At 67.0% G+C, this 44,749-nt stretch carries 33 protein-coding genes and 10 pseudogenes; 33 read left to right on the top strand and 10 right to left on the bottom strand.

The window, feature by feature from the left end; translation table 11 throughout:
• The coding region (locus tag G205_RS24070) for an HNH endonuclease signature motif containing protein (RefSeq protein WP_009358456.1) at positions 1-737 on the top strand (737 nt) is incomplete at its 5' end.
• A 273-nt stretch (positions 738-1,010) separates the two neighbouring features.
• Here G205_RS24070 and G205_RS13460 read toward each other — a convergent pair.
• The 6 genes from G205_RS13460 to G205_RS13435 form a co-directional block, all read right to left on the bottom strand.
• Positions 1,011-1,838 carry an MBL fold metallo-hydrolase gene (locus G205_RS13460; RefSeq protein ID WP_009358455.1) on the bottom strand — a complete coding sequence of 276 codons (828 nt, stop codon included), beginning with the start codon at positions 1,836-1,838 and terminating at the stop codon, positions 1,011-1,013.
• A gap of 164 nt (positions 1,839-2,002) precedes the next feature.
• Positions 2,003-2,422, bottom strand: coding sequence for a hypothetical protein (locus G205_RS13455; protein WP_200859163.1), 420 nt, complete (start codon positions 2,420-2,422; stop codon positions 2,003-2,005).
• 144 nt (positions 2,423-2,566) lie between these two features.
• Positions 2,567-3,457, bottom strand: a complete 891-nt coding sequence (locus G205_RS13450) for a Rieske (2Fe-2S) protein (RefSeq protein WP_009358453.1) — start codon at positions 3,455-3,457, stop codon at positions 2,567-2,569.
• Positions 3,458-3,610: 153 nt separating this feature from the next.
• Positions 3,611-3,910, bottom strand: a complete 300-nt coding sequence (locus tag G205_RS13445; RefSeq protein ID WP_009358452.1) for a putative quinol monooxygenase — start codon at positions 3,908-3,910, stop codon at positions 3,611-3,613.
• Between the two features lie 41 nt (positions 3,911-3,951).
• A complete protein-coding gene (locus tag G205_RS13440; protein ID WP_009358451.1) occupies positions 3,952-5,328 on the bottom strand; it encodes a C4-dicarboxylate transporter DctA in 1,377 nt (458 codons plus the stop codon).
• Positions 5,329-5,588: 260 nt separating this feature from the next.
• Positions 5,589-6,620: an Lrp/AsnC family transcriptional regulator gene (locus tag G205_RS13435; RefSeq protein ID WP_009358450.1), complete on the bottom strand. Its 1,032-nt coding sequence runs from the start codon at positions 6,618-6,620 to the stop codon at positions 5,589-5,591.
• A 131-nt stretch (positions 6,621-6,751) separates the two neighbouring features.
• On the opposite strand from G205_RS13435, the pseudogene G205_RS24065 reads away from it, so the two are divergent.
• Both G205_RS24065 and G205_RS13425 read left to right on the top strand, forming a co-directional pair.
• Positions 6,752-8,037: pseudogene (locus G205_RS24065) on the top strand (M20 metallopeptidase family protein).
• A 76-nt stretch (positions 8,038-8,113) separates the two neighbouring features.
• Positions 8,114-9,402 (top strand): annotated as a pseudogene (locus tag G205_RS13425) (MFS transporter).
• A gap of 122 nt (positions 9,403-9,524) precedes the next feature.
• On the opposite strand, the gene G205_RS13420 reads toward G205_RS13425, so the two are convergent.
• Positions 9,525-11,075 carry a glycoside hydrolase family 32 protein gene (locus G205_RS13420; protein ID WP_009358449.1) on the bottom strand — a complete coding sequence of 517 codons (1,551 nt, stop codon included), beginning with the start codon at positions 11,073-11,075 and terminating at the stop codon, positions 9,525-9,527.
• A 398-nt stretch (positions 11,076-11,473) separates the two neighbouring features.
• Here G205_RS13420 and G205_RS13415 point away from each other — a divergent pair.
• The 22 genes and pseudogenes from G205_RS13415 to G205_RS13320 all read left to right on the top strand — a co-directional run bounded on the left by G205_RS13415 (position 11,474) and on the right by G205_RS13320 (position 32,922).
• Positions 11,474-12,908: pseudogene (locus G205_RS13415) on the top strand (glycoside hydrolase).
• Between the two features lie 43 nt (positions 12,909-12,951).
• Positions 12,952-14,286 carry an ABC transporter substrate-binding protein gene (locus G205_RS13410; RefSeq protein WP_035753051.1) on the top strand — a complete coding sequence of 445 codons (1,335 nt, stop codon included), beginning with the start codon at positions 12,952-12,954 and terminating at the stop codon, positions 14,284-14,286.
• An 83-nt stretch (positions 14,287-14,369) separates the two neighbouring features.
• A pseudogene (locus G205_RS13405) lies at positions 14,370-15,250 on the top strand (carbohydrate ABC transporter permease).
• Positions 15,247-16,146 (top strand): carbohydrate ABC transporter permease, encoded by a 900-nt coding sequence (locus tag G205_RS13400; protein WP_009358448.1) that lies wholly within the window; start codon positions 15,247-15,249, stop codon positions 16,144-16,146. Before G205_RS13405 ends, G205_RS13400 begins: the two are co-directional and overlap by 4 nt.
• 38 nt (positions 16,147-16,184) lie before the next feature.
• A pseudogene (locus G205_RS13395) lies at positions 16,185-17,269 on the top strand (LacI family DNA-binding transcriptional regulator).
• Between the two features lie 102 nt (positions 17,270-17,371).
• Positions 17,372-19,663: pseudogene (gene katG, locus G205_RS13390) on the top strand (catalase/peroxidase HPI).
• 184 nt (positions 19,664-19,847) lie between these two features.
• A pseudogene (locus G205_RS13385) lies at positions 19,848-20,647 on the top strand (hydroxypyruvate isomerase family protein).
• 47 nt (positions 20,648-20,694) lie between these two features.
• Positions 20,695-21,606 (top strand): annotated as a pseudogene (locus tag G205_RS13380) (2-hydroxy-3-oxopropionate reductase); the annotation flags it as partial.
• Between the two features lie 154 nt (positions 21,607-21,760).
• A pseudogene (gcl, locus tag G205_RS13375) lies at positions 21,761-23,550 on the top strand (glyoxylate carboligase).
• A 3-nt stretch (positions 23,551-23,553) separates the two neighbouring features.
• The gene (locus G205_RS13370; RefSeq protein ID WP_009358444.1) at positions 23,554-24,750 is read left to right on the top strand and encodes a glycerate kinase; all 1,197 of its coding nucleotides are present in this window, start codon (positions 23,554-23,556) and stop codon (positions 24,748-24,750) included.
• Positions 24,743-26,086, top strand: a complete 1,344-nt coding sequence (gene allB, locus G205_RS13365; RefSeq protein WP_009358443.1) for an allantoinase AllB — start codon at positions 24,743-24,745, stop codon at positions 26,084-26,086. Before G205_RS13370 ends, allB begins: the two co-directional genes overlap by 8 nt.
• Before the next feature lie 9 nt (positions 26,087-26,095).
• Positions 26,096-26,731, top strand: a complete 636-nt coding sequence (locus G205_RS13360) for a winged helix-turn-helix domain-containing protein (RefSeq protein WP_009358442.1) — start codon at positions 26,096-26,098, stop codon at positions 26,729-26,731.
• An 80-nt stretch (positions 26,732-26,811) separates the two neighbouring features.
• Positions 26,812-27,291 (top strand): thioredoxin-dependent thiol peroxidase, encoded by a 480-nt coding sequence (gene bcp / locus G205_RS13355; RefSeq protein WP_009358441.1) that lies wholly within the window; start codon positions 26,812-26,814, stop codon positions 27,289-27,291.
• 159 nt (positions 27,292-27,450) lie between these two features.
• Entirely contained in the window at positions 27,451-28,029 is a 579-nt protein-coding gene (locus tag G205_RS13350; RefSeq protein WP_009358440.1) for a GNAT family N-acetyltransferase, read from the top strand.
• Between the two features lie 149 nt (positions 28,030-28,178).
• Positions 28,179-28,463, top strand: a complete 285-nt coding sequence (locus G205_RS22935) for a hypothetical protein (protein ID WP_235046916.1) — start codon at positions 28,179-28,181, stop codon at positions 28,461-28,463.
• Positions 28,385-29,083 carry a PhnD/SsuA/transferrin family substrate-binding protein gene (locus tag G205_RS13345; RefSeq protein ID WP_009358438.1) on the top strand — a complete coding sequence of 233 codons (699 nt, stop codon included), beginning with the start codon at positions 28,385-28,387 and terminating at the stop codon, positions 29,081-29,083. Before G205_RS22935 ends, G205_RS13345 begins: the two co-directional genes overlap by 79 nt.
• Positions 29,083-29,274 carry an ABC-type phosphate/phosphonate transport system, ATPase component gene (locus G205_RS22930; protein WP_009358437.1) on the top strand — a complete coding sequence of 64 codons (192 nt, stop codon included), beginning with the start codon at positions 29,083-29,085 and terminating at the stop codon, positions 29,272-29,274. Before G205_RS13345 ends, G205_RS22930 begins: the two co-directional genes overlap by 1 nt.
• On the top strand, positions 29,274-29,897 hold the full coding sequence (locus tag G205_RS13340) for a phosphonate ABC transporter ATP-binding protein (RefSeq protein WP_009358436.1): 624 nt from the start codon (positions 29,274-29,276) through the stop codon (positions 29,895-29,897). The genes G205_RS22930 and G205_RS13340 overlap by 1 nt, the downstream gene beginning before the upstream one ends.
• A complete protein-coding gene (phnE, locus tag G205_RS13335) occupies positions 29,884-30,747 on the top strand; it encodes a phosphonate ABC transporter, permease protein PhnE (RefSeq protein WP_009358435.1) in 864 nt (287 codons plus the stop codon). Before G205_RS13340 ends, phnE begins: the two co-directional genes overlap by 14 nt.
• Positions 30,744-31,505, top strand: a complete 762-nt coding sequence (locus G205_RS13330; RefSeq protein ID WP_009358434.1) for a tyrosine-protein phosphatase — start codon at positions 30,744-30,746, stop codon at positions 31,503-31,505. The genes phnE and G205_RS13330 overlap by 4 nt, the downstream gene beginning before the upstream one ends.
• Positions 31,502-32,137 (top strand): TetR/AcrR family transcriptional regulator, encoded by a 636-nt coding sequence (locus G205_RS13325; RefSeq protein ID WP_009358433.1) that lies wholly within the window; start codon positions 31,502-31,504, stop codon positions 32,135-32,137. The genes G205_RS13330 and G205_RS13325 overlap by 4 nt, the downstream gene beginning before the upstream one ends.
• 74 nt (positions 32,138-32,211) lie before the next feature.
• Complete coding sequence (locus G205_RS13320; protein WP_009358432.1) at positions 32,212-32,922, top strand: zinc metalloprotease; 711 nt, start codon at positions 32,212-32,214, stop codon at positions 32,920-32,922.
• Positions 32,923-33,121: 199 nt separating this feature from the next.
• On the opposite strand, the gene G205_RS13315 is transcribed toward G205_RS13320, so the two are convergent.
• A complete protein-coding gene (locus G205_RS13315; RefSeq protein WP_235046915.1) occupies positions 33,122-33,496 on the bottom strand; it encodes a hypothetical protein in 375 nt (124 codons plus the stop codon).
• Between the two features lie 268 nt (positions 33,497-33,764).
• Between G205_RS13315 and G205_RS13310 the strand changes: the two genes are divergently transcribed.
• From G205_RS13310 to G205_RS13295, 4 genes are read left to right on the top strand one after another with little or no spacing between them, the layout of a single operon-like run.
• Positions 33,765-34,877 carry a PP2C family protein-serine/threonine phosphatase gene (locus tag G205_RS13310; RefSeq protein WP_009358429.1) on the top strand — a complete coding sequence of 371 codons (1,113 nt, stop codon included), beginning with the start codon at positions 33,765-33,767 and terminating at the stop codon, positions 34,875-34,877.
• Positions 34,874-36,835: a glycosyltransferase family 2 protein gene (locus tag G205_RS13305; RefSeq protein WP_009358428.1), complete on the top strand. Its 1,962-nt coding sequence runs from the start codon at positions 34,874-34,876 to the stop codon at positions 36,833-36,835. Before G205_RS13310 ends, G205_RS13305 begins: the two co-directional genes overlap by 4 nt.
• Positions 36,835-37,167 carry an STAS domain-containing protein gene (locus tag G205_RS13300; RefSeq protein ID WP_009358427.1) on the top strand — a complete coding sequence of 111 codons (333 nt, stop codon included), beginning with the start codon at positions 36,835-36,837 and terminating at the stop codon, positions 37,165-37,167. The genes G205_RS13305 and G205_RS13300 overlap by 1 nt, the downstream gene beginning before the upstream one ends.
• The gene (locus G205_RS13295) at positions 37,160-37,585 is read left to right on the top strand and encodes an ATP-binding protein (protein WP_009358426.1); all 426 of its coding nucleotides are present in this window, start codon (positions 37,160-37,162) and stop codon (positions 37,583-37,585) included. Before G205_RS13300 ends, G205_RS13295 begins: the two co-directional genes overlap by 8 nt.
• A 62-nt stretch (positions 37,586-37,647) precedes the next feature.
• Here the strand turns inward: G205_RS13295 and G205_RS13290 are convergent, their stop codons facing one another.
• Complete coding sequence (locus G205_RS13290; protein ID WP_152419587.1) at positions 37,648-38,874, bottom strand: GAF domain-containing sensor histidine kinase; 1,227 nt, start codon at positions 38,872-38,874, stop codon at positions 37,648-37,650.
• Between the two features lie 260 nt (positions 38,875-39,134).
• On the opposite strand from G205_RS13290, the gene uraD reads away from it, so the two are divergent.
• The 4 genes from uraD (at position 39,135) to G205_RS13270 (ending at position 43,651) form a co-directional block, all read left to right on the top strand.
• Positions 39,135-39,632 (top strand): 2-oxo-4-hydroxy-4-carboxy-5-ureidoimidazoline decarboxylase, encoded by a 498-nt coding sequence (gene uraD / locus G205_RS13285; protein ID WP_009358424.1) that lies wholly within the window; start codon positions 39,135-39,137, stop codon positions 39,630-39,632.
• Positions 39,629-39,967: a hydroxyisourate hydrolase gene (gene uraH / locus G205_RS13280; protein ID WP_009358423.1), complete on the top strand. Its 339-nt coding sequence runs from the start codon at positions 39,629-39,631 to the stop codon at positions 39,965-39,967. The genes uraD and uraH overlap by 4 nt, the downstream gene beginning before the upstream one ends.
• Positions 39,968-40,109: 142 nt before the next feature.
• On the top strand, positions 40,110-40,919 hold the full coding sequence (locus G205_RS13275; protein WP_009358422.1) for an IclR family transcriptional regulator: 810 nt from the start codon (positions 40,110-40,112) through the stop codon (positions 40,917-40,919).
• A gap of 224 nt (positions 40,920-41,143) precedes the next feature.
• Positions 41,144-43,651: a GcvT family protein gene (locus G205_RS13270; protein ID WP_009358421.1), complete on the top strand. Its 2,508-nt coding sequence runs from the start codon at positions 41,144-41,146 to the stop codon at positions 43,649-43,651.
• Between the two features lie 63 nt (positions 43,652-43,714).
• Here G205_RS13270 and G205_RS13265 read toward each other — a convergent pair.
• Positions 43,715-44,749, bottom strand: a pseudogene (locus G205_RS13265) (molybdopterin dinucleotide binding domain-containing protein); the annotation flags it as partial.

The following is a 44,749-nucleotide window of genomic DNA, read 5'->3' as shown; positions in this document are numbered from 1 at the left end:
TAACTACCACCACAGACGCCATCGCCGGCAGGGGGCGCGGCAGCAGCCTCGCAGGCGGCGGGGACACGGAGGGCGATGAGGTTCAACGTGTTGCGGGGAAACAGTTCCCTGATGAATTCCTCGGGCTCGCCACCCTCGTCGGGTCCGACGAACCAGCAGCGGGCCTCGTCATCCCGGACGCCCTGGCAGCGGCTTCACTGGAGGCGAGCGGCGCCGGCACCCAGGACAACAGCACCGGCCAAGCGGGAACCAGTACCAACACCGCGGTCCTTGGCGCAACCAGCCACGAAGCCGGAAAAGTCCCCACACCCCGCGCCGACGTCATCGTCACCGTCCCCGTGTTCTCCCTGCTCGGCCTAACCGACGAACCGGCCACCCTCGACGGCTACGGTCCCGTCCCGGCGGCGATGGCCCGTAAACTCCTCGCCGACGGGGCAGATTCCTTCACCCGAGTCCTCGTCGATCCACGCGACGGCGCACCCCTGGAGATAGGCCGCACCAGCTACCGGCTCACCAAAGCCATGCGACAGGCCCTCCAACTCAGGGACGGCAAATGCGCCTTCCCCGGCTGCAACAACAATGCCTTGGACAACGAAGCCGACCACCTCCAAGCGTGGGAACACGGCGGCGCCACCGGGCTCAGCAATCTGGCACAACTGTGCCCAAAGCACCACCGCCTGAAGCACAACAGCGGCTGGACACCCACAGAAGCAACAAAATCCGAACCACCCGGCTGAACCTCACCCACCGGACGCATTTACCCCGCCGAACAACCCGACCGGGAACCACCACGTCTGCCGGCGGGTATGCCTTCCCCGGGCGTGGCCGGCCCCGAGCTCTTGACGTCCGAGGCTCCGTTGGCGTCTCCTGCCAGCGTCATCAGTGTGGACTTTCGTCCGGCATTGTCCCCGGCGGAAGAATGCCTTTTGAGGTACCTGCGCAAGGCCAGGGCATAGCGTGCCCGCGGTGTTTTCCTACGTTCCCACCGCGGCGTTAGTCAGGGACGTCCGCTACGTGGCCCTGAGTCCTCCCCGGGCCTGGCTGAGTCGGGTCCGCTGTTTGGCCTCATGCCCGGCCAGCGCATGGAGCCGGGACACAACATCCAAAGCCAGCGGACGCCCGTGCCCGGGTGCCAGCAGCCGGGGGCCAAGGTTGGCAAGCCGGTCCACCGATTCCATGGCCACCTTCCAGTCCCAGGTGGTGTACCAGGGGGGACCTGCGAGGTCCGGCCTAGCGAGGAGGATGCCCGGGAGGGAGTTCAGGTTTACCGTCACCACCGCATCACCCGAAAGCAGAACCCTGTCGCTGGGCCGCCAAAAAGCTACGTGCCCGGGTGTGTGCCCCGGTGTGGGGACGGCGTTCCAGCCCGGCAGGCCCGGCACTTCCCTTCCCGGCCCAAGCGGTTGGACGACGTCGGAAATGTCCCCGGCGGCCTCGATCCGCCGGCGGAGCGGGGCCGGCAGCGAGCGCATGACGGGCATGACCACCCACCGGTCCAGCGGCATTGAGAAGTCGGCCCGGTACCTCCCCTGGGCCATGGGCAGCTCGGCCGGATGGACGTACACGGGAACCTGCCACAGCCGGGCGAGGGTGCCGGCGGCGCCGGAGTGGTCGGGGTGGAGGTGGGTCAGCAGGATTGCACGGGGGTTCTCCCCGGGACCGAGCATTCGCTGGACAGCCATGTGTACTTGCTCCGCGCTGGCGGCCCAGCCGGTATCGACCAGCATCCGGGCCGATCCGGACCGGACAAAGTAGAGGTTGGACGCGAATGCTCCCGATCCCGAGGTTATGAGGACAACCCCGGGAGCAATTTCCCGGATTTGGCTGATGCGCTTCATTGCCCTTCCATTTTCCTCCAGGACATCGCGCTTTCACATCATCCGGCGGCGAATGAAGCGAACCTTTGCCCGCCCATGCGTAGCGATGGATTCAGTCCTGCCGCTGTTCCTTACCGGTGCAGCGTTCCTTACCGGGTCGCAGTTCCTTACCGGGTCACAGTTCCTTACCGGGTCCGCAATCGCTTGAACGGTGGCCCGGCGGCCTGAACGGCTCTCGCCTGCGGTTCAGGGGAGGTGGCTGAAGTATGGCCGATCAAGCCGAGGGACAGCAGCAGGAGGCCAAGTTCGGCCAGGCCTGCTGCGAAATAGACCGCCTGGAGGACGGTGAAAGGGATGATGACCATCTGGACGAAGATCCAGATCAGGATCGAATAACCGGCCGTCGCTGCCGCAATGGCGGCCCAGCGGTGGTTCCTGGCAACGAGGATGAGTGCGGCGAGGTGCGTGCCGCCAACCACCAGTGCCAGCAGCAGGCCAGGAAGAAAGTAGCTGTTGAAGGGCGACCCCGCCAGCATGCTCTCGGGCATGACCAGCTGCGCCGGCAGGCCCAGCCGTTCGGGCCCCAGCCAACTTCCGATCGCCATCACCAAGCCACCGGCCAGTGCAGTCAGGCCAACGAATCCCAGGACGGCCAGAAGCCCTGCCCGCCTCACGGTTCCACTCCGATTGACTCTTGCATGCTGCCAGTGTCGCCCCGCCGCCTGGCCGGCAGTAGGGGCGAAAGGCCCTCAGCCGTCGGCGCCCGGCAGGCAAACCTCCACGATGCCGCCGGTGATACGGGTATCAAAACGCGGTTGCCGGGACGTGGCAGGGCCTGCCTGCACCTCGCCCGTACGCAGGGAGAACGTGCTCCGATGCCAGGGACAGACGACGCATGGTTCGCTGCCGGTCCCGGCATCTCCGGCCTTGAGTTTGCCTTCGTGCAGCGGCCCGGACAGGTGGCTGCAGACGTCGGACAGCACGTTGACGCTGTCGCCCTCCCGGTGGACGAGCAAGGGCAGTCCGGCAACTTCGTGCTTGAGCAGCTTTCCCTCCGGCAAATCCGAAAGCTGTGCCAGGGAATGCCATCCTGACGGGAAGCGGTGCGGTATCTCCTCGCTGTGGTTCACGCCCGCTGCCTGCCGGTAGGTGAGGTGGCCGCCCAGGAAACCGCCGGCACCTACTGTGGCAAGCCCCAAGTAGGCGAGGACCTTTCCGCTGTTCCGGCTGCCCCTCGCCCGCTGGATCAGCGACGCAATGTAGAGCCCCGTCGCCGTCACATTGGCCGCGGCGTGCACCAGGCCTACCCTTTGCTGCTGCGGGTGGAGCTGCGACCAGTCGGTGAAACCGGCCAGCGCCGACGGAAGCACGCTTGCAGTGCCAACCCCCACCAGAATCCCGGCGGCCTTTTCCGTGCCGGGGATCGCGTCCAGGACCCCGGCGGAAACCCAGGCACCGATCGGAACCTGGACTGCGAGCGGATGCACCGGATGGCCAATGGGAACACCGTGGAGCACGTCCCTCGCCCATTGTGGACGGAGGACCTTCCTGACGACTTTCCGGACGCTCTTGGCCACGGGGTCAAGCCATTCGGCGTCCTCGAGGCGGGTGACAAGCTCAAGTGCAGGCAGCGGCTTCATGGGTCTCCCTTACCCTGTTTCCTGGAATCCAGTCGGTGCCCAGAGCCTAGCTGGTGACCGTGCCGGGGAACAGGGCCAGGCAACAGACGCCGGGCAGCGACGCCGGGACGGAAGGGGAAGGCCGGAAGCCGCCGCTGGCAGCACCGGCACCGGTTACCGCAGCGGCGACCCCACCACCGTGAACTGGCTGCCGCCCATCTCGCCGGACAGCAGAGGCATGGCCTCGGCGATCGCGGCCCGCACACTGTCCAGCTGCAGTGAGGCCCGGTGCGCCTCCGGCGACTCCCACAGTTCGCTCACAAACACCGTGTCAGGAGCGTCGTCGTTCACGCCCACCTCGTACAGCAGGCAACCGGCTTCCTTGAGTCCCTCCATCGGCCGGAGCAGGATGGACACGACGGCGTCCCGCTGGCCGGGCTTGGTTCCGAGGCTTCCCACATTCGCAAAGGTCATGGTGCCCAGTCTGCAACAACGGCAGGACAGATTCCGTCAGGCTACTTCGCTGCCGCCGGCGCGGCAGGCTCGGCAACCTGTCCCGCCGTCGCAATCTCTCCCCTGGCCGCAACCTCGCCGTTGAAGGCACGCAGCATGGCCGTCCGGTCAAACTGGCCCTCCCATCTGGCCACAACGAACGTGGCCACACAGTTGCCCAGCAGGTTCACCACCACCCGCATGGAATCCATAAGCCGGTCGGCGCCCAGGAGCAGCGCCACGCCTGCCACCGGGAAAATCCCGAGCGCACCTGCCGTGGCGGACAGTGCCAGGAATGCGGACCCGGGGACCCCTGCCATCCCCTTGGAGGTCAGCATCAGCACGCCGAGGGCGGCGAGCTGCTGGCCAAAGTCCAGGTTGTACCCGAAGGCCTGGGCCAGGAAGAGCAGTGAGATCGACAGGTAGAGGGCGGCCCCGTCCAGGTTGAAGGAGTAGCCGGTAGGGACGACCAGGCCCGTGGTGGCGCGGGAGCAGCCGGCGTTTGTCAGCTTGGTCATGATGCGCGGCAGCACAGACTCCGTGGACGCCGTCCCGAGTGCGAGGAGGAATTCCTCCCGCGTGTACTTGATGAACTGCCACAGCGGCACCCGCGGGTACACCCACGCAACCACGAAGAGCAGCCCGATGAACACAAGCGCCGCACCATAGCAGGCGGCCACTAGCAGCGCATAGGTGCTCAGGGACCCGAGCCCGTACTGGCCGATAATGAACGCCATGGCACCGAAGGCGCCTATCGGCGCCGCCCGCATCACCCAGCCCATGATCTTGAAGAACAGCTCCAGCACGGTTTCCATCAGGGTGATCACGGGGAGGCAGCGCTCCCTGCCCACCACCACAATCGCGGCTCCAAAGAAGACCGAAAAGCACAGGACCTGCAGGAGACTGTTGCTGGCAAACGCGCCCACCACGCTGGTGGGAATGATGCCCAGCAGGAAGGCGGCAGCGTCCTTGGGCGGGGCCGTGGAAGTTTTGGCGTCCAGGGCGTCCTGCGAGAGCGACGCCGGATCAATGTTCAGGCCTGCGCCCGGCTGGACCACGTTCCCCACTACCAGGCCAAAAACCAGGGCAAACAAAGTGGCGGCGGTGAAGTATGCCAGTGCCTTGACGCCCACGCGGCCCACGGCCCGAACGTCGCTGACAGCCGCAATCCCCGTCACGATCACCAGGAAGATCAGCGGGGCGATGATCATCTTGATCAGCTGGATGAAGCCGTCCCCAAGCGGCCGGAGTCCCGCGCCGATCTCCGGCCAGAAGTGGCCGATCACAACGCCCGCCACGACGGCTGCCAGGATCTGGAAGAAGAGTGATTTATAAAGGGGTTTCCTTGCTGCCCCGCCTGCATGCGGTTGCGGCGCGGAGAGGAGCGCTGGGTTCTTCATCGCGGTGCCTGTTCTTTGGAATGTGTCGGCACCCGGGGCGCCGCAAGGTCATCCGTAACGCTAGGGCTCCCATGTTTCCGGAAAGATAAATCCGCAATGCGGAAGTATTAAGGGGAATGGCACGTGCGCGTACACCCGTCACCTGCGGCCACGGGAACGACGGCGGCGCGCGGTCGCCGTCGTTCGCTTCCCTTTCGGCTGGCTGGCTTCCCGGCAGGCTCCCCGCCGCTTTCCGCGGGCCTGACCTCAGTCCGCGGCGCTCAAGAGTCCCCGGCATCCAGGGTTCCGGCATGGACCACGGCACCGCTCGCCGTCGTGTCCTCGTTCAACATCCAGCCCACGCGCTTGACCGTCCGCAGCATCACCACGCTCTCCACCAGTTCGATGCCCGGCACTTTCTGCTGCAACGCCAGCTCGGCCGTCATGACGTCGGCCAGCGACTGGAGCCACATGATGATCACGAAGTTGGTGGGGCCGGTGGTGGACGCGCTGAGCCGGACGTTGCTGATGGTGCGGAACGCGGCGGCTGCCTCCTCATGCCTGCCGGCCGGGACGTTGGCGAACCACTGGCACGTCACCGGGAACGATGAGTAGCGCTGCGCCAGCTCGCAGCGGAACAGCAGGATTCCGCTGGCCAGCACCCGGTTCAGCTGCCGCTGCACCGTGGCGGGGTGGCGGCCCAGCCCCCGTGCAATGTCCGCCGCCGTCGCCCTCCCGTCCCGCGCCAGGAACGGGAGCAGGGCCAGGTGGCTGGACGGGAGGTCCCCAGCTGCCGCAGCATGCCGGCCCGCGCCCTCGGCGCCTTGTCCCAGCGTCCGCAGCGTTGCCAGCTGAGCCTTGTCCAGGATGTTCAGCCGCCACTCGTCGGCGCTGGTGTGCAGCCGGGTGCAGAGCGCTGTCTGGTATTTGGTGAGGCCCTCGATGGCCTTCAGCCTGGCGACGACGTTGGTGCTGAATTCCTCAAGCGACCTGGTGATGACGGTCAGCATCAGGTCGCGGTTGCTGGCCGCTTCCTCCACCGTGACGATCTCGGGAAGGGCCGCCAGCTGGGCGGTGACGGCGTCCCGCTGGTTCATCTCGCAGTCGACGGCCACAAAGGCGAGGAGCATCTGCTGGGGGTTTCCGGCCAGGTGCGCAGTGACCCAGGCCGCGCCGCTGGACCTGAGCCGTTCCCAGCGTGCGGCCAGTGTGGTGGCGTGGACGCCCAGCACTTTGGCGGCGTCGGCCCAGCCAAGCCGCGGGTGGACCTGCAGCACCTGGATCAGGGCGAGATCGTCCTCGCTGAGTTCCATGGGCCGTCCTTTCGTGCATGAATCCTGCTACCAAGTAGGAGCAGAAGCATAATTACTGCGCTTTCGGCGGATGTGAAGCGCGCCACTCCAGAATAGTCCCCAAGCCGGAAGCCCACGCCAAGGAGTACAACTTGCCCATCACCGAAGACGCCCGCGACCTGCAGGAAGACCTGGTCCGCCTCCGCCACGACCTTCACCGGCGGCCGGAGATCGGCCTGCACCTTCCCCGCACCCAGGAGCGCGTCATCCAGGCGCTGGACGGCCTGCCGTTCGAGATCACGCTGGGCAAGGAAACGACGTCGGTCACTGCCGTCCTGCGCGGCGGCGCCGGTATGCAGGCGGGTGGCGGAACCCCGGCGGCCACAGCTTCACCGGCGGGCACAGGTTCCCCGGCGGGCGGCAAAGCAGCCGAACGGCCCGCCGTCCTCCTCCGCGCGGACATGGATGGACTCCCGGTGCAGGAGAAGACCGGAGTGGACTACACATCCCGGACCGACGGCGCCATGCACGCCTGCGGCCACGACCTGCACACGTCCATGCTCGCCGGAGCCGCCACGCTCCTGGCCGAGAAGCGGCACCTGCTCCGGGGCGACGTCGTCCTGATGTTCCAGCCCGGCGAGGAAGGCTGCGACGGCGCCAGCTACATGATCCGGGAAGGCGTCCTGGACGCCGCCGGCCCACGCGTCCAGGCAGCGTACGGCATGCACGTCTTTTCCTCCCTGGAGGAACACGGCCAGTTCTGCACCAAGCCGGGCGTCATGCTCAGCGCTTCGGACGGCCTGGAGGTCACCATCCTCGGCGCCGGCGGCCACGGATCCGCCCCGCACGCCGCCAAGGACCCGGTGACCGCGGCGGCGGAGATGGTCACCGCGCTGCAGGTGATGGTGACGCGGCAGTTCAACATGTTCGATCCCGTGGTCCTGTCCGTCGGCGTCCTGCAGGCCGGCACCAAGCGGAACGTCATCCCGGAGACGGCCCGCATCGAAGCCACCATCCGGACCTTCTCCGAGGCTCCCGCCTCAAGATGATGGAGGCCGTACCCCGGCTGCTCAAGGGCATCGCCGCAGCCCATGGCCTCGACGTGCACGTGGATTACCAGGCGGAGTACCCGCTCACCATTACGGACGAGGACGAAACCACTACTGCCGAAAAGGTCATCTCCGGCCTGTTCGGCGAGCGCCGGCTCTCCCGCTGGGCCACCCCGCTCAGCGGCTCCGAGGACTTTTCCCGGGTGCTGGCAGAAGTGCCCGGCACCTTCGTGGGGCTCAGCGCCGTCGCTCCCGGTGCTGATCCAGCAGCCTCCCCCTTCAACCACTCGCCGTACGCGACCTTCGACGACGGCGTCCTGGCTGACGGAGCAGCGCTCTACGCAGAACTGGCCATGTCGCGTCTCGCCTCGCTTTCCGCAGCTTCATAGCACGCAGCCACTCCCCACCGCCGGCAGCAGCGCCGCCGCCGGCAACCCCATTCGCACCGACCACCAGGAAGTCATCATGTCCATTGCAGTAACAAGGCAGCAGACTGGACGCGTGTCCACAGCGAAAACCATCGTCGGAACCGGCATCGGCAACGCCGTCGAATGGTACGACTGGGCCATCTACGCCACGTTTACGCCCTTCATCGCCAGCCAGCTCTTCAGCAAGGCAGACCCCGCCTCCGCGGTGCTCTCCACCCTGGCGATCTTCGCCGTCGGCTTCGTAGCCCGGCCCTTCGGCGGGTTCGTCTTCGGCTGGATCGGCGACAGGGTGGGCCGCAAGACGTCCATGACGCTCGCCGTCGGCCTGGCCTCGCTGGGCAGCCTGATGATCGGCATCGCGCCCACCTTCGCGGCCGTGGGCGCCTGGGCATCCCTGATGCTGCTGGTTGCCCGGCTGATCCAGGGCCTGGCACACGGCGGTGAGCTGCCGTCGTCGCAAACCTACCTCTCCGAAATGGCGCCCAAGGAGCACCGCGGGTTCTGGGCCACCCTGATCTACACCTCCGGAACGGTGGGCATCCTGTTCGGCACGCTGCTGGGCGCCGTGCTGAACATGACGCTGACCACCGAGGCGATGAACGCGTGGGGCTGGCGGATCCCGTTCCTGCTCGGCGCAGCGATGGGCCTCTACGCCTGATCATGCGGGCCCGGCTGCACGAGACCGAGGCCTTCGAGGGCGAATCCACCGCCGTCAAGCGCGCGCCGATCTGGCCGCAGATCGTCCGGCACCGGAAGCAGGCCCTGCAGGTGATCGGGCTGACGGTCGGCCTGACGGTGATCTACTACATCTGGGGCGTGGTGGCACCGAGCTACGCCACCACCGCCCTCAAGATCGACCGCGGCGAAGCCCTGTGGGCCGGCGTTGCTGCGAACATCGTGTTCATTGCCGCGCTGCCGGTCTGGGGCAAGCTGTCCGACCGGATCGGGCGCAAGAAGGTGCTGTGGTCCGGTGCCATCGGTTCTGCCGTGATGCACTTCCCCATGACCTGGCTGCTGAAGGATTCCGCCTGGCAGCTGGCGGTGGGCATGTCCGTGATGCTGGTCTTCATCGCTGCAAGCGCCGCCATTGTCCCGGCCGTCTACGCCGAGCTGTTTCCCACCTCGATCCGCACCGTGGGCGTCGGGGTGCCCTACTCCATCTGCGTGGCCGCGTTCGGCGGGACCGCACCCTACCTGCAGCAGTGGCTGGGCACCTCGCTGGGCGCGCCCCAGGTGTTCAACATCTACGCGGTGCTGCTCCTGGTCATCAGCGCGGCGTTCGTCTTCACCATCCCGGAGACCAAGGGCAAGGACCTGACGCACTAGCCGCCCCAGGCTTCTTCAGGCCGGCTCCTTCAGGCGGGTCCGCGGGCTCCGGTGCATAACGCACCGGGGCCCGCGGCGTGTCGGGGACTCCCAGGCTTCCGGGACTGCCCAGGTTTCCGGGCTTAGGTGAAGTTCCTGATAGTGATGCCGGAGAAGGTTGCCGGGCCGCCGTCCGTGTAGAACGAGATCCCGGTGTCACCCGCGGCGAAGTGCACCTGCTGGGACAGCACCGTGTGACCGGCGTTCACGAACACCTCCACGCTCTGCCTGTCCACGAAAATCCGCAGATGCACAGACCGGGCAGCGGCATCAATCGGTGCCGCCGCCCGCGTGAACGGCACGAGTGAAAAGCCGGCCAGGTCCGACGGCCCACGGTCCACATACAGTTCCGCCCCGTACTTGCCGATGTTGGTGTGGCGCGTGCCGTCCGCGGACCGGCCCACCGAGACGCCCACGTTGGCGGCGGCATCCCAGGAAATATCGAGCTCCAGCTCGTACGCGTGTCCACTCCACGGCAGGACTGCGCTGCCGCTGACAGTACGGTCCGGAAGCACCGTGGTGGAGCCAGCGTGGCCGGCGAGCGCCGGGACGGGACTGCTGAGCAGGCTGTACCAGCCCCCGGCCTGGCGGGCGAGGCGCAGTTCGCGTACCACCGAGTTCTGGCCGTTGTATCCGTCGCTGGCATCCGTGGGAACGTCCCGGGCGGCGTACTTCCAGTTGTTCATCCAGCCGATCGCGTACCGCCGGGTGTCGGGTGCCTCCGCTGCCGGCCAGGTCACGGCGCCGTACCAGTCCCAGCCCCAGTCGAGCCACTGCGGGTCCAGGTTGTCCGCGAGGAACTGCCCGCCGTCCCAGGTTCCCGTCCAGTAGGCGTAGGTCATGGGCAGGCCGATGCTGTAGGCATCCATGCTGGCGCCCAGCACCCAATGCCGGGTGCCGTCGTCGGCCGTCATCTCGAACAGGTCCGGGCATTCGATCCCGCCGAGGGCATGGTTGGGGTAGTCGAAGTTGCGTTTCAGCTGCCAGTCGCGCAGGTTCTGCGAGGTATAGAACGCGGCGTACCGGGCCCGGCCGATCACGCACACCCATTCGCTGCGCGCCGCATCCCAGTGGATCTTCGGGTCGCGGAACCATTCCGCGTTCTCGATCTCGGCCTGCGTGGTGGCGGCCCGTCCATCCGTGTTCACAATCACCGGATCAGGCAGCGCCGTGAAGGTGTAGCCGCCATCGGTGGACCAGTAGAGGTACTGCTCCTGGTGCTTGCGGATCCCTCCAGTGGGCTGCGTGGCGAGGACAACGATGGCGCTTGCCCCGAAACCGGCAGTGTTTGCCGTGTCCACCACCGCCGAGCCCGACCAGACGGGAAAGTCCGGCTGCAGCGGGATGGCAACCCCGTGATGGTCGAAAACCACGCAGTCCGTGGTGGTGGCGTGGTCCCACCCGCCCGGGCCGTTGTTCTGGGCGGAATGCAGGTAGTAGAGGTGGTACGCGCCGTTCACGTAGACCGGACGTTGGGGGTCGCACAGCCAGCCCGACGGCGGCGTCATGTGGTACACGGCGCGTAAAGACTCCTTGGCCTTGGCGGCTGCCGGCAGCACGTTGCTCATGAACAAAGCCAGCGCTCCTGCGCCGGTGCCCTGCAGGACGTTGCGCCGGGAGAAATGGGGCGTCATGGTGTTTCCTCTCGAAGTGGGCTGCATCAGGGCGTGCGACAGCCACTGGCGCACGCGGCGATGACGACGGCGGCGCAGCAGTCCCAGGCGGAGACGCCGGGCGGGTGCGGGTTGGGTTGCGGCCCGGATGAAGGGACGGCCCGCCGGCGTTGGATGGCGCCGGGAGGGCCTTGGAAAAGGTACTGCTGTAAAGGTGGAACCTTCATTGGTTCGGGGGCTGACGCCGTCGTCGGAAAATCGCTTGGCCCAAAACTAGGGATGCAAACAGTGTTTGGTCAAGCGTTTTATCGCAGACGGCCGGATCCGGAAAAAGTTTCGCTAAAACGCTTGATCAAACCCGGCGGCATCATCTACCTTGAGGTGATCAAACGCTTTAGCAGAACGGAACATCAGCGCCGATGAGTTATCCAGTCTTCTTCCAGCCCGCCGACGGATGGGTGGGAGACCTCATCCCCTTCCAAAAGGACGGGGAGTTTTGGCTCTTCTACCTCCACGAGGTCCGCTCCGACCCCAAGCCGGGAACGTCGTGGAACCTGGTCACCACCAAGGACCTCATCCAGTTCCAGGACCAGGGGGTGGCACTGCCGCACGGAACAGAGAACGATCCCGACTTCAACGCCTACACGGGCAGCGTGGTGGTTGACGAGTCCGGCATCCACCACCTCTTCTATACCGGGCAGAACCCGAAGAACCTTGGCAAGGACGGGCTGCCGCTGCAGCTGGTCATGCACGCCACCAGCACCGACGGCATGCGCACCTGGGTGAAGCACCCCGAGCTGACGTTCGGTGCACCTGACGGCTACGAGTCCGGGGACTGGCGGGACCCTTACGTTTTCCACGACCCGTCCTCCGGCCAGTGGCGCATGCTCCTGGCGGCCCGGCACGCCGAAGGACCCGAACGCCGCCGCGGCGTCATCGCCCAGTGCGTGTCCAGCGACCTGGTGAGCTGGCAGTACGCCGAACCGTTCTGGGACCCCCGCCGGTACATCACCACGAGTGCCCGGACGTCTTCGCCTGGGGCGGCTGGTGGTACATGGTCTACTCCGAGTTCTCCGAAAATTTCACCACCCGGTACCGGATGGCCAAGAGCCCGGACGGACCGTGGCTGGTGCCGGACCGGGACAGCATCGACGGCCGCGCGTTCTACGCATCCAAGACCGCGGAGCGGGACGGGCGGCGGTTCTTCTTCGGCTGGATCGCCAGCAAGGAAGGAAATTCCGACGGCGGCCCCTGGCAGTGGGCGGGCACCATGTCCGTCCTGGAGGCCCGGCAGAACCCGGACGGAACCCTGGCGTTCGGCTTCGCCGACGAACTGGTGGACAGTTTCTGGGACGAGGTTGCCGTGACCTTCGACGGCGGCCTGCCCGCCAGGCTGGATGTCCCGGACGGCTACACCGCCACCGTCTCCCGGGAGGACCTGCCCTCCCAGTTCTACGCCAGGGCAGTCCTGGACATCAGCCCGGGCACCACCGAATGCGGGCTGCTGCTGCGGTCCAGCGCCGACGGCGACAGCTCCTACGTCCTCCGGCTCGAACCGAAGCGCGGGCGCCTGGTCTTCGACCGGTGGCCGCGGGCCCTCACAGGGGAGGCCCAATGGCATGTCTCAGGGGACGTGCCGTTCGAGATCGAACTCGAGCGCCCGTGCAGCCTTCCTCCCGGCGAACACACGCTGGAAGTCATCGTCGACGGCGACCTGTTGGTCGCGTCGTGGACAGGCAGGTGGCCCTCAGCACCAGGATCTACGACCTGCCGGCAGGCCGGGTCGGCGTCTTTGCCGGCGAAGGATCCGCCACCGTCACACACCTCGAAGTACGCAAACGCACCGACAACTGAATACCCTCCCGCATCCTCCGTTCAAACCAAGGAAAAGACCGCAATGAAGAACCTGATCCGCGCCGCCGCCGTCGCAGCAGCCACCGCCCTGGCCCTCACAGCCTGTGGGGGCGGAAGTTCCACCGATCCCTCCAACGTCAGCCCCACCGGCGAGATCAAGCCCCGGGAAATCTCCTGGCTGCTCTCGCGGCCCGCTGACGGCGCCGTCATCAACATCATGAAGAAGCTGGCCGACGACTACGCCAAGGACCATCCCGGCTTCGAGCTGAACCTGATCACCACCCCGGACCGGCCCTCCTACATCCAGAAGCTTGAGACCCTGGCCGCAGCCAACAAGCTCCCCGAGCTCTTCGACACGGATGCCACACCCTTCGCCCAGCAGCTGGCCAAGCAGGGCAAGATGGTGGACGCCGAAAAGCTGCTCAAGACCCTGGATGTCTACGACGACTACCGCCCCGGCGCCCTGGACTACCAGCGCTTCGACGACGGCTCCCTGTACATGATCCCGTTCCAGTTCGAGCTGGAATTCATCTGGTACAACAAGGCGCTGCTCGAAAAGGCAGGCGTGGCGGTGCCGAAGTCCCTGGACGACATTCCCGCCATGTGCACGGCCCTCCGCGAGGCCGGCATCACCCCGATCGCCATCGACGGCCAGGACCAGTGGCCGCTGGAACGCTACATCGCCTACCAGCCGTTCCGGGAAGCCGGACCGGACTTCGTGACGAAGCTGAAGAAGGGCGAAGCGAAGTTCTCCGACCCCGCCGGGCAGAAGACCGTCAACTGGATGGCTGAACTGGGCAAGGCGAAGTGCTTCCAGGAGGGCTTCTCGGCGCAGGGCTATTCAGACGCGCAGAACCAGTTCACCTCAGGCCAGGCGGCGATGTACAACATCGGCACCTGGGAGCTGTCCAGCCTGGCCACGGACAAGCTGGACCCCGCCGTCCGGGACGACATCGACTTCTTCACCCTCCCCACCACGGCGGGATCCGTCACGGCAGCCAACGAGTTCGTTTCGCCCTCGGGCATCGGCATGGCGGTGAACTCGAAGACCTACGATCCCCTGGTGAGCGACTTCCTGAAGTTCGCCCTGGAGAAGTACCCGGCCGAATACGCCGCAACCGGCGCGCTCTCGCCCACCACCGACGTCGAAACCGCCGTCCCGGCCAACGCAACGCCGCTGTACCGGAAGGCGCTGGACCAGGCGAAAGACCTCGGTTCCAAGCAGGCCATGCCCTGGGACACCCAGCTTGATCCCACCACCAACGGACGCCTCCAGCAGGAACTTGTCCTGCTGGTCCAGGGCAACATCACACCGGAGCAGTTCACCAGCACCATGGACAACACCATCGCGCAGAACGCCCCGAAATTCTTCAAGTAAGCACTGCTTCTTCAAGTAAGCAACCACTGCGGCGGGGGACTCCGGTCCCCCGCCCGAAAGGCCCGGCCATGCTCCCAAACAGGATGCTTCCCAACAGGTCCAGGACATCCGTCCTCGTCTTCCTGCTCCCTCCCCTGCTGCTCTACTGCGCAGCGGTGCTGTTTCCCATCCTCCAGTCGCTGTTCCTGAGCTTCTTTTCCTGGAACGGCATCAGCGACATGGAGTTCGTGGGAGTCGACAACTACGTCCGCATGTTCGTCAAGGACGACATCTTCTGGCGGGCTTTCCTGAATGCCCTGATCTACCTGGCCATCTGCCTGGTCCTGCAACTCGGCGGGGCCTGGTGGTCGCCAGCCTGCTCACGTCACTGCGCCGCGGCCGGGAGCTGGTGAAGACGCTCTACCTGCTGCCGGCCGTGATCTCCACCGTTGCCATTGCATTCCTCTTCGTCCGGATCTACTCCATCGACCCCGTCGGCCTGCTCAACCAGCTGCTGCACTGGATCGGGCTCGGCAGCCTCGAGCGGCCCTGGCTCTCGGACGTCACCACCGTCCTGGCCGCCGTCTCGGCGCCGGAAGGCTGGCGCTTCACCGGCCTCTACATGCTCATTATCTACGCAGCCCTGCTCGCCGTGCCGAAGGAGCTTGAAGAAGCCGCCGTGCTGGACGGGGCATCCCGGTGGACGTTGTTCACCAAGATCCGTTTCCCCTACATCCGCCCGGTGTGGATCACCACCACCATCATGGCCACCACCTACGGCCTGCGTGGCTTCGACATCCCCTACCTGATGACCAACGGCGGGCCGGGGCAGTCGTCCGAACTGCTCACCACCTATATGTACAAGACGGCGTTCACCAGCACCGACTTCGGCTACGCCAGCACCATCTCAGTGTTCATCGTCATCGAGTGCCTCGTCGCCGTCGGCCTCATCCTGTTCCTGCTCAAGCGGAAGGCAGATTCATGATCACCCAGGCAGCCCCAGCCGTCCCGCCCGCCGTGGTGCCGCCGCGTCCGGCAGCCCGCCGCCGTCGCAGGCCTGACCTGTTCCGGACGTTCTCACGCGTCCTGGTCATGCTCATCGTGATCGTCCAGGTCTACCCGCTGGCCTGGCTGTTCCTCACCAGCCTGCGCACCGAGCAGGACTTTGCCAGCGGTGATCCGTTCGCCCTGCCCAGCTCGCTGACCTGGGAGAACTACGCCCGGGCCTTCGAAACGGGGGACCTGGGCCGGAACATCATGAACAGCTTCATCGTTACCATGGGCGCCAACATCCTGATCGTCCTGCTGGGCATGATGGCCGCGTACGCCATCCAGGTGCTCGGGTTCCGGCTCAGCAAGCTGGTCCGCGGGCTGTTCCTGATCGGCATCATCGTGCCCGTCCAGATCGCCCTGGTGCCCCTGTTCATCGACTACTCGGCGGTGAACCTGCTGGACACCTACCAGTCGATGATCATTCCTCTGGCCGGGTTCTCCCTGCCGATGTCCATCTACCTGTTCTGCTCGTTCTACGAATACATCCCCAAGGAAACGTACGAGGCAGCGTCTCTGGACGGCGCAGGGCCCTACCGGATCTTCGGCCTGATCACCCTGCCGCTGTCGCTCAACACGGTGGTGACCGTGGTCCTGGTCAACAGCATCTTCATCTGGAACGACTTCATCTTCGCCAACACCTTCGTGCTGTCCGAGGAACTGAAGACCATCCCGCTGGGCCTGCAGAACTACATCGGTGCCATGGGCAAGGTGGACTGGACGGCCACGTTCGCCGCCGTGTGCGTCACCATTACCCCGCTGCTGCTGGTCTTCCTGGTCCTCAACAAGGCCATGATCCAGGGACTCGAGAGCGGGGCGACCAAGGGATGACCGCCGCAGCCGCCGGATATACTCCTGACGGAGGGCAGATGAATTCAAGGGAGAACAAGCCTGGGGAAGCCGCGCCTGCGGCCAGTCCCCGGCACCGGCCCGAACGAGCCCACCCCGTCACGCTCCGCGACGTCGCCGAAGCGGCAGGGGTCTCGACGGCCACCGTGTCGCTGGTGGTCAACAAGAAAAAAGACGCCCGCATAGCCGAAGAAACCCGCCAGCGCGTCAAGGATGCCATCCGCGCGCTGGGCTACCGGCCCAACGCGATGGCCAAGACCCTGGTCAGCGGCACCTCCCGGTTCATCGGCTGGTGGCCGACGGCGTTGCCACCACGCCCTTCGCCGGCCAGATCATCCACGGCGCCCAGGACGAGGCATGGAAGCACGGCTACGCGCTCCTGATCGCGAACACCGAGGGAAACCGGGAGCTTGAGCAGGACGCGATCAGCATGATGCTTGAGTACAAGGTGCGCGGCATCCTCTACTCCACCTGGTTCCACCGCGAAACCGATATTCCGGCCTCGCTGCGGGAAGCAGACTTTGTCCTGGTGAACTGCTTCGCCGCCGAGCCGGGGGCCCGGGCCGTGGTACCCGACGAGGTGCAGGGCGGAAAGTCGGCAACCGAGATCCTGCTCCGGCACGGCCACCGCCGCATTGCCTTCATCAACGCCACCATCCCCGCCCCTGCCAAGGACGGACGGCTCCTGGGGTACAGGCAGGCTCTCGAGGAAGCCGGCATCGCCTTCGACCCCGGCCTGGTCATGGAAGCCTATCCGGACCAGGAAGGCGGCTACGGCGCAACCGGTGAGCTGCTCAAGCGCAGCGCCACCGCCGTCTACTGCTACAACGACCGGATGGCCATGGGCCTCTACGACGGGCTGCGTGAGCACGGGTTGTCCATTCCGGAGGACCTCGCCGTGGTCGGTTTCGACAACCAGGAAGTCATCGCCGCGCACCTGCGGCCCCCGCTGTCCACCGTGGCGCTCCCCCACTACGAGCTGGGCGCAGCCGGGGTACGCATGCTGCTCGGGCTGGAGGAGACAGCCGGGGCGGAGGCAGCGAAAATCCACTGCCCCACGGTGGAACGCAATTCGGTCCGGGTCGCAGCGCGCGCAAAAACATAAGGCCTGGGAGGGGTTCAGCGGGCGGTCCGTACATGGTCAAATGGGAGGGTTGTACCGGCCGCCCGAGTCCGACCACGGCCTCGGCCACATGGAAGGAAGCACATGACCGATCACCAGGACCACCCCCCGATCCCCACCCCGGGAAGTGCCCAGGGCCTGGACCGCAAGGTTGAGGCGGGTGCCCGGTCGCACATGACAGCGTGACCTCACACGGCAGCGAGAGCGAGAACCCGGCGATCGACTCGCCGGAGCCCAAGGGACACCGGCCCCGCACCGTCGCGGACTGGTGGCCGAACCAGCTCGACCTCTCCGTGCTCCACGCCCACAACCAGGCGGGCAACCCGCTCGGCCCCTCGTTCAGCTACCGCGAAGAGTTCCAGAAGCTCGACGTGGAGGCACTCAAGCAGGACATCACCCAGGTCCTGACCACGTCCCAGGACTGGTGGCCTGCGGACTTCGGCCACTACGGCGGCCTTATGATCCGGCTGAGCTGGCACGCCGCCGGCACCTACCGCGTCCATGACGGCCGCGGCGGGGCAGGTGACGGCAGCCAGCGGTTCGCCCCGCTCAACAGCTGGCCGGACAACGCCAACCTGGACAAGGCCCGGCGCCTGCTGTGGCCGGTCAAGCAGAAGTACGGCCAGAAGCTCTCGTGGGCGGACCTGCTGGTGCTGGCGGGCAATGTGGCCCTCGAATCGATGGGCTTCAAGACGTTCGGCTTCGCCTTCGGCCGCGAGGACGTGTGGGAGCCCGAGGAGATTTTCTGGGGGCCCGAAGACACGTGGCTCGGCGACGAACGCTATATCGGCGAAGGCCAGATGGCCGAAGATGTGGCTCCACCGAGATGGGCCTGATCTACGTGAACCCCGAGGGGCCCATGGGCAACCCGGACCCCAAGCTCGCAGCCGCGTACATCCGCGAAACCTTCAAGCGGATGGCGATGAACGACGAGGAGACCTTCGCACTGATCGCCGGCGGCCACACGTTCGGCAAGACCCACGGTGCCGGCGACGCCGACGCCCATGTTGGTCCCGAGCCGGAGGGCGCAGACCTCGAGACGCAGGGCCTGGGCTGGCTCAGCACCTACGGCAGCGGCAAGGGGCCGGACACGATCACGTCCGGCCTGGAGGTCACCTGGACCGACCGGCCAACCCAGTGGAGCAGCCGCTTCCTCGAGATCCTGTTCGAATACGAGTGGGAGCTGGTCAAGAGCCCCGCGGGCGCCCACCAGTGGGTTGCCAAGGATGCACCGGAGATCATCCCGGACGCCTACGACCCGCAGAAGAAGCACCGGCCCACGATGCTCACCACCGACCTGTCGCTGCGCTTCGACCCGGTCTATGCCGAAATCGGCCAGCGCTTCCTGAAGAACCCGGATGAGTTCCAGCTCGCCTTCGCCAAGGCCTGGTACAAGCTGCTGCACCGCGACATGGGTCCGGTGGGCCCGCACATGCTGGGGCCGTGGGTTCCCGAGCCGCAACTGTGGCAGGACCCGGTTCCGGCCGTGGACCATGAGCTGATCGGCCAGCAGGACATCGACGCGCTCAAGGCGCAGCTCCTGGACTCGGGGCTGTCCGTCGCACAGCTGGTGCGCACCGCCTGGGCGTCGGCATCCACCTACCGCAAGACGGACAGGCGCGGCGGCGCCAACGGCGCGCGGATCCGGCTGGAGCCGCAGCGCGGCTGGGAGGTCAACGAGCCCGACCAGCTGGGCACTGCCCTGCAGGCGATCGAGAGGGTCCAGCAGCAGTTCAACTCCGGCCAGGCCGGGGGCAAGAAGGTCTCGCTGGCGGACCTGATCGTCCTTGGCGGGTGCGCTGCGGTGGAGAAGGCCGCCAGCGACGCCGGGTTCCCCGTTACTGTGCCGTTCCACCCGGGCCGCACTGACGCTCCCAGGACCAGACCGACGTCGACTCCTTCCAGTACCTGCAGCCGCGGGCGGACGGCTTCCGCAATTACGTCCGGCCCGGCGAGAAGCTCCAGCCGGAGACCCTTCTGCTGGACAAGGCGTACCTGCTGGGACTCTCTGCACCGGAGATGACGGTGCTCGTGGGCGGCATGCGCGCCCTCGGTGCCAACCTCGGCGATTCCCTGCACGGCGTCCTGACCACCCGGCCGCAGGTCCTGACGAACGACTTCTTCGTCAACCTGCTCTCCCCCGGCACCAAGTGGAAGGCGTCCGAGGAGGAGGAAAACGTCTACGAGATCAGCGACGTCACCACCGGGGAAGTGAAGTGGACCGCCACGCCCGTGGACCTGGTGTTCGGCTCCAACTCGCAGCTGCGGGCACTGTCCGAGGTGTACGCGAGCGAGGACGGCAAGGAGAAGTTCGTGAACGACTTCGTGGCCGCATGGACAAAGGTCATGGAGGCCGACCGCTTCGACCTGCGGTAACGGACCACCTCAAGGGCCGGCTGCTTTTGCAGCCGGCCCTTTCTCTTGCCCTCCCCTTGACTCGCCTCACCCTCCTTCCCTACACTTTTCATAAAGCAGAATCTAAATTCCACAAAGCGGAAACGGTTAACGAGCCGGTGACGCAGGGGAAGATAGATCAAAGCCCTCCCCGGAAGGACCTACGATGACGTACACAGTGAACTGCTCCATCCTGCTGACGGAGCTGCCCCTGCTTGAGCGGCCGGCCGCAGCCAAGGCAGCAGGCTTCGACGCCGTCGAGTTCTGGTGGCCGTTCGAATCCTCCGTTCCGGCGGACGCCGAGATCACCAGGTTCGAGAACGCCATCAGGGACGCCGGGGTGCAGCTCACGGGCCTGAACTTCAACGCTGGCAACATGCCCGGCGGCGACCGCGGCCTGGTGTCCTGGAAGGGCCGCGAGTCCGAGTTCAAGGACAACATCGACGTCGTGGCCGGCATCGGTGAGCGCCTGGGCTGCAAGGCCTTCAACGCCCTCTACGGCAACCGGCAGGACGACGCCACCCCCGAAGAGCAGGACGAACTGGCCGCCAAAAACCTCGCCGCAGCAGCCGAAGGCGTGGCCCGCATCGGCGGCACCGTCCTCCTCGAACCGGTCAGCGGCGCCCCCAGGTATCCGCTCCTCACCGCCGAGGACGCCCTGCAGGTCATTGCCCGCGTCAAGGCGGAATCCGGCGCCGGCAACATCAAGCTCCTCGCCGATTTCTACCACCTCGCAGTCAACGGCGACGACGTCGAATCCGTCATCGAGAACCACGCCAAGGACTTCGGCCACATCCAGATCGCCGACAACCCCGGCCGCGGCGCCCCCGGCACGGGAACCCTTCCGCTCGGCGAATGGATCGCCCGCAGCCGCGAACTCGGCTATGAGGCTACATCGGCCTCGAGTACAAGGAACCGCAGGAAACGGCCTTCAGCTGGGCCATCCGCCAGCGCGTTAGCCAGTAACCGGTGATTGAGCCTGTCGAAATCCGGTTTCGACAGGCTCAACCACCAGCCCCACAAGGACTTCAGGAAAGAGAACCATCATGAGCAACGTTGCAGTTATCGGACTCGGAATCATGGGCCTGCCCATGGCCATCAACCTGGTCAAGGCCGGCCACACCGTCACCGGCTTCAACCGCAGCCAGGACAAGATCGACAAGCTCGTCTCCGAAGGCGGCAAGGGCGCCTCAAGCATCGCCGACGCCGTCAAGGACGCCGACGTCGTCATCACCATGGTCCCGGACTCCCCCGACGTCGAAGGCGTCGTCACCGGCAAGGACGGCGTCTTCGCCAACGCCAAGCAGGGAACCCTGTGGATCGACGCGTCCAGCATCCGCCCCGACGTCGCCAAGCGCCTCTCCGACGAAGCCCGCGAAGCCGGCATCCGCCCCCTCGACGCCCCGGTCTCCGGCGGCGAACAGGGCGCCATCGACGCCGTCCTCTCCATCATGGTCGGCGGCGACAAGGCAGACTTCGACGCCGCCCAGGACGTCCTGAACGCCGTCGGCAAGACCATCGTCCACGTCGGCCCCTCCGGCTCAGGCCAGACCGTCAAGGCAGCCAACCAGCTCATCGTCGCCGTCAATATCGAGGTCCTCGGCGAGGCCATCGCGTTCCTCGAAGCCTACGGCGTGGACACCGACGCAGCCCTCAAGGTCCTTGGCGGCGGCCTGGCCGGCTCCAAGGTCCTGGACCAGAAGGGCCAGAAGATGCTGGACCGCAACTTCGACCCCGGCTTCCGCCTCGCCCTGCACCACAAGGACCTCGGCATCGTCACCTCCGCCGCCCGCGAAGCCAACGTGGCCGTCCCCCTCGGCGCCGTCGTCGCCCAGCTCGTCGCCGCCACCGTCAACCAGGGCGACGGCGCACTGGACCACTCCGGCCTCTTCAAGCAGGTCCTCCAGCTCTCCGGCCGCAAGTAGAAGAAGCCCCGCCAAAACGGGGCACTTCGACACGGACACGCCGGTCGCCGTCGTCCATTACGACGGCGACCCTCACCAAAGTCCCCCACGACGGCTCGTGGGCCTTCCTTCAGCACACCCAAAAACAGACTTTCAAGCTTTCAAGGAGCACCCCATGAGCAAGATGCGTACCGTTGATGCAGCGGTTGCCATCCTGGAAAAGGAAGGCGCCATCGAGGCGTTCGGCCTGCCAGGCGCTGCAATCAACCCCTTCTACTCGGCCATGCGCGCCCACGGCGGCATCCGCCACACCCTGGCCCGCCACGTTGAGGGCGCCAGCCACATGGCGGACGGCTTCAGCCGCGCCAAGGACGGCAACATCGGCATCTGCATCGGCACGTCCGGCCCCGCCGGCACGGACATGATCAGCGGCCTCTACGCCGCCTGGGCCGATTCCATCCCCATGCTCTGCATCACCGGCCAGGCGCCGGTGGCCAAGCTGCACAAGGAAGACTTCCAGGCCGTGGACATTGAGTCCATCGCCAAGCCCGTCACCAAGATGGCCATGACCATCCTGGAGCCCGGCCAGGTTCCGGGCGCTTTCCAGAAGGCCTTCCAGCTGATGCGCTCCGGCCGGCCCGGCCCCGTGCTGCTGGACCTGCCCATCGACGTGCAGCTGGCCGAGATCGAATTCGACATCGACACCTACGAACCGCTGCCCGTTGAGAAGCCCAAGGCCTCGCGCAAGCAGCTGGAAAAAGCCCTGGACATGCTCACCAGCGCCAAGCACCCGCTGATCGTTGCCGGCGGCGGCATTATCAACGCCGGCGCCTCCGCCCAGCTGGTGGAACTGGCCGAGACCCTGAACGTTCCGGTCATCCCCACCCTGATGGGCTGGGGCACCATCCCGGACGACCACCAGCTCATGGCCGGCATGGTGGGCCTGCAGACCTCGCACCGCTACGGCAACGAGAACTACCTGCAGAGCGACTTCGTGATCGGCATCGGCAACCGCTGGGCCAACCGCCACACCGGCGGCCTGGAGACCTACACCGCGGGCCGGAAGTTCGTGCACATCGACATCGAGCCCACGCAGATCGGCCGCGTGTTCTCCCCGGACCTGGGCATCGCGTCCGACGCCGGTGCGGCGCTGGCAGGGCTGGTTGAGCTCGCCAAGGAGCGCGAGGCGGCCGGGTCCCTGCCGGACTACAGCGCCTGGGTTGCCGAGTGCCAGGACCGCAAGGCCTCCCTGCACCGGAAGACCCACTTCGAGAACATCCCCATCAAGCCGCAGCGCGTGTACGAGGAGATGAACAAGTCCTTCGGCCGCGACACCACCTACGTGTCCACCATCGGCCTGTCCCAGATCGCCGGCGCCAGATGCTGCACGTGTTCGGCCCGCGCAAGTGGATCAACGCCGGCCAGGCAGGCCCGCTGGGCTGGACCGCCCCCGCCGCGCTCGGCGTCGCGCGTTCCAACCCGGACGAGACCGTGGTTGCCCTCTCCGGCGACTACGACTTCCAGTTCATGATCGAGGAACTGGCCGTGGGCGCGCAGTTCAACCTCCCGTACATCCACGTGGTGGTGAACAACTCCTACCTGGGCCTGATCCGCCAGTCCCAGCGCGGCTTCAACATGGAGCAGAACGTGTCCCTGGCGTTCGAGAACATCAACAGCTCGCACCTGTCCGAGGACACCCGCGGCTACGGCGTGGACCACCTGAAGGTGGCAGAGGGCCTGGGCTGCAAGGCCGTGCGCGTGGAGGACCCCAACGACCTCGCCGCCGCCTTCGACAAGGCCAAGGCACTGATGGGCGAGTTCCAGGTTCCCGTGGTGGTGGAAGTGATCCTGGAAAAGGTCACCAACATCTCCATGGGCGTGGAAATCAATGCCGTGAACGAGTTCGAGGAACTGGCAGAGTCCCCCGCGGACGCCCCCACCGCCATCCTGGCGCTGCAGGCCTAAACCATGCGCATCGTCATTGCCCCGGACAAGTTCAAGGGATCCCTCTCCGCTCCGGAAGTCTGCGCGCACCTGGAAAAGGGCCTGCAGCGGGGTGCGGGCGGCAACCTTGACGTGGTCCGGATTCCGGTGGCCGACGGCGGCGAGGGCACCCTCGATGCCGCCGTCGGCTCCGGCTTCACCCGCCGCACCGCCACGGTGGCCGGGCCGCTCGGCCAGCCGGTGGAAGCGGACTTCGCGGTCCGGGACCACGAGGCCGTCATTGAGATGGCCACCGCCTCCGGGCTGGCCCTGGTTCCCCAGGTGGCGCGCGGCGGCCGGCCGGACTCCGCTTCCGCCCTGGCCGCCACCAGCCTGGGCACCGGCCAGCTGATCCGCGCCGCCCTGGACGCCGGCTGCCGCCGCATGGTGTTGGGGGTGGGCGGCAGCGCCAATACCGACGGCGGCGCGGGGCTCCTGCAGGGGCTCGGCGCCAGGTTCCTGGACAGCAGGAACAACGAGCTGCCGCCGGGCGGTGCTGCGCTGGCCAACCTGCACAGCATCGACTTCACCCACTTTGAGCCCCGGCTGGTGGACACACGCTTTGTGCTGGCATCCGACGTCGACAATCCCCTGCTGGGCGCCTCCGGCGCCGCGGCGATTTTCGGCCCGCAGAAGGGTGCCACACAGCAAGACGTCGACGTGCTCGACGCCGCCCTGGCCAGGTTTGTCGAAGTCCTGGCCAGGGAAATCGGATTCCGCGCGGTCAAGGCCGCCGAAGCCCCCGGCGCGGGGGCAGCCGGCGGAGTGGGCTATGCAGCCATCGCCGCGCTGGCCGCCTCCCGCCGGCCCGGCATCGACGTGGTCCTCGAATTCACCGGCCTCGCCGAACGCCTGGCTGGCGCGGACCTGGTCATCACCGGCGAAGGCAGCCTGGACGAGCAAAGCCTGCTGGGCAAGACGCCCATGGGCGTGGCCCGCGCTGCCGCCGCCCGCGGCATTCCCGTGGTTGCCGTCTGCGGCCGGACCACACTGGAAGACGGCCAGGCGGCCGCCGCCGGGTTCGGCGAGGTTTACGCTTTGACCGGGCTCGAAAGCGATGTAAACAGGTGCATAGCAGAGGCAGCGCCGCTTCTGGAGCAGCTGGGCACCCAGATCAGCGGAAAACTGGCAGCCGGAGGGTTTGCCGGCACCGCACGTACCAAGGAGGACCTCCGTGTCTGAAGAACGTTTTGACCTCGTCATCCGTGGCCAGCGCATCCTGACCACCGCCGGGATCGCCCCGCGTGAAGTGGGCGTCCGCGGCGGAAAGATCGTGGCCATCGAGCCGCTCGGAAACGGCCTGGCCGGCGCCGAGGTGGTTGAACTCGCCGACGACGAGACCCTGCTCCCGGGGCTGGTGGACACCCACGTCCACGTCAACGAGCCCGGCCGCACCGAGTGGGAGGGGTTCGCCTCCGCCACCCGCGCCGCGGCCGCCGGCGGCGTGACCACCATCATCGACATGCCGCTGAACTCCGTGCCGCCCACCACCACGGTGGCCAACCTCAAGCTCAAGCGCGAGGTGGCCGAGGACCAGGCGTTCATCGACGTCGGGTTCTGGGGCGGCGCGATTCCCGGGAACAAGGCGGACCTGCGCCCCCTGCACGACGACGGCGTTTTCGGCTTCAAGTGCTTCCTCCTGCACTCCGGCGTGGACGAGTTCCCCCACCTGGACGCGGACGAGATGGAGGAGGACATGGCCGAGCTCAAGTCCTTCGACTCGCTTATGATCGTCCACGCCGAGGACTCGCACGCGATCGACCGGGCCCCGCACCCCGGCGGCGACCACTACGAGACGTTCCTTGCCTCCCGGCCGCGCGGCGCCGAGAACAAGGCCATCGCCGAGGTCATCGAGCGGGCCCGCTGGACCGGTGCGCGGGCGCACATCCTGCACCTCTCGTCGTCGGACGCGCTGCCCATGATCGCCTCCGCAAAGCGCGACGGCGTGAAGCTCACCGTGGAGACCTGCCCGCACTACCTGACGCTGATGGCTGAGGAAATCCCGGACGGCGCCACGGCCTACAAGTGCTGCCCGCCCATCCGCGAGGCTTCCAACCGGGAGCTGCTCTGGCAGGGCCTGCTGGACGGCACCATCGACTGCATCGTCTCGGACCACTCCCCCTCCACCCTGGACCTGAAGGACCTGGAAAACGGCGACTTCGCCGTGGCCTGGGGCGGCGTCTCCTCGCTGCAGCTGGGCCTGTCCCTGATCTGGAGCGAGGCCCGGCACCGCGGCATCCCGCTGGAGCAGGTGGTGTCCTGGATGGCTGAGAAGCCCGCCAGCCTGGCCCGCCTCACCAACAAGGGCCAGCTGGCGCTCGGCTACGATGCCGACTTCGCCGTCTTCGCCCCGGACGAGGCGTTCGTGGTGGACGTGTCCAAGCTCAAGCACAAGAACCCCATCACCCCCTACGACGGCAAGACCCTCTCCGGCGTGGTCCGCAAGACCTTCCTGCGCGGCGCCGTGGTGGACGGCCAGACCCCCACGGGCAAGCTGATCCGCCGCGGCGGAGTGTAAGGACGCGCCATGGCAGTGGAAGTCCACCATCCGCGGACGGCCCACCGTCCGCGGATGGCTTTCCCGCCGCGAACAGTCCAGCCCAAAGCTGCCGCCCGCGGACTGGCCGTGTGGGTGGTCCCGGAAGAGGGAACCGATCCCGAACTCCTTGCCCGCGCCGCCCAACTGGTCCTTGCAAGGGCCCTGCAGACTGCTCCGGAGGCGGAAGTCCACTGGCCCGCCGCCGGAGCTCCCAAACCGGTGCCGTCGCCGTCCCCCGCGGAGGACTCCCCGCAGGGGGACGACGGCGGCGCCCCTTCCCTCCCGCCGTCGGCCGGTCCCGTCAGCCGCATGGCCGTGGACCTGGCCGCCGACACCGTCCTGCTGGATGGCAAGCCGGTACCGCTCACCGGCGTCGAATTCAAGGTGCTGCGGTACCTGGTGACGCACCTGTCCCGGACCGTCAGCCGGGAGGAACTGCAGGGGTTCCTGGACTCGTTCGAGACGCCCGGCGCCTCGGCCCGCTCCATCGATGTCTACGTGGGCAGGATCCGCCGGAAACTCGGAAATGCACGCCACGCTGTTGCCACCGTCCGGGGCGGCGGATACCAGTTCGTGCCGGGCCAGTGCGCCACTGTGCGCGGCCCGGCGGAATACTGCATATGACGCCGGAGTTGTACCTCTGAGCGGGAAGCCGCTTCACTTGTTGTTTGGCCATTATTGACCGACCCTTCCAAAGGAACACCATGAGCCCCACCCTGACCACCAAGCTGCAGCCCGGAACCGAGGCCCCTGAATTCACCCTCAGGGACGCCCAGGGCCGCGAAACTGCCTTGGCCGACTACCGTGGCAAGAACGTCATTGTGTACTTCTACCCGAAGGCGGCCACCCCCGGCTGCACCACCGAGGCCTGCGACTTCCGCGACAGCCTGGCCTCCCTGCAGGGGAAGGGCTACGAAGTCATCGGCATCTCCCCCGACGCCCCCGAGGCCCTGGCGGGCTTCAGCGGCGACTTCTCCCTGACCTTCCCGCTGCTCTCCGACGAGGACCACGCGGTCGCCCTGGCCTACGGCGCCTGGGGCGAGAAGCTGGTCAACGGCGAAATCGTTGAGGGCATTGTCCGCTCCACCGTGGTGGTGGACCCCGACGGCAACGTGGTCCTGGCCCAGTACCAGGTCCAGGCCGACGGACACGTCGCGGCACTCAAGGAAGCCCTGGGCATCTAGGACCCTCTCTCCCTTCCTGCGCCTTTCCAGCCAACGCTCCCGCAGTCTTGGCGCGTTTCCAGCCGATGCTCCCGCATTTTCCGTGCGGGAGCATCGGCCGTTAACGGGACCACTTCGGCATCGTTGCCGTGTTGTCCGGCGCGGTGTCAGGATGGCGTCATGGCGATTGAGGTCCGTCCCGCAACCACTTTCGAGGACGTCCGGGCGCTGGTGGGGCCCAAGCGGCCGGACGCCAACGTCTGCTGGTGCCTGAGCTACCGCATCCCCTCCAAACTGAACCAGTCGCTGCAGGGAACGGAGCGCGGCGAGCTGGTGAAAAAGCTGGTGGGACAGGATCCCCCGCCAGGGGTGCTGGCGTACGACGGCGGCGAGCCGGTGGGGTGGGCAGCGGTCCACCCGCGCGCCGACACCAGTTTCGCCGGGAACAGGAAGATCCCGCACGTGGACAGCCTGGACGTGTGGTCGGTGTGGTGCATCCGCGTGCGGCCGGGCCACCGCGGCAAGGGCATTTCGCATGCCCTCCTGGCAGGTGCGGTGGACTTCGCCCGATCCTACGGGGCACCCGCCGTCGAGGGCTACCCGGTGGACAACGCCGGCGCCAAGGTTGACCTCACCATGGCGTACGTCGGCACCCGCAAACTCTTCGAGGACGCCGGCTTCACCAAGGCAGCGGACACCCAGTCGGTGCTGAACGGATTCCCGCGGGTGCTGATGCGGCTGGAGATAGGCACCCCATAACCCCTTAGCCGCTTAAGGATCCGCCCACGTCACGGATTGTTTACCTGCCGTTTCTTTAGCAGTACAGCGTTCTCGTAATTCCGCGTTGCCTGCCGCGGTTTGGATATTGGTGTTCTCGAAAATCCCCCACATCATCCGAGAAGGACACCATGCGTTATCCCACCCTGCCCGTCCTGGGCATCCTGAGTGCCGGCGCCCTTATTGCACTGACCGGCTGCCAGGCCCCCGCCGCCGAACAAGCCAGCGCCGTCAACGCGCCCATTACCATCGCCACCATCCCCCTGGGCGACGACCCCACCCAGGAGAACCCGATCGAGCATTCGCGGAAATCCTCGAAGCCGAAACAGGACGCGAGGTGGAGGTCACCGACGTCCCCGACTACCTCAGCGTCGTGGAAGCGATCCGCGGTGACCACGTGGACATCGGCATCATGAGCGGCTTCCCGTCAGCTCTGGCCGTGAACACCGGCGAGGTGGACTCCCTGATGGCATGGGCCGGCAGCGAGGACCCCGTCTCCACCTGCGTGGTGCTGGACGGGTCACCCGTGCAGAAGCTGGAGGACCTGCGCGGAAAAACCGTCGCCTTCGCGGACCAGGCCTCCAGCTCGGGCTACTTCATGCCGGTCTACATGCTGCACGAGGCCGGGCTGACCAAGGGCGAGGACTACCAGGCAATCTTCGCCGGCGGCCACGAAGGCAGCTTCGCGGCCCTCAAGCAGGGCCAGGTGGACGCCGCCTGCACCGCCATCATGCTCACCGAACTCGGAGCACCGATGTTCCCCTTCGCCGACGGCGAGTGGCGCGGCATCGGGCAGAGCCCCGCCATGGATGTCATGGGAAGCGTCCTGGCCCGGCAGTCGCTCGACGGGGAGACGCGGGCGCTCCTGAAGGAAGCACTGCCCAAGGTTTTCTCGGAGCCGAATGCGGAGGCCCTCGGTGCCCTCGGCAAGGGCTTCATCGGCCTCGAGGAGATCATGGACCCCCAGCCGGAGATCTATAAGTCCTTCGCCGACATCGCCTCGGTGGCCGACGTGAAGCTTGAGGACCTGGGCTGATGACCGCCCCAGTTTCCACTGATGCCGTGCCGACCACGGGCCAGTTGCGGCAGGCGCTTCCGCTGGTCTCCGTGCGGAACCTGGAGGTCGCCTACACCGGCGAGCCAGTGCTGGCCGGTGTGGACCTGGACGTCCGGCCGGGCGAGATGGTGGCCCTTCTTGCGCCTCAGGCTCGGGCAAGTCGACCCTGATGAGGAGCCTCACAGGCTTCGCACCCATCACCGCGGGCACCGCCCGTGTAGCGGGCTACGACGTCACCAACCTCAGGCGGGGAGACCTCCGGAAGCTGCGCTCCGACGTCGGGCAGGTCTTCCAGCAGTTCAACCTCATCCCCCGCCTCAGCGTGCTCACCAACGTCCTCACGGGCGCCCTGCATGAGGCCGGCCCGATCAACCTCACCGGCGGCTTCGGCAGCCGGCACCGCCGCCAGGCCATGGAGTACCTGGACCGGGTGGGCATCGCGCACAAGGCCAAAGACCCTGCCCGTTCCCTCAGCGGGGGCCAGCAGCAGCGCGTCGCCATCGCCCGGGCACTGATGCAGCAGCCCCGCGTCATCTTCGCCGATGAGCCGGTTGCTTCCCTGGACCCCAAACTCGCCGGCTCGGTGCTCGAGCTGCTCCGGGAAATCGCCCGGGAGGACGGCATCCCCGTCCTGGTGAGCCTGCACGTCCTGCCGCTCGCGCTCCGGCACTGCGACCGCATCGTTGGGCTGCGGCACGGCCGGGTCCTCGTCTCCGCACCTGCCGCCCAGCTCGATGCCCAACAGCTCTCCGTGCTCTATGACGAGGAAGGACAGCCCGGTGACCACCACTGAACACACCCCGGCCACAGGATCCGCCGGGACGGCAGCGCCAGGCACGCCGGGGCAGCTAGACCCAGCCGAGCGGCTCCGCCTGGAACGGGCCTTCTCGGTTCCCCGGGCCCGGTTCCTCGCCGGCATCCCGGTTGCGCTCATCCTGCTGGCCTGGTCCTTCCAGGGAGCAGAGTTCAACTTTGCCAAGCTCGGGGAAGGAACAGCGAACATGGGCGAATTCCTCGCCCGGCTCTTCCCGCCTGACTTCTCGAAATTCGGCACCATCGTGGCGCTGCTGGTTGAAACGCTGCAGATGGCCATCGTTGGAACCGTGCTCGGCGCGGTCCTGTCCCTGCTGGTCGCGTTCACGGCCGCATCCAACATCGCCCCGCGCTGGCTCTACTACCCGGCGCGCTGGCTCATGAACATCATCCGTTCGGTGCCGGACCTGGTCTTCGCCCTCATGTTCGTTTCGGCTGTGGGGCTGGGCCCGTTCGCGGGCATCCTTGCCATGACCCTCGGATCCCTTGGATCAATCGGGAAGATCTTCGCCGAAGCCATGGAATCCGTTGACCGCGGTCCCGTCACCGCCATGGAAGCGGTCGGGGCCTCCAAACGGCAGGTCATCCAGTACGGCATTGTCCCGCAGGCCGCGCCGCTGCTTGTTTCGTACACGCTGCTCCTCTTCGAGGGCAACGTGCGCGGCGCAACCATCCTGGGCCTGGTGGGCGCGGGCGGTATCGGCCTGGAACTCACCACCGCCATGCGCATGTACGACTACGGCCACCTCAGCGCCATCATCATCTGCATCATCGTGCTGGTCACGGTGATCGACCAGGGCAGCGCCCTCATCAGAAGGAGAATCACATGACAGCAACAATTACCGATATCGAGCGCAGCGCTCCGGTCAACCTCCGGGACCTCGGCGGCATCCCGGTCGAAGGGGGCCTCCTGCGAAACGGCCTCGCCCTGCGCGCCGATGACCTCTCCGTCATCACGGACGAGGACGCCCGGATCCTGGTTGAGGGCGGGCTGGCGGCGGTCATCGACCTGCGCACCAAGGACGAGGCAGCCCTCACGGGCCGCGGGCCGCTGGCCGGCTACCCGGTTGCGTACCACCACCTCCCCCTCATGGAAAGCATCAGCGCCGGAATGCCCGACGGCGACGCACCGGTCATCGAGCACGTGGCCATGGGCATGATGTACGCACGCATGGTGGAGGCTGCTGCACCCCAGCTCGCCAGTGCCCTGGGCATCATTGCGCTCGCCCCCGGGACCACGGCCTTCCACTGCGCAGCGGGCAGGGACCGGACCGGCGTCCTTGCCGCAATGCTGCTGCTGGCGCTCGGCGCAACGGATGACGACATCGTGGCCGACTACGCCCGGACGCACGGCAACATGGCGGCGGTCATGCAGCGCATGAAACCCACCATGGGCGCGCTGATGGCCCGCCTCGGCTTCGACCTGGACGCCATGGCCGTGACCTTCCCGGATGAGCCGATGGACATCTCCATGCACACCATGCTCGCCCGGCTGCGGGAACGCCACGGCGATGCACTGGCACCGCTGCGCGCCGCCGGGCTGGGTGCGGACACCATCGCCCGCCTGCGCCACCGTGCCCTGGCATGACCACTCTTGCCCCTGAGACGGCAGCCCCGGCGCGCACCCCGCGCCGGGGCCCCGGCCGTCCCCGGAACGAGGACATCGACGCGCAGGTCCTCGCCGCCGTCCTGGAACTCATCGACGACAAGGAAGAAGTCACCGCCGCCCGCATCGTGTCCCGCAGCGGGGTGAGCCGCGCGGCACTGTACCGGCGGTGGCCGTCACTGACCACCTTGGTGGCGGCAGCACTCGACGTCGGCCGCTACGTTCCGCCGCCCATTCCCACGGACGGGAACCTTCGGGATGCCATTATGGAGGCGATCCTGGGAACCCCGCTGGAGGGCGACAACGCAGGTTACCCCGAGGAAAGGTTCCGCCAAAGGATCCGGCTGGCCATGGCCGACCGCACCCTGCAAAAGGCCTACTGGGCTTCGCATGTCTCACGCCGCCGGGCGCCCATCGTGGACGCCCTCCGCGCCGGCATCGAACGTGGTGGCTTCCGTGCCGGCCTGGACCCGGAAGCCTGTTTCGACCTCATCGCCGGTGTCTTCTACTACCAGTTGGTGGTGCGCGGCGAGCGGATGGACGAGCCCCAGACGATGGAACGCTGCCGGGCCGCCGTCGACGTAGCCTGGCGGGGCATGGCCGCCGAGCAATAACGCGCCCGTAACGCAGCACTTCCTAGCATCGGGACGTCAGGATCAACGGAGCGTGCGCAAGGGCAGGAACAACCATGGAATCGGCCGCTGAAGAACTCGTCCACCGCCTCGGGAACACCTTCGCCTGCGCCACCGAGGGACGCGGGCACGCGACCCCCGGCGGGCGTCCGCCCAGCGAAATAGTGGTTGATGCAACGGAGGGCTTCGTTCCCTTGTGGCATCCGGGCACCATCCTGAAGTGGCGGTTCCAGGAGCGGTCCTTCGCACTCGCCCCCAACGCGGAACAAAGCAAGAGCGTGGTCAGAGAACTGATGGGCGAATGCCTGCTCCGCTGGGGCACCGCCGCTCCGATCCGGTTCACCCGGGACGACGATCTGTGGGACTTCGAGATCGTGCTGCGGAACGCCCCGGACTGCACGCCCGCAGGCTGCGTCCTGGCCAGTGCGTTCTTTCCCGACGGCGGCCGGCACCAGCTGACCATCTACCCCACCATGTTCCAGCAGTCCCGCGAGGAACAGGTTGAGACGATGATCCACGAGTTCGGCCACGTCTTCGGCCTGCGGCACTTCTTCGCCAATATCCGGGAAACCGCCTGGCCCTCGGAGGTCTTTGGAACGCACGAACCGTTCACCATCATGAACTACGGGGCCAACAGCAAGCTCACTGACGCGGACCTGGGTGATCTGAAGGAGCTGTACCGGCTGGCGTGGAGCGGCCATCTGGCCAGCATCAACGGCACGCCGATCCGCCTGGTTCACCCCTACAGCTTCACGGGGTCAGTTTGATTGGCCATTGCCAGGGAGACGGGCGCCTAGGGTTTTTTCCACCATTTCCGGGACCAGTCCCGCTCCATGGCCCAGAGCGCCAAGAGCAGCGCATCCACGGTCATGAGTCCGGCGATAAGGTACGCCCAACCGGCCATCCAACCCACTGCAATCTCCTGACTGTCTCCCCCAGCCACTCGATTGCTCCTAAGTGTGACACCTAAACCGCTGCGGCGGAACGCCCCAAATCCACAGACCTGAAAAGTGCCTCCAGCCTGTTGTGCGCCTCGGTCTCCAGCTTCAGCCGGCGCGTCAGCTTCTCCACCTGGTCGGACATCGCGGCGCCCACCGGCAGCCTGTCGCCGGGCCAGCTCGAGACTTCCCGCGACTCCGCAAGGGCTGCCGCGAGCGCCTTCGCCGCGGCTCGAACTTTCCGCGAGTGGACGTAGACACGGAGCAGCGCCCTGGCTTTATCGAGGCCCGTCCGGACCAGTCCCGGCGGGACCTCCACGTCAGCTGCCGGCCCGGGCGCGGCAACGGCAGGCACAGCAACAGCAGGCCCGGCGGGCGCCGGCGCCCGGTAGGTGATCTTCATTTTCCCCATGGCTGCTCCCGCCTTCCCGCAAGCCGTCCAGCTTCCGGTGGGCCGCCGTCGACCGTTCTCCTGCCCGGAAGATCTGTCACTTCGAGTGTCCCGAACCATGCTCAACATCCGGGCAAGCGGATCCCAAGATTGCCGCAAGATCCTCCAAGGGCTCCAGTAAAGGCCGCAAACGGCATGCGGGCGGGGTGCGGCAAGCCTGAAAAGCACTGTGAAGTCCTACGACATGCCCCGTCGCGGTTAATACGGTAGAAGTAGAGCTATGGTCTCAACCTCCGAAATCCGTCGCGCCGTTGTCATCGAGGACGACCCGGACATCCGGGGGCTGCTGGTCCGGGTGCTGCAGAAGCAGGGGTTTGAGGTATCGCAGGCAGCCGCAGGGCTGCCGGGCGTTGCGGAAGTCCGCCGCGTCCAGCCGGACCTGGTCACGCTGGACCTGAACCTTCCGGACCTGGACGGCCTGGAAGTCTGCAAGCTGCTGCGCGAGTTTTCGGACGCGTTCATTGTCATGCTCACCGCCCGGGCGGACGAACTGGACAAGCTGACCGGGCTGGACAACGGGGCCGACGAATACATCAGCAAACCCTTCAGCCCGCGCGAGCTGCAGTCCCGCATCAACGCCCTGTTCCGCCGCAGGCCCTCGGCCGCCGCGGACTCGGCCGCCCGCAGCGAACTGGAACGGGCCACAGAGGTCCAGCAGAGCCTCCTGCCCAAGGAGGACATCCGGGTGGAGGGGTACGACGTGGCCGGCGTCTTCCGCCCCTCACGCAGCGTGGGCGGCGACTTCTACGACTGGTACCAGACCGCCGACGGGCTGCACCTCACCTTCGCCGACGCCATGGGCAAGGGCATGGGCGCTGCCCTGATCGCCGCAACGGTCCGTGCCGTCATGCGCTCCACCGGCCACCGGCCGGACCTGGACGGCGCCTTCGCCTCCGCCAGCAAGGCCATCGCCACGGACCTGGACTCCTCCAACTCTTTCGTCACCCTGTTCCATGCGCGGCTGGAGGCGGCCTCGGGGAAGGTCAGCTATGTCGACGCCGGCCACGGGCTGGCGCTGCACGTCCAGCCGGGCGGGACTGCTGAGCGGCTGCCCTCCGGCGGCCCGCCCGTGGGCGCCTGGACGGGAACGGACTGGCCACAGTCGGCCTTTGAGCTGGCCCCCGGCGATTCCCTGGTGGTGGTCAGCGACGGTGTCCTGGACGTTTTCGAGTCAGTGGAGGACTTCACCGACGCCGTCCGGACCGCCACGCTGGGCCATGGCTCCGCCCATGCCGCCAGCAGCGCCATTATGGCCCTGGCCCCCGCGGAGACGGCGGAGGATGACGTGACGGTGGTCGTGGTCCGCCGGCTGCCTGAGAAAGCCACGGCATGACCCGCTTCCTGACCCGCCTGGTAGTGGTGCTCACCGTCATCACCGGCGTCAACTACATCACCTGGCGCTGGCTGGCATCGCTGAACTGGGACGCCTGGTGGATCGCCCTGCCGCTGGTCATCGCCGAAACCTACAGCCTGATCGACGTCATGCTCTTCGGCATGACCGTCTGGCGGCTGAAGATCCGCAAGGGCGCGCCGCCGCCCCCGCCGGATGCCACCGTGGACGTCTTCATCACCACCTACAACGAAGACCTGGACATGGTGATGACCACCGCCCTGGCGGCGCAGAAAATCCGGCACCCGCACAGCACCTGGATCCTGGACGACGGCGCCCGCCCCGAACTCAAGGCACTCGCCGAACAACATGGGCTGGGCTACGTGACGCGCAGCGAGGACTGGACCTCGGACCTTCCCCGCCACGCGAAGGCCGGCAACCTGAACAACGCCCTGATGCAGACCCACGGCGAGTTCCTCCTGATCCTGGACACGGACCAGATCCCCGAACCGGACATCCTAGAAAAGACGCTCGGCTACTTCAACAACCGCCGCGTGGCCCTGGTCCAGACACCGCAGTACTTCAGCAACGTTCCCGCCGATGACCCGCTCGGCAGCCAGGCGCCCCTGTTTTACGGCCCCATCCAGCAGGGCAAGGACGGCTGGAATGCCGCCTTCTTCTGCGGCTCCAACGCCATCCTGCGCCGCGAGGCGCTGATGCAGCTGGGCCTGGTGGGCTACGTCAAGGAAACCGAAAAGAGCATCCGCCGCGCGCTGGCAGCATCCCAGACCGCGATCAAGAAGGCGCGGAAATCCGCCGACATGGAATCACCGCTGGTGGCCGAGGTGCTGGACGAGGTGGAGGCGGCCACCCGGGAAGCGCAGAAGGAACTCGACGCCGGGAAGTCGCTCAGCGAGATCACCTACCGTGTCCGCCGCCGCGTCGATGCCGCCGTGCAGACCCTGGTCCTTGCCGACGTCGAGGCCCTGCAGTCCGACCTCGAAGAGATCGCCGCCATGGAACTCGCCCATGTGGGCGAGGCCGGGGTCCCGGTAGTGGCCGACGACGCCGTCCAGCGCATGTCCCGCCGCGACTGGTCCCCGCTGGGCGCCCTCGAATCCGTGCAGGCGGTCCTGGACGCACTGTCCGTGGAACGCAATGACGAGGCCCAGCCCGTCATGCCCCTGGCCACCATCTCCGTCACCGAGGACATGGCCACCGCCATGCGCATGCACGCCATGGGCTGGGAGAGCGTCTACCACCACGAAGTCCTTGCCTACGGGCTGGCGCCGGAGGACCTGAAGACCATGCTCACGCAGCGGCTGCGCTGGGCCCAGGGCACCATCCAGGTGCTGCTGCGCGAGAACCCGCTGGTGCAGAAGGGCCTGAAGCTCGGCCAGCGGCTGATGTACTTCGCCACCATGTGGACCTACCTCAGCGGCTATGCGGCCGTCATCTACTTCGCCGCACCGATCATCTACCTGCTGCTGGGCATCCTCCCGGTCACCAGCCTGAGCTGGGATTTCTTCATCCGGTTCATCCCCTTCATGGTGGTCAACCAGATCCTGTTCGCCGTGGCCGGCCGGGGCATCCCCACCTGGCGCGGGCAGCAGTACAGCCTGGCCCTGTTCCCCACCTGGATCAAGGCGTGCTCGACGGCGGCCCGGAACGTCTGGTTCGGCCGTCCCCTCGGGTTTGCCGTCACCCCCAAGGCCCGCCAGAGCGGCGGACCCAGCTGGAGCCTGATCCAGCCCCAGATCGTGGTGTCGGCGCTGCTGGCCGTGGCCGCCGTCGTCGGGATCATCCGGCTGGCCACCGGACTGGCGGAACCGCTGGGCACCCTGGTGAACGTCGCCTGGGTCATTTTCGACCTGGTGGTCATGAGCATCCTGGTCCGCGCCGTGCTCTACAAGGGGTATGAACCGGCCGCAGAACCCGCAGTTACAGAGAAGGAGTCCTGATGGAATTCAGTTACGAAGTGCGAGATTCGTACGCGGAGGTCAAGGCGGACGGGCGGCTCAACATGGTGTCCGCCCCCAAGCTGCGCGAGTTCGTGACGGATGTGATTGCCGGCGGGTCCAACCGGATCGTGGTCAATCTGGAAAAGACCGCCTTTATGGACTCCTCGGGCCTCGGTGCGCTGATCGGGTGCCTGAAGGCGGCCCGGCAGGCAGGCGGCGACCTCCGGATCGCTGCCGTCCAGCCGCAGGTGAAGATGGTCCTGCAGCTGACCAGCATGGACAAGGTCCTCACCGCGTACCCGTCGGCCGACGAGGCGTTCAGCAATGACTGACGTCCTCGCCTCCCGCAGCTTCCGGGGACCTGCTGCGGAGGACGCCGTCGAATCCGTCCACAACGACCTGGACAGCTTGTGGCTGGACGTCCCCTTCGTCCAGGACATGGACCAGATGACGTTCACGACGGCGGTCATCGAGTCCGTCTCCAACATCATCCAGCATGCCGAGCCGGCCGGGGACGAACCGGTGGAGCTGGGCGTGGACATCACGGTCCAGCCCGCGCTGCTCCAGGCCCGCGTCAGCGCCTTCCACGCCCAGCCGCCGTTCGGCCCGATGGAACCGGCAGTCCCCGGCGAAGATTCGGAGTCCGGCCGGGGCCTGGCCCTGATCGAGGCGCTGGTCACCACTGTCACCTTCGAGCGGCAGGAAAGCACGAACACCTGGGTGCTGTCCCGGACGTCCTCCCAAGGGTAATTCCCGTCCGGTGGTTGAGCCTGTCGAAACCGGTGCTCAACCACCGGAAAACGAGTCCTGGCCTAGGGTTCAGCGGGGAACAGCACCGAGACGGTGGTGCCGCCGCCGGGAGTCTCGCTGATGGACAGTTCGCCGCCGTGCGCCTGCGCGATGCGGCGGCACGTGGCCAGGCCCAGTCCCGTGCCGGGGCCGTCCCCCGGACGGTTTAGCCGGACCAGCGGCTCCACCGCCCGCTGCCGGTCGGCAGGCTGGATGCCCTTGCCGTTGTCCGCCACGTGGATGGTCATACCCAGGGGGCAGGGTTCGGCGGTGACGGTGACCTCAAGCTGCCGCCGCGGGTCCGGGTAGTTCAGCGAGTTGGCCAGCAGGTTCTGCACCAGCGTGCGCAGCTGCCCCCGGTCCGCGAAGAGTTCCGCGTCTTCGCACAAAATCCCGCTGCCCAGCCCCAGGTCCACACCAACGTCCTGCGCGGCTTCTGCCGTGACGGCGAGCAGGGAGACCCGCTCGGGCTTCAGGGCTCCGTCGGCACGGGAGTAGTCCAGAACGTCGTCGAGCGTGGCGAGCATGCGCTCGCCGCCGTTCCTGATGAGCGACAGGTACTCCCCAAACCGGTTCCCCGGCGGGATCTGCGGATCGTCCTCGGCGAGCTCCACGTAGCCCAGGATGGTGGTCAGCGGGGACCGCAGGTCGTGGCTGACCCGGCCGGCAAACTCGGCCAGCATGGCGTTGCTGCGCTGCAGTTCCGCCAGTGCAGCATCGAGCTGGAGCGTGCGGTGCTGCAGCTCCAGCAGCTCCACCACCTGCCGGGCAAGGACCTCCAGCAGGCCGATCTGCTCCGGGGTGGGAAGCTCCGCCTGGTCCGAGAACACGCAAAGCGAGCCAAGCACCAGCCCGCCGCCAGTCACCAGCGGCACTGACGCGTAGAAGCGGACGTGGGCGATCTCCCCCGTGACGAAGGGGTTGGCGGAAAACCGCGGATCATGGGAGGCGTCCCGCACAACGGTGGTGCCGGGATTAAGGAAGACGGTGGCGCACATGGAGTCCTCGCGCGAGCAGATCCCCGGGTCGATGCCCGAGGCCGCAATCTGCAGCTGCTGGTCCGCGGTGATGATGTTGACCACGCTGTACGGCACTCCGCAGAGCGAGGCAGCCACGCGGACCAGGCTGTCCAGCGTGCCCTGGGCCCGTTCATCCGCCAGTGCCGGTATTTCCCCCGGCGCCGCGGGCAGGAGCCCGTATTCCTTCAGGCCAAGCTCGCGCCCGGCGTCCCGATCGGTCAGCATTTGCATAGCCGCACCGTCCATATTCTTTTCTTCCCCAGCATTTCAGCCCGGGCCCCAGCGGCCCTTCCGTGATGATACCGGTCATGCACAGGCGGTGTTGTAGTCTCTTGACACCGGGCAGCAGCTGCCCTTGAATATTACGTATGCTGAAATAACAGTTCCATGATGCGGAAGCTTGTCGTGCACCCTGCCGGCAGGTCCGGGAAGTCCGGTCTCCGCATAGCCGTCACCATGGATGCCAGCATTCGTACCGAGGACCAGCCAGCATGAAGCTTGCCGAATTCAACACCGCGGACCCCGCCGCGGCCGCGGACACCCTCCGGCCCTGCATCGATGTCAGCAGGTGGGTTGACGCCGTCGCCGCCGCCCGCCCCTTCTCCACCAAGGAGGACCTCCTGGCCTTCGCGGCGGAGGCTGCCAACCCCTTCACTCCCGCCGAGGTGGAGGCGGCCATGGCCCACCACCCCAGGATCGGGGAACGTCCGACGGCGGCCACCGCCGAAGCGTCCATGTCCCGTTCCGAGCAGTCGGGCGTCGACCCGGCGGACGCGGCAGCCGCCGAGGCCCTGGCGAAGGGGAACCGGGACTACGAGGAAAAGTTCGGCCGGGTCTTCCTGATCCGCGCCGCCGGCCGCACCGCCCCGGAAATCCTGCAGTCCCTCAATGAACGCCTCGCCAACTCCCCCACCCAGGAAGACACCATCGTGGCCCAGCAGCTGCGCGAAATAGCCGTCCTGCGGCTGGAAGGACTGATCACCGAATGAGCGTCTCCCACGTCACCACCCACATCCTGGACACCGGTGCCGGACGACCGGCGGCGGGGGTCGCCGTCGTGCTGTTGAAGAACGACGGCGGCACCTGGCTGGAGCTGGCAAAGTCCATCACCGATGCGGACGGCAGGGCCAAGGACCTGGGCCCCGAGCAGCTGGAACCGGGCCACTACAAGCTCAACTTCGCCACCGGCAGCTACTACGCCGGACTGCAGACGGCCACCTTCTTCCCGGAAGTGGACCTCGTGTTTGAAGTGACAGGCCCCGAGCACTACCACGTACCGCTGCTGCTGAGCCCGTTCGCGTACTCCACCTACCGCGGCAGCTAATCCCGCAACCAGGAGTTTTGTCCAGCTACGGCGGGCTCCGGGCACCGGAAGTCGCCATATCTGGACAAAACTCCCAACGTGGGGCGGTGTGCGGCTTCCGGAATATCCGTCCGGCCGCCGTTCCCGACATAGGATCGGCAGTATGGGCCCTAAAAACGAACTTGAATCCGACGCCGAGGCCGAGGGCGGCCAGCAGGGCGGTGTCCAGTCGGTGGAACGCGCGTTGACCGTCCTGGAGATCCTTGCCCGCGAGGGCCATGCCGGCGTGAGCGAGATCGCCGAGGAGATGGGTATCCATAAGTCCACGGTCTCGCGGCTGATGGGTTCCCTGGTGAGCCGTGACATGGTGCACCAGAACAGCGACCGCGGCAAATACCAGCTGGGGTTCGGCATCCTGCGCCTGGCCAGCTCCATCCCCGGCCGGCTGAGCCTGGTCCGCGAGGCGAGGCCGGTGCTGGAAAGCCTGGCCCTGGAATACAAGGAAACCGTCAACCTGGCAGTCCTGCGCTCCAACTATGCCGTGAACGTGGACCAGGCGATGGGCCCCTCCACGCTCGCCACCTACGACTGGGTGGGCAGCCTGACGCCGCTGCACGCCACGTCCAGCGGGAAGATCCTGCTGGCCGCCTTGAGCGCCGACGAGCGGGACCGCATCCTGAAGGAGACGGGCCTGACCGCCCGCACCTCCCGCACGGTCACCAGCCGCAAGGAGCTGGACAAGCAGCTCCATGAGGCCGCCGCCAACGGATATGCGGTGGTGCGCGAGGAGTTTGAGATCGGCCTGAACGCGGTGGCGGTTCCCGTCTTCAACCACCAGGGCGTGGTGATTGGGGCAATCAGCATCTCCGGGCCGGCTTTCCGGTTCGACCCCGAGAAGACCCCGGGCCTGCTGGAGTCGCTCAAACAGGCCGGCCTGAAGGTCAGCACCAACATGGGATACACCCGGCACTGAACGAAATGCCCCTGGACCGGAGTCCAGGGGCATTTTCATTTGTCCGGCCGCGTGCGTGGATCTGGACATCCCGGCAGGCAACAAAGCCGGAAACCCTTGACATTGGGCGTGGCCTGCATCACGGTGTTGCATATAGCGATGCGTGTTGCTCAAGACGAATTGGAGCACTACGCACTGCCCGTAACGCCGCCCTGCCAGCCCACGCCCCAGGAGAACCACAGACCATGAGCGCATCACCGCGCGTCGTCATCATCGGAGCCGGCATCGTCGGCACCAACCTTGCCGACGAACTCGCCAGCCGCGGCTGGACCAACATCACCGTCGTCGAGCAGGGGCCGCTGGAACTGGCCGGCGGGTCCACGTCGCATGCGCCAGGCCTGGTGTTCCAGACCAACCCGTCCAAGACCATGACGGAGTTCGCTACTTACACCGTGGACAAGCTGCTCTCCCTGACCGCGGACGGCGTCTCCTGCTTCAACCAGGTGGGCGGGCTCGAACTGGCCACCACCGAGGCCCGGCTCGAGGACCTCAAGCGCAAGCTCGGCTACGCCACCTCCTGGGGCGTGGACGGCAGGCTGGTCGACGCGGACGAGTGCGAAAAGCTCTGGCCGCTGCTCAACAACGGACCCCTCGCCGACGGCCGCGGTATCCTGGGCGGCCTGTTCGTCCCCTCGGACGGCCTCGCCTCCGCCGCCCGCGCCGTCCAGCTCCTGATCGGCAAGGCCCGGGCGGCGGGCGTCACCTTCCGCGGCTCCACGCCCGTGACGGGCATCGAGCAGGCCGGCGGCAAGGTCACCGGCGTCCAGACGCCCGACGGCGTGATCCCGGCAGACATCGTGGTGTCCTGCGCCGGGTTCTGGGGCCGCGAGCTCGGCAAAATGGTGGGCCTCCAGGTCCCGCTGCTGCCGCTGGCCCACCAGTACGTCAAGACCACCCCGGTGAAGGCGCTGCGCGGCGCCAACGAACTGCCCAACGGGGCCAGCAAGCCCATCCTGCGCTACCAGGACCGCGACCTGTACTTCCGCGAGCACGGCGACCGGATCGGTGTCGGCAGCTACGCCCACAAGCCCATGCCGGTGGACATGGCCCGCCTTCCGCGCGTCGGCGCGGACGAGATGTCGGACCACAACATGCCCTCCCGCCTGGACTTCACCCTGGAGGACTTTGCCCCGGCCTGGGAGGACTGCCAGGACCTGCTGCCGGCCCTGCACACCGCCCAGATCCACGACGGGTTCAACGGCATCTTCTCCTTCACCCCGGACGGCGGCCCGCTCATGGGCGAGGCCCCGGACCTGGACGGGTTCTTCGTGGCCGAGGCCGTGTGGGTCACCCATTCCGCCGGCGTGGCAAAGGCCATGGCCGAACTGCTGGTGGAGGGACAGTCCCGCACCGACCTGCACGGCTGTGAACTCACCCGCTTCGAGAAGGTGCAGACCTCCGACGCGTACGTCAGTGAAACCTCGCAGCAGAACTTCGTGGAGATCTATGACGTCCTGCACCCGCTCCAGCCGCGGGAATCCCCGCGGGATGTCCGGGTGAGCCCGTTCAACGTGCGACAGAAAGAACTTGGCGCGTTCTTCCTCGAATCGGCGGCCTGGGAACGTCCGCACTGGTTCGAGGCCAACCGCGGCCTCCTGGAGCACCTGCCTGCCGAATGGCAGGTCCCGGAGCGGGATGAATGGGCCGGCATGTTCTACTCCCCCATTTCCGCCGCCGAGGCGTGGAAGACGAGGACCGCCGTCGCGCTGTACGACATGACGCTGCTCAAGCGGCTGTCCATCACCGGGCCGGGTGCGCTGGACCTCCTGCAGCGGCTCAGCACGGGCAACATCGCCAAGAAGCCCGGCGCCGTCACCTACTGCCTGCTGCTGGCGGACGACGGCGGCATCCGCAGCGACGTCACGGTGGCCCGGCTTGGGGAGCAGGACTTCCAGCTGGGCGTGAACAGCAACGTGGACTTCGACTACCTGCGCGTGGAGGCACGGCAGCAGTCGGCGGCCGATCCCGCCCGCTGGGTGCACGTCACGGACATCACCGGCAGCACCTGCTGCATCGGCCTGTGGGGCCCGCTGGCGCGCGAGGTGATAGGCAAAGTCAGCACCGACGACCTGAGCAATGACGGCCTGCGCTACTTCCGCACCAAGGAAATCAATGTGGGCGGCATCCCCGTCACGGCCATGCGCCTGTCCTACGTGGGCGAACTCGGCTGGGAGCTGTACACCACGGCCGAGTACGGGCTGAAGCTCTGGGACCTGCTCTTCGAAGCGGGCCGGGAACACGGCATCATCGCCGCGGGCCGCGGCGCCTTCAACAGCATGCGGCTGGAAAAGGGCTACCGGCTCTGGGGCACGGACATGACCACGGAGCACCACCCCTACCAGTCCGGCCTCGGTTTCTCGGTGGCGAAGGACAAGACCGGGTTCGTGGGCGCTGAGGCCCTCGCGGCCCGCAAGGAGCAGCCGGCCGCCAAGACGCTGCGCTGCCTGACGGTCGACGACGGCACGTCGGTGGTGCTGGGCAAGGAACCTGTCTACGTGAACGGCGAGGCGGCCGGCTACGTCACCAGCGCCGCGTACGGCTTCTCCATCGGCAGGCCGATCGCCTACGCCTGGCTGCCGACCGCCGTCGGGGTGGGCGACGCCGTCGAGATCGAATACTTCGGCCGGCGCGTGGCTGCCACCGTGACGGCCGAGCCGCTGTTCGACCCCGGCATGGAGCGCCTCCGCGGCTGACCCCACCAATTGAAAGTGCCCCGCCTCCTGTCCGGAGGCGGGGCACTTTTTGCGCTGGTACTGTTAGGCGCCGGCCGTCTGGAAGGCCGGTTCTTCGGCCGCTGCGGCGTCGCCGGTGTGGGGTTCGAAGCGGACGAACATGGCTTTGAAGCCGGGGGTGTTGGATTCGCGGGCGACGTTTTCCTTGTGGACCAGGGCGTTGGCTTCGGGGAAGTAGGCGGCGGCGCAGCCCTTGGCGGTGGGGTAGGCCACGAGCCGGAATTTGTCCGCGCGGCGGTCGACGCCCCCAAAGGTGCTGACGACGTCCACCAAATCGCGGTCGTTGAAGCCGAGTTCGGTGAGGTCCTCGGGGTGGATCAGGATGACGCGGCGGCCGTCGGAGATGCCGCGGTAGCGGTCGTCCAGGCCGTAGTAGGTGGTGTTGTACTGGTCGTGGCTGCGGATGGTCTGCAGGACCAGGTGGCCTTGGGCGGGGTGAGGTATTCCAGCGGGCTGACGGTGAACCGGCCGCGGCCGATGTCCGTGGCGAAGGACCGGGTGTCGCGGGGCGGGTTGGGCAGCACGAACCCGTTCTTGGTCCTTACCCGGGCGTTGAAATCCTCGAAACCGGGCAGGACGCGGGCGATGTGGTCCCGGATGACGTCGTAGTCCTCGGCCATCGCTTTCCAGTCCACGGGGTGGTCCGGGCCGAACGTGGCTTCGGCCATCCGTGCCACGATGACGGGTTCGGCGAGCAGGTGCTCGGAGACGGGGGTGAGGCGGCCCTGGGTGGAGTGGACCACGGACATGGAGTCCTCCACGGACAGGAACTGGGCGCCCTTGGGGTGCTTGTCGTCCTTGTCCGTCCGGCCCAGGGTGGGCAGGATCAGCGAGGTGCGGCCGTGCACGATGTGGGACCGGTTGGGCTTGGTACTGATGTGCACGGTCAGCCCGATCCGCTGCATGCCGGCTTCGAGGACCTCGGTGTCGGAGCAGGCGAGGGAGAAGTTTCCGCCCATGGAGACGAACACGTCCACCTCGTCACGTTCGAACGCCTCCATGGATTCGACGCAGTCGTAACCGGTGATGCCCGCTGGGGTAGGTCGACTGGGCCGGAAC

Origin of the sequence: Arthrobacter nitrophenolicus (assembly GCF_000332815.1) — a bacterium.
Lineage (GTDB): Bacteria > Actinomycetota > Actinomycetes > Actinomycetales > Micrococcaceae > Arthrobacter > Arthrobacter nitrophenolicus.
Note: the sequence above shows the minus strand (reverse complement) of the source record. Positions and strands in the feature narration are given on the sequence as shown.

Excerpts from the sequence above, each read along its gene's own strand:
- G205_RS13460 (WP_009358455.1), bottom strand. The coding sequence starts at position 1,838 with ATGAAGCGCATCAGCCAAATCCGGGAAATTGCTCCCGGGGTTGTCCTC.
- G205_RS13455 (WP_200859163.1), bottom strand. The coding sequence starts at position 2,422 with ATGGCGATCGGAAGTTGGCTGGGGCCCGAACGGCTGGGCCTGCCGGCG.
- G205_RS13450 (WP_009358453.1), bottom strand. The coding sequence starts at position 3,457 with ATGAAGCCGCTGCCTGCACTTGAGCTTGTCACCCGCCTCGAGGACGCC.
- G205_RS13445 (WP_009358452.1), bottom strand. The coding sequence starts at position 3,910 with ATGACCTTTGCGAATGTGGGAAGCCTCGGAACCAAGCCCGGCCAGCGG.
- G205_RS13440 (WP_009358451.1), bottom strand. The coding sequence starts at position 5,328 with ATGAAGAACCCAGCGCTCCTCTCCGCGCCGCAACCGCATGCAGGCGGG.
- G205_RS13435 (WP_009358450.1), bottom strand. The coding sequence starts at position 6,620 with ATGGAACTCAGCGAGGACGATCTCGCCCTGATCCAGGTGCTGCAGGTC.
- G205_RS13420 (WP_009358449.1), bottom strand. The coding sequence starts at position 11,075 with ATGACGCCCCATTTCTCCCGGCGCAACGTCCTGCAGGGCACCGGCGCA.
- G205_RS13410 (WP_035753051.1), top strand. The coding sequence starts at position 12,952 with ATGAAGAACCTGATCCGCGCCGCCGCCGTCGCAGCAGCCACCGCCCTG.
- G205_RS13400 (WP_009358448.1), top strand. The coding sequence starts at position 15,247 with ATGATCACCCAGGCAGCCCCAGCCGTCCCGCCCGCCGTGGTGCCGCCG.
- G205_RS13370 (WP_009358444.1), top strand. The coding sequence starts at position 23,554 with ATGCGCATCGTCATTGCCCCGGACAAGTTCAAGGGATCCCTCTCCGCT.
- G205_RS13360 (WP_009358442.1), top strand. The coding sequence starts at position 26,096 with ATGGCAGTGGAAGTCCACCATCCGCGGACGGCCCACCGTCCGCGGATG.
- bcp (WP_009358441.1), top strand. The coding sequence starts at position 26,812 with ATGAGCCCCACCCTGACCACCAAGCTGCAGCCCGGAACCGAGGCCCCT.
- G205_RS13350 (WP_009358440.1), top strand. The coding sequence starts at position 27,451 with ATGGCGATTGAGGTCCGTCCCGCAACCACTTTCGAGGACGTCCGGGCG.
- G205_RS22935 (WP_235046916.1), top strand. The coding sequence starts at position 28,179 with ATGCGTTATCCCACCCTGCCCGTCCTGGGCATCCTGAGTGCCGGCGCC.
- G205_RS22930 (WP_009358437.1), top strand. The coding sequence starts at position 29,083 with ATGACCGCCCCAGTTTCCACTGATGCCGTGCCGACCACGGGCCAGTTG.
- G205_RS13340 (WP_009358436.1), top strand. The coding sequence starts at position 29,274 with ATGAGGAGCCTCACAGGCTTCGCACCCATCACCGCGGGCACCGCCCGT.
- G205_RS13330 (WP_009358434.1), top strand. The coding sequence starts at position 30,744 with ATGACAGCAACAATTACCGATATCGAGCGCAGCGCTCCGGTCAACCTC.
- G205_RS13325 (WP_009358433.1), top strand. The coding sequence starts at position 31,502 with ATGACCACTCTTGCCCCTGAGACGGCAGCCCCGGCGCGCACCCCGCGC.
- G205_RS13320 (WP_009358432.1), top strand. The coding sequence starts at position 32,212 with ATGGAATCGGCCGCTGAAGAACTCGTCCACCGCCTCGGGAACACCTTC.
- G205_RS13315 (WP_235046915.1), bottom strand. The coding sequence starts at position 33,496 with ATGAAGATCACCTACCGGGCGCCGGCGCCCGCCGGGCCTGCTGTTGCT.
- G205_RS13310 (WP_009358429.1), top strand. The coding sequence starts at position 33,765 with ATGGTCTCAACCTCCGAAATCCGTCGCGCCGTTGTCATCGAGGACGAC.
- G205_RS13305 (WP_009358428.1), top strand. The coding sequence starts at position 34,874 with ATGACCCGCTTCCTGACCCGCCTGGTAGTGGTGCTCACCGTCATCACC.
- G205_RS13300 (WP_009358427.1), top strand. The coding sequence starts at position 36,835 with ATGGAATTCAGTTACGAAGTGCGAGATTCGTACGCGGAGGTCAAGGCG.
- G205_RS13295 (WP_009358426.1), top strand. The coding sequence starts at position 37,160 with ATGACTGACGTCCTCGCCTCCCGCAGCTTCCGGGGACCTGCTGCGGAG.
- G205_RS13290 (WP_152419587.1), bottom strand. The coding sequence starts at position 38,874 with ATGCAAATGCTGACCGATCGGGACGCCGGGCGCGAGCTTGGCCTGAAG.
- uraD (WP_009358424.1), top strand. The coding sequence starts at position 39,135 with ATGAAGCTTGCCGAATTCAACACCGCGGACCCCGCCGCGGCCGCGGAC.
- uraH (WP_009358423.1), top strand. The coding sequence starts at position 39,629 with ATGAGCGTCTCCCACGTCACCACCCACATCCTGGACACCGGTGCCGGA.
- G205_RS13275 (WP_009358422.1), top strand. The coding sequence starts at position 40,110 with ATGGGCCCTAAAAACGAACTTGAATCCGACGCCGAGGCCGAGGGCGGC.
- G205_RS13270 (WP_009358421.1), top strand. The coding sequence starts at position 41,144 with ATGAGCGCATCACCGCGCGTCGTCATCATCGGAGCCGGCATCGTCGGC.